The organism is Bordetella sputigena, assembly GCF_965137885.1.
GTDB classification, from domain to species: domain Bacteria; phylum Pseudomonadota; class Gammaproteobacteria; order Burkholderiales; family Burkholderiaceae_B; genus Bordetella_C; species Bordetella_C sputigena.
On record NZ_CBCSCA010000018.1, the window covers coordinates 1 to 57,671 of the forward strand.

Sequence of the window (57,671 nt, forward strand, 5' to 3'; positions counted from 1 at the left end):
ATGCGGGGGTGGGCGGGGCGGGCGGAATGGCGAAAGCGTTCGCCCAGGTCCGCCTGGCTCGCGACGCTCCGTCGCCTGCCGCGAATGGCCTGGAACTGGCCGACGCCTGGAAGCTGTTTTCCCTGTGGCGGCCGTCGCCTCGGCCGCCTGATCCCATCGATATTGCCGTGCCCGACGCGATCGCCGGCGATAGCCGCCTGCGGATGGCGTTCTTCGCCGGCGCGCTGGCGGCGCGCGAGTTGGGCCTGAATGTCCGCGGATCCAGTACCGATGAGCTGATCGCCCTGGGGCGGGAGACCATCGCCGATCATGTCTTGTCCGGCACTGTGAGCGAGGTGCTCATCGCCGTGGCGCGTCAGGAGGGCAAGGTGGACGACGCGGCGTGGAAGGCGCGGGATACCGACAAAATCGCCGAGCAGGTCGATGCCTTCCTGCAAACGGAATTCCGGGCGGAGATCGAGCTCTACCAGGCGCTGGAAGGCCTGGCCTCGGCGCCCTCACCGCCGAGCCGCGAGGCGCTGGCCGATGCGCTGCTGCGTGAGCAGGACATCGATCCGGATGCCTGGCTGGAGACAGCCTATCCCGCCATCATGCACGACCTATCGGCGTCTTCGCCGCCGCTGGTGCGCGATCAGAAGGCGGGCGAGTTTTACTTCCAGGCGGACAAGCTGAGCGCCGCCGTCATCGGAAGGATGAAAACCCGCGCCGGCGCAAGGCCGACGCCCGCCCATATCGCCCGCGTGCTGGCGGCCTTGCCCGCATCGCTCGACACGGAATTCGGCAGGCGTTTCGACGCGCACAAGCAGCATATGTCGGCGCTGCTGGCCAAATGGCTGGCCCTGCGGCTGTCCATGCATGCCAGGCGGGCTTCGATCAATCTGGACGGTGCGAGGGTGTCGATTGCGCGCGCCACCCTGCAGCATTTCGAGCGCGTGACGACGTCGATAATGGGCCGCGGCACCCTGTATCGGGATGTGCGGGGCAAGATGCCATCGGGCGGATTCCTGATAACCGTCGAGGGCGGGCATCGCTGCTTCATCGCCAATGGTACCGGCGAGATACACGCGCTGCCGCCCGATGTGTCCGTGACTTCCTGGATGAAGCGCGAGCGCGAGCTGGTGTTCGGAAAGCCCGCCGTCTACAAACCGTCGGAGGAGGGCGGGGCCGCGCTGCTTCCGTATGTCGAGGTGCAGGAAATGGCCGCCGGACCGCACGACAGCATACAGGAATGGCTGTCCGGCACGTTCCAGGCCCAGATCGAACGCGATCGTGAGGCATTGCGGGGGCAGACGTACGCGGAGGGGGCGATCGATACGCTGTTGAACCTGGTTCCTTTTCGAGCGATGGTGGTGGCGCTGCGCAACGGTGATATTCCCACGGCGATCATGATGGGGGGGCTGGACCTGTTGTCGCTGGTGCCGCTCATCGGCGCCGGCGTGCGCCTGAGCGGGGCGGCGGCGAAGTCGGCGGCGCCCTGGCTGGGGATGGGCTTGCGCCTGGGCGGCCGCCTGGGCGGTTGGTCGACCGGCGGCCTGCGGCATGTGGTCGATCGCGTGCCCGGGTTGCGGAGCCGCGTCCGGGCGACCTTGACGGAGTTCGCCATACAGGGATGGGGGCGCCTGCGTCCCTTGGACGTCGCGCGCGTGGCGCAGGCCTTGCGCGCCTCCGCGCCTCGGCTCGCCGGCATGCTGGACGGAATCGTGGCGCGCGCGCGCGGGGCGACGATTCCCGACGGCGTGTGGCGCGTGGCGGGCCACCCCGCCGTGGCCTCCCGGGGCGAGGCGATTACGTCGGTTTCCCGCGTCACGGCGCGGAATCTGCAAGGCGGCAGGCTGGCATTGCTGCCTTACGGCGAGCGCGCCGGCGCGTATTCCCAAGTCGATACCGCGGGACGCCGCGTGGGCGCCCTGCTGGTGACGGATAGCGGCGGCTGGTTGCACCAGACCATGCCGGTGGCCAGCGTGGAGCGGTACCGCGTTGCGTCGCCGACGCTCTTGCGGGCTTTGGAGGGCAGGCTGCCCAGCGCGGATGGAACGGTGACGCTGGATGGCGACCATTACGCACGCCTAGGCTCCGCCTATGTGCAGGTGCGGCGCGATCTTGCCGCGTCCACCCCCACGCGGCCGATATGGCGGGCCGCGGTGCCGCCCGGCGTCACGCCCGACCTGGTCGCGCACCGCCTGCTGCATGACCCGAATGAAGGCTTGTGGCGCCGCGTCGAGCCCCCTGGCCTGGCGGGCGGGTTCCGGCCGGCGGGCGCCAGGTCCGCCGCCGTGCCGGCGACGCCTCTCACGGAGGTGCGGCTGACGCCCGACGCGACACAGCTGGCGCGGTTTCGCGATACGTTGACGGCGGGCATGCGGGGCGCGACACAGGCGCAAGTCGATGCGGTGCGCGCCCTCCTGGATCGGATCGCGGGCAATCCGCGCGGCAAGGCGATCCTGAATGCCATGATCGCCCACTACGAGCTGCTGGGAGAGGCGCCGGATATTGTCCTGCGCGAGGGTGTCCATGCGACGCGGCCCAGGCCCTCCGTGGACCACCCCATGCCTGGCAAGACCTGGTATCTGGATCTAGGCATGTTGAGGGTGACCGGGAGCGAGGCGGCGGTACAGGAGCTCGCGGCGGTCTACAACAATATGACCGGTATATTGCAGAACATGGACCCGTTCGGGGCCCTGGTGGCGCAGGGCGGACCGCCGCTCGATCCTCAGCTGGAGCAGGCCTGGGCCGCGTGGATCACGCACGGCGCCGGCGGCGCGGTGGGCGCCATGGGCCTGCAAAGACGGCGCGCCCCAGGCGTCATCGGGCGTCAGGCGACCGTGTCCCATCTGCGTGTGCAGTTGCGCGAAGCGCGCTGCTATGGAGGCTTGAACCAGGCGGCGCTCAAGACGCTGTTGCGGCACGCGGATGGCAGGACGACGATGAAAATCGATCTGTCCGGACGCCGCCTGGACAGTGTGCCCCCGCTGCCCGCCGATACCAGGCTGTTGTCCCTTTCCAATAATCCGATCCGGGATTGGCGCAACCTTCCACAAGGCTTGACGGTGCTCAGCGCGGAGCGGGTACACATGAGGGCGCTGCCGCCGAATCTGCCCGCGAGCCTGCACGACTTGAACGTGTCCAACAACTTGCTGAGAAACCGGGACATGGTCCTGCCACCGCGGCTGGAGCGTTTGGAGATTGCACACAATAGGCTTGCGAGCCTGCCCGCGCTTCCCGCTACCGTGCGCGAACTTGTCGTCAGCGACAACGCCCTGGAAGCGCTTCCCGCCGGGATGCCCGTCGAATTGCGGTTGCTCAATGTCAACGGCAATGTACTGACGGAGCTGCCGGCGGATTTGCCCGCGGGCCTGGAAGTCCTGCTGGCCCGCGGTAACCGCTTCGCCGCGTTGCCGCATCCACTGCCGGCTGGCCTGCGGGAGGTCGATCTATCTTCCAACATGTTGGAGACCTTGCCGGCGTTGCCGGCGGAGCCGCGGGTCCTGGATGTGCGTTCGAACAGGTTGAGCGCATTGCCCGAGGACCTGCCCGGCACCCTGGAGGTGCTGATCGCCTCCCGCAATCGCCTGCGGCGCCTGCCGGCCCGCTTGCCGGCGCAACTGGAGTTTCTGGGGCTGCAATTCAACGCGATAGACGCGCTGCCCGCCACTATCACGGCGTTGACGCGATGCTGGATCTTCCTGGATGGCAATCTCCTTGGCGCCGGTGACATTCCGGTCATTCCGCCCGGTCGCGCCGGCCCGCGGTTTTCCCTGGCCCCGGCACCATTCGCGGATCCGGCGGAACAGCTCACCCTGAGCGACGCGGTCCGGCCGTGGCTGGCGCGGTCGTCACCGGACGCGCAAGCGCGGTGGGAAGCCATAGAGGGTGTCCTGCACCTGCGCGACAAGACGGTCGAATTCAGCCAGTTCCTGGTCCGGCTGCGCCATACGGCAAGCCATGGCGATGCGGGCTTCCGTGCCCAGGTCGAGGAATGGCTGGTGACGCTTTCCAGGCCGGAACGCAGGGCATTGCTGGTGGAGACGCTGGACATGTGCGGCGGCGCGACGGAAACCTGCGACGACCGCATCGTCACGGTCTGGAACGACTTGCAGCTCTTGCACCGCAACGACGACATTCGTTTGGGTCTATACGATGAGCGGGTCGCGGATGCGGTCGACCTCGCGCGGCAGATGTTTCGCATCAAGGCATTGACCGACGCCGCGCGGCGCCGGGAGCGCGTGCTGCTGGAAGCCGCTGCCCGCCCCGGGGGACGCCAGGTCGACCAGCTGGAGGTGTACCTGTCCCATGTCGTGCATTTGCGCGATGCCTTGCGCTTGACCATCGTGGCGCCCAAGATGCAATTCCATGACGCCTTGGCGGTGCCCGATGCATATCTGGCCGAGGCGCTGGACATCGTACGGGCACGCGAGCGCGATGAGTTCGACCCGTTCCTGGTGCTCGACTATGCGCCCTGGCAGACCTTGCTGAAACGCAAGGATGCCGCGGCATATGCCGCCGCCGAAGCCGCGGCGGACCAGGCGGTGCGGGAACGGTTCGACGAGGAACTCGAAAAAGCGGTCGCCAGCCTGGCGCTGCCGGCGGACCCAGCCTTGCTGGACGATGCCCGCAAGGATCTGGGGCCAAGGATCATGCGCGAGATCCGCTACGGTGTCATGGCGCCGTTGACGCGTGCCTTGCTGGCGCGGGAGGATGTCCCGGCGCAGCCACCACCAGACTGATCCGATGTAGTGGGCAGGAACCAGTATTTTCCTACGAAGACTCAGCTCCCTTCGGGATGACGTCCGGCGTCATTCTCACGTTGGTCGGGGTTGATCGGTGAACACACAAAATGTAAGCACAGGCGGTATCGCGCTCTTGCCGATACCGGCGTGGCAAGGGGACGAAGGCGCGCAGCCGGATGGGGCGGTCGAGCAGGGCGGCGGCATGGCCCGCGCGCTGTCCGAAGTGCGTACGCCGGCCGAGGCGGCGCCCGTCTCCGGCGATGCGTCGCTGACGGATGTCTGGAAACTGTTGGCCATGTGCCTGCCGCCGCGAGCGCCCTCGCTGGAGGCGCTGTCCCACATCGCCGTGCCAGCCGGCATCGCCCAGGACAGCCGTCGCAGGATGGCTTTCAGGGCCGGCGTGCTGGCGGCGCGCGAACTGGGCCTGGACGCCGGCGGGTTCAGTCCGGACGTCCTGATCGCCCTGGGACGGGAAACCATTACCGACCATGTGATGTCCGGCACCGCCGCCGGTGTCCTGGTCGTTGTGGCGCGTCTGGAAGGCAAGGTGGACGATGGGGCCTGGGCGGCGGGGGACAAGGACGAAATCGCCAGACAGGTCGCGGCGTTCCTGCGGGCGGAATTCCAGGCGGAAATCGATTTGCACCAGGCGCTGGAAGCGCTGTCGACGGAGCCGCCGCTGCGCGGCCGGCAAGAGTTGGCCGATGCGCTGTTGCGCGAACACGATATCGATCCGGACGCTGTGCTGGCCGTCGGCTATTCCGGCGCCCTGGATGACGTATCGTCGTCTTCGCCGGCGCTGGTGCGGGACTGGAAGGCGGGCGAGTTTTACTTCAACCGGGACAGCCTGGACGCCGGCTTCGTCCGGAACATGAAGACGCTCGAGGGCAAGACTCCGACACCGGCGCAAATCAGGCGCCTGCTCGCCGCTTTGCCGGTCTCGCTGGACGCCGAGTTCGGCAGGCGCTTCGACACGCATAAGCAGCGGATGTCGGCCTTGCTGGCGAAATGGCTGTCCGCGCGCTTGTCGCTGCATGCCAAGGAGGCTTCGATCGACCTGGCCAGCGCCACGGTAACGATATCGCGCGCGCACATGCGGTATTTCACGCGGGCCATGGGCGTGCGTCCCAGCGACTCCGTGAAGTTCTCCGATTCGTATGGCACCGCGGTATCGCACGGTTTCCTGGTTTCGATCGAGGTTGCCGGCGCGACGCAGCGGTGTTTTATTTCGACCCGCACCGGGCAAGTGCACGCGCTGCCGGCAGGCGGGTCCGTCGATGCATGGCTGCGCGAAAAGCGTGATCTGGTATTCGATGAAGGCGCGGCGCGTGCCAGGCTGGGCGCGCGTCCGGGAGTATGGATGCCTCGCGTACACATCCAGGACCTGACATCCGGCCCGTACGCGTCCATCCGCGAGCGGTCGGCCGATGTGTTCGCCGCCGAAATCGAACACGTGCGGGAGGCGGCCCGCGGACAGACGTGGTCCGAAGACGCCGTGGATACATTGCTGAACTTGATTCCTTTCCGCGCCATGGTGGTCGAGTTGCGGAAGGGGAACATCTCCATGGCCGTCTTGCATGGTGGCGTGGATGTCCTGTCCCTGCTGCCCCTTATCGGCACCGGGGCCCGCCTGGTTGGCGCCGCGGCCAGGTCCGCCACGCCCTGGCTGTCGCTGGGCCTGCGCTTCGGCGGTGCGGCGGCAGGTCGCGCGGGGGCCGGCGGCCTGCGGCGTTTGGCGGGGCGCATTCCCCTGGCACGCGATTACATCAGGAATGGCATGAGCGGCGCGGCGATCCGCGGCCTCGGTCGCCTGCGGCCCCTGGATATCCGGCGTATCGCGCAGGCCCTCAGGGCCACTACGCCCGGGCTCGCCGATATCCTGGAAAGAATCGCGGCCCGGGCGCGCGCGCCGGCCATCCCGGATGGCGTATGGCGGGTCCACGGCGCGGCCATGGCATCGCCGACGGCGTCCGGCGCCATCCATCCCATGTCTCCGGTCATCGCGCGCAGCTTGCAGGGCGGCAAGCTGCGCTTGCTGCCTTATGGCGAACGCGCCGGCGCGTATACCCAGGTCACCACCGCCGGCCGGCGTGTCGGCGCGCTGCTGGTCGCCGATAGCGAGGGCTGGTTGCACCAGACAATGCCCGTGGCCAGCCTGGGCCGTTACCGCGTCGATGCGCCCGATTCCATACGTGTCCTGGAGAAGGGCCGCAGGGCGGCAGATGGTACGGTCGTGATCAACGGCGTCCACTACGCCCGTCTCGGCAGCGATTATGTCGAAGTGACACGGGACATGGCGTGGTCCACGCCGGGGCGGCCAATCTGGCGTGTGGCCGCCCCGGCGGGCGCGGTGCCCGATGTGGTCGTGCATCGCCTGGTGTATGACCGCGTCCACGGCTTGTGGCGCCAGGCCGATGCCGTCGGGCTGGCCGGTGGCGGCGCGGTGCAGGGGCGCCTGGGGCTGCGCGGCGGTGCGCGGATCGCCGCGGCATCTTCACGCGAGGTGCGAGTCGCTCCGGATGCGGCGCAATTGGCGGCGTTCCGCGATGCGCTGGTCTTGAGTATGCGGGACGCGACGCCGGAACAGGCCGGTGCATTGCGCGCACTGCTGGATCGCATCGCCGGAGACCGCCGGGGCAAGGCGATTCTGAACGCCTTTAGCGCGTATTACGACTTGCTGGGTGAGGTGCCGGAAATCGCCCTGGTCGGCGCGGCCGGCACGGCGGGGGCGCGGCCGTCGCTGGACCGGCCCGTGCCCGGCAAGCTCTGGCGTCTTGACCTGGATGCGCTGCGGTTCGGGTCGACAGAGGCAGTCATCCAGGAGCTGGCCGCGGTCTACAACAATATGACCGGTGTGTTGCAGAACGACGGACCCTTCGATGACATGCTGGCCCGCAACGATCCGCCCATCGACGCGCGGCTGGAGCAGGCATGGGTGGACTGGATAGCGGGGAACTCGCACGGCGGGCAACGCGGGCCGGATGCGTTGACGACGGAAACCGCCTTGACGCAGCGGGAGGCAACGGTGCTCTATCTGCGGGGGCAGATACGGGAAATGCGCTGCTATGGCGGCCTGGACAAATCGACCTTCAAGGCCGTGCTGCGCAACCAGCGCGGGCGCTGGGACATGAAGCTGAACCTCTCCCATCGCGGGCTGGACAGCATTCCGCCGCTGCCGCGCGATACCAGGGTGCTTAACGTATCGAACAATCCCATCCGCAATTGGAGCGCGCTTCCCGATGGCTTGACCGTTCTGGATGCCGAAGCCACCGGGCTGTCGGCGCTTCCGGCCAATCTGCCGCCGGGGTTGCTGGAGCTGAACGTCTCCGGGAACCGGCTGGGGCGCGCATCGCTGGTCTTCCCGGCCGGCCTGCTGCGCCTGGGACTGGGCGGCAATCGCCTGACTGTCGTGCCCGCGCTCCCCAAGGACCTGAAAGAGTTGGTGCTCCAGGAGAATAGCCTGGAGGCGCTGCCGCACGGCTTGCCGCGCGGACTCGAACTCCTGGACGTGTCGAACAATGTGTTGACCCGCTTGCCGGACGATCTGCCGCCGGCCATGCGCGTGCTGCATGCGGAGCACAATCGCCTGGATCAGCTGCCGTCCTTGCCAGCCTGGCTGGAGGAACTGGACGTGTCCTGGAATCGCCTCCGGTCGCTGGGCGAACTGCCCCGATGGCTGCGGATCCTCGAAGCGGGAAACAATATCCTGGAGACGCTGCCCGGCAATCTTTCGCCGCGGCTTGAGGTCCTTATCGCGCCACGCAACCGGCTGACACGCTTGCCCGATGATCTGCCGAATCGACTGAGCCTGCTCGCTGTCCAGCTCAATGCCATCGAGGAGTTGCCCGGCAATATCGCGGACCTGGAACACTGCTCGATACACCTGGACGGTAATCCGCTTGCTCCCGGGGCGGTCCCGCTCATCGTCGTGGGCAGCGCCGGTCCCCGCATTTTCTTTGATGACTCCGCGAACGCAGTGGCCCAGCGCGCGCGCACCGTGGGCGGCGCGGTCCGGTATTGGTGGAGCCGCCCTTCGGTGGACGCCCAAGCCCGGTGGGATGCCATCGATCAGGCATTAGGCCGCCGTGCCGACGCCATGGAATTCGCTCTGGTCCTGGACAGGTTGCGCACGACGGTGAGCTACCGCGACCCGGCTTTCCGCGCCCAAGTCGAAGCGTGGCTGGTGGATCTGAGCAGGCCGGAACGTCGTTCGCTGTTCGACGAGACGCTGGCCTTGTGCCAAGGGGCCAGCGAGACCTGTGAGGACGGGCTGATTTCCATCTGGAACGATGTACAGATGCTGCGTGCCAACGATGACGTGCGCGCGGGCCTGTTCGACGACCGGGTGCAGGAAGTCGTGGAGACCGCCAGGCAGATATTCCGCATCGACGCATTGACCGCCTTTGCCCGACGGCACGAGCGCGAGCGGGTAGTGATCGATCCGGTGGAGTTGTACCTGGCCTATGCCGTCCGGCTGCGGGATGTGCTGGGCCTGACGATGGTGGCGCCCATGATGCGGTTCTACGACCTTTCCTCCGTCACGGCACACGATCTGTGCAAGGCGCGCGATACCGTGCAAGCGCTCGAACGCGCCGAATTCGACCGATTCCTGGTCCTGGATTACGAGCCTTGGCAGACCCTGCTGAAGCGCAAGGATGCCAAGGCTTATGCCGAGGCGGAACAGGCCGCGCATCGTGACCTGGATGCGAAGTTCACCGGGGAATTGGACAAAGAGCTCGCCAAGCTCGGCCTGGATCCGGAGAACGCCGCCGCGCGGGCGGACGCCGAGAAGGACCTGGGGCCGGGCATCATGCGGCAGATCCGCTACGAGGCCATGGCCCCCTTGACCCGAGCGCTGCGGCGGGAGCTGCATTCCTCGTGAGTACGCCCGTCGCAAGCGCTTCGGTCGCCGCCGTTGCAGCCGTACCCGGATCGTCCGTGCCTGGACAGGTGACGGCGCCCGGCGGGATATCGTCCCTGGGCGGGCCGGAGGCCGGCGCGATGGCACATGCGCTGGCCAGCTTTTCGCCGGGACAATCCGCCGCCGCGAATCGGGCCGCGCCGTCCGCCAACGGCGCGCCGTTGCCTGTCGACCTGACCGCGGGCGACGCCGTGCGGCTACTGGCGCTTTTGCTGCCGCGATCGCCGGGCGTGCCCACGCTGCCGGACATCGAGGTTCCGCGGGACATCGGCCATGACAGCCGGCGCCGCATGCTTTTCAAGGCCGGCGTGCTGGCCGCCGGCGAGCTGGGCCTGGACGCTGGCGACTTCGACCGCGATAGCCTGATTGCCTTGGGCCGGGAAACCGTGGCTGATCACTTGACCTCCGGCGCGTCGGGCGACGTTTTGCTCGCCTTGGGGCGGTTGGAAGGCGCGGTGGACGACGCGGCATTGGCCGCTGGCGATACGGAAAAGATCTCGGCGCAGTTGGGCGCATTTCTCCACGCGGCGTTCAAGGACGAAATTCAGTTGTACGAGGCGCTCGAGGGCCTCGCCACCGAACCGCCGCTGCTGACCCGCAAGGCGCTGGCCGCCGAGCTGTTGCGTCGCCACGGCATCGATCCCGACGCGCTGATGGAGGGCGGCGGGACGGTATATGCCTACAACGATATCACCGGCCCCACGCCCGGGCTGGTACTGAACTGGCGGGCGGGCGACTATTACTTCAACAAGGACACACTGACCGCCGACGATGTCCGGAGAATGCGGATGCCGGGGGGTGGCATGCCCACCGAAGCCGAGGCGGCCCGGATCCTCGGGGAAATGCCGGCCTCGCTGGATGCCGAGTTCGGCGGACGTTTCGATGCGCATAAACAGCGGATGGCCGATTTGTTGGCGAAGTGGCTGGGCGCCCGCCTGGCGATGCATGCGCGGAGTGCCGCCGTCGATCTTGCCGGCGCGACCGTGACCCTCTCGCGCGCCACCGTACGGCACCTGAAGCGCATGAAGACCGCCGTCCACCCGTATCCCAACTATTACGCCTATCGCTACGGCGAGATGCCGTCGCGTGGTTTCCTGGTTACCGTCCACGGCGCCGGAGGAGAGCATCACTGTTTTATTTCCAGCCGCAGCGGCGCCGTCCAGGTCATTCCACCCGGTACGTCGACGGAATCGTGGCTGAAGCGCGAGCACGAGCTGGTCTTCGAGGACGGCGCCGTGCTTCCTCCCGGGGAACCGGATTGGCGCCGCTGGCGTTTGCAAGTCGACATACAGGCGATGGCCTCCGGTCCGCAAGCCTCTATCCACACGTGGTTGTCCAGTATGTTCCAGGCCGAGATCGAGCGCGAGCGCGATGCGGTTCGCGGAGAGACATCCACCGAAGGTGGAATCAATATGCTGTTGAACCTGATCCCTTTGCGGGCGATGATCGTCGCGCTGCGCAAAGGTGACATTCCCTTGGCCATCGCCATGGGCGGGGTCGACGTCTTGACGCTGGTGCCGCTTATCGGCGCGGGATTCCGCCTGGCCGGGACGGTGGCGAAATCGACCTCGCCCTGGCTGGGCACGGCGCTGCGCGCCGGCGCGCGCATGGGCGGGCCCGCGGTGCATGGGCTGCGCCACATGGCCCGCCGTATTCCATTGCTGCGCCACCGTATCAGGGCAGCGGTGTCGGAGGCTGCCATCCACGGCTGGGCGCGGCTGCGGCCCCTGGATCTGCGCCGGGTGGCGCAGGCCTTGCGGCCGAACGCGCCCAAGCTTGCCGGCATCCTGGAGAGCATGGCGGCGCGGACGCGCGCCGGGGCGGTCCCGGATGGCATATGGCGAGTCGGCGGCAGCGCCACGCCCACCGCGGAAACGCGCAATGCGATCAGCCCGATTCGCATGGTCGCCGCACATAACACGCGGGGCGATACGCTGGCCTTGCTGCCCTACGGCGAGCGGGCCGGCGCGTATACGCGGGTCGATGCCGCCGGCGAGCGCATCGGCGCGCTGCTGGTTGCCGACAGCGGTGGCTGGCTCCATCAAGCCATGCCCGTCGCCGCCATGGAGCGACACCGTATTGCTTCACCGGCTACCTTATCGGCCCTGGATCGCCGGCGCGCGGGACCGGATGGCACGATCATGCTGAATGGCAGTCACTATGCCAGCCTGGGGTCCGCCTACGTGCAGGTGCGCGAGGACCTTGCCGTATCCACCGCCGCGCGGCGAGTTTGGCGCGTCGTGGCCCCGCACGGCGTGACGCCCGATGTCATCGCGCATCGCCTCGTCCACGACGCGGATGAAGGGCTGTGGCGCCAGGCGGAGGCGCCGGGGCTGGCGGGCGGATATCGGCCGTGCGCCTCCAGGTCCCGTGTATGCGCCGCTCCGGACGCGGATGAGTGGATGACGCCCGGCGATGCCCGAGTGGCGCGCTTGCACGATGCATTGATCGCCGGCATGCGTGGCGCGACGCGCCAGCAGGTCCAGGCGATGCGGGCCTTGCTGGACCGGATCGGCGGCGATGTCCGGGGCAAGGCGATCCTGCATGCCATGACCGCGCACTACGATTTGCTTGGCCGGGCGCCGGAGATCGTCATCCGCGACGCCACGAACACCGCGCTGGTCCGGCCGTCGCTGGCCCAGCCCGAACACGGCGCGCCCTGGCACCTGGATCTGGACTCGCTGCGATATGCCACGACGGAGCAAGCGGTCCAGGAGCTGGCAGCGGTCTATAACAACATGACGGGAATATTGCAGAACGGCGATCCATTCCTGGATCTCTTTACCGATGGCGGTCCGCGGCTCGATCCGCAATTGGAACAGGCCTGGTCCGCCTGGATCGCGCGCGGCGAGGCAGGCGGGTCGCGCACCGTGGTGCAACCGGATGGCAGCACGCGCGTATACACGCCGCGTGAATGGACCGTGCTGGACCTGCGCCGGCAGTTGCAGGAATTGCGCTGCTACGGCGGCCTGGACCGGTCGACCTTCAAGTCGCTGCTGCGGCATGCCCACGGCAGATGGTCCGCGAAGGTCGATTTGTCGCGCCGCGGACTGGACAGCGTGCCGCCGTTGCCGCGCGATATCAAGGTGCTGTCCTTATCCGGCAATCCCATCCGCGACTGGAGCCATTTGCCGGAAGGCCTGACCGCGCTCTATGCCGAGCGCACGGAGATGACGGCGTTGCCCGCGAGGCTGCCCCCCGGCTTGACGCACCTGGATGTATCCCGCAACTGGCTGAGGGGCGCGCCGTTGTCCTTGCCGGCCGGGCTGTTGCGCCTGGACATCAGGCAAAACGGGCTGACGGCCCTACCCCGATTGCCCGCGGGGCTGAAGGAGTTGGTCATCAGCGAGAACAATCTGGCCGTCCTCCCTGAAGGTTTGCCACGGGGCTTGCGCCTGCTCGACGTAAGCAACAATATGCTGATACGGTTCCCAGCCGATCTGCCCGAGGGCCTGAAGGTACTGCTGGCGGCGAACAACCGGCTGGCCCAGCTGTCGGGGCCGCTGCCCGCGGGGCTGCGCGAGCTGGACATATCGGCCAACCGGCTGCAGTCGCTGCCGCCCTTGCCGGATACCCTGGTCGTCCTGGATGCGCACTCCAATATGCTGACGTCCTTGCCGGACAGCTTGCCGGGGGGCCTGGAGATGTTCGTGGTGTCGCGCAACCGCTTGTGGCGCCTGCCCGACAATCTGCCCTCGGGCCTGGTTTTTCTTTCGGCCCAGCATAACGCCATCGAACGGCTGCCGGCCACGATCACGGCACTGCAAGGATGCCGGATCTATCTTGACGGCAATCCCCTTGCGCCCGGAAGCATTCCACTTATCGCGGAAGGCCGCGACGGCCCGCGCATCTTTTTCCAGGAACCCGGTGCGCGCGCGCATGCCTTGAGCCGGGTGGTCTGGCATTGGTGGAGCCGACCGTCCGAGGACGCGCAGGCGCGGTGGGAAGCCATCGAGCACGCCATGGGCACGCGGGAAGAGGCGGTGCAGTTCGCTCTGTTCCTGCAGCGTTTGCGCGAGACGGCGAGTTATCGCGATGCCGGTTTCCGCGCCCAGGTGGAGGAGTGGCTGGTGGAGATCTCCAAGCCCGAACGGGAGTCGCTTCTCCACGCGAGCCTGGGCGTATGCGTCGAGGCCTCGGCGAGCTGCGACGACGGCATCGTATCGGTCTGGAACGACCTGCAGGTGTTGCGTCGGGATGACGACGCCCGCAACGGACTCTACGACGAGCGCATCGAAGAGCTCGTGGGGATCGCCCGTGAGGTGTTCCGGATCAATGCATTGAACGAGATCGCGCGGGCCAAGGAACGCGCATTGTTGGACGAGGCAGCGCGGAGGCCGGACCCGAAACCGATGGTCGATGCCGTCGAGGTATATCTGGCATACCTGGTGCACTTGCGCGATGCGCTGGACTTGAAGCTGCTGGCACCCAGGATGCAGTTCTACGACTCGTCGTCGGTAACCCCGGAGGACCTGGCCGACGCGCGGCGGACCGTATTGGCGCGGGAGCGCGAGGAGTTCGACCAGTTCCTGGTGCTGGACTATGCGCCTTGGCAGACCTTTCTGAAACGCCGCGACGCCCAGGCATATACCCGGGCGGAACAGGCCGCTCGAGCGGCGTTGGACGCCCAATTCGAGCAGGCATTGGAGGCGGAGATCGCCAGGCTGGACCTGCCGGCGGGCGACGCCGCGCTCCTGGAAGATGCCCGCAGGAACCTGGGCCCGGGCGTTATGCGGCAGATCCGGTATCGCGCCATGGCGCCATTGACGCGGGCGTATGTGTAGCCCGCGGGCCAGGCGATCCGTCAGCGCCTGAGCTTGGCCAGTGCCTGTGCCATGGCGTCGGCCATCGCGCCGCCCGCCGGCGCGGCGCCGCCGCGGCTGTCCGGGCCATTGCGGCGTGAACGATCGCCGCCCGGTTTGGCCGCGCCGGCACCGCGGCCGTCGCCGCCGCCCGCGCGTCGCGCTGGCGCCGCGCTGTCGTTCAGCCGCATGGTCAACGCCACGCGTTTGCGCGCCACGTCCACTTCCAGCACCTTGACCTGCACGGTCTGTCCGACCCGCACCACGTCGCGCGGATCCTTGACGAATTTTTCCGACAGGGCGGAGATATGGACCAGGCCGTCCTGGTGCACCCCGATATCGACGAAGGCGCCGAAGTTGGCGACGTTGGTGACGACGCCTTCCAGGATCATGCCTTCGTGCAGATCGTTCAGCGTTTCGACGCCTTCCTTGAACTGCGCGGTCTTGAACTCCGGGCGCGGATCGCGGCCGGGTTTTTCCAGTTCCGCGAAGATATCGCGCACCGTCGGCACGCCGAAGCGTTCGTCGGTGAATTCGGCGGGCGACAGGCCCTTCAGCGCTTCGCGCTGGCCCAGCACCTTGCGCACGTCGGATTGGATCTTGGCCAGGATGCGTTCGACGACCGGATAGGCTTCCGGGTGCACGGACGACGCGTCCAGCGGGTTTTCGCCGTTCAGGATGCGCAGGAAACCGGCCGCCTGTTCGAAGGCCTTGTCGCCGAAGCGGGGCACTTTGCGCAGCGCGTCGCGCGAGGGAAAGGCGCCATTGTCGTCGCGCCACGAGACGATATTCTTGGCCAGCAGCGAGTTCAGGCCCGATACGCGCGACAGCAGCGCGGCGGAGGCCGTATTCACGTCGACGCCCACGGCATTGACGCAGTCTTCGATGACGGCGTCCAGCGAGCGCGCCAGTTCGCGCTGGTTGACGTCGTGCTGGTATTGGCCCACGCCGATGGCCTTGGGTTCGATCTTGACGAGCTCGGCCAGCGGATCCTGCAGGCGGCGGGCGATGGACACCGCGCCGCGCAGGCTGACGTCCAGGTCCGGGAATTCCTGCGCCGCCAGCTCCGATGCGGAGTACACGGACGCGCCGGCTTCCGAAACGACGACACGGGTCAGCCCCAGTTCGGGGAAGCGCGACATCAGCTCGCCGACCAGCTTTTCCGTTTCGCGCGAGGCCGTGCCGTTGCCGATGGCGACGAGTTCGATCTTATGCTTGGCGGCGATGGCGGCCAGCGCGGCGATGGCGCCTTCGCGGTCCCGGCGCGGTTCGAAGGGATAGACCGTGGCCGTCTGCACCACCTTGCCGGTCTGGTCGATGGCCGCCACTTTGACGCCGGTGCGTATGCCCGGGTCCAGCCCCAGCACGGCGCGCGGCCCGGCCGGCGCGGCCAGCAGCAAGTCCTTGAGGTTTGCGGAGAATACGCGGATGGCTTCGGCTTCGGCGCTTTCGCGCAGGCGGCCCACGAGTTCGCTTTCGAAGGCCGACAGCAGTTTGACGCGCCAGGTCCAGCGGCAGACTTCACCCAGCCAGCGATTGCGCGGCGTGGCGTCGATGTCGAACAGGTTGGGGCCCAGTGCCAGCAGCTTGGCGATGCGCGCCACGCAGGGATGCGGAGTGAGGGCTTCCTGTTCCGCTTCCAGGCCCAGCCGCAGCTCCAGCACGCCTTGCTGGCGGCCGCGCAGCAGCGCCAGGACACGGTGCGACGGCAGGGTGCGCAGCGGCTCGCTGAAGTCGAACCAGTCGCGGAAATTCGCGCCTTCCGTTTCCTTGCCTTCCGCCATCTTGGAATACAGCAGTCCGGTCGACCACAGGTATTCGCGCATATCGGCCAGCAGGTCGGCGTTTTCCGCGTAGCGTTCCGCCAGGATGTCGCGCGCGCCGTCCAGCGCCGCCTTGGCGTCGTTGATGGACGCTTCCGGATTCAGGTATTGCTGCGCCAGCGCCGCGGGGTCGCAGGCCGTATCGGCCAGGATGGCGTCGGCCAGCGGCTCCAGGCCGGCTTCGCGGGCGATCTGGGCGCGGGTGCGCCGCTTGGGCTTGTACGGCGCGTACAGGTCTTCCAGCCGCTGCTTGGTGTCGGCGGTGGCGATTTCCTGCTGCAGTTCCGGCGTCAGCTTGCCTTGCTGCCCGATGGATTCCAGGATGGCGGCGCGGCGTTCTTCCAGTTCGCGCAGATAGCCCAGGCGGACTTCCAGATTGCGCAGCACGGTATCGTCCAGGCCGCCGGTGGCTTCCTTGCGATAGCGCGCGATGAAGGGCACCGTGGCGCCATCGTCCAGCAGTTCGACCGCGGCGGCGACCTGGTTGGGCCGCGCGCCGAGCTCGGTGGCGAGCTGCGCGATGATGCGGGCCTGGTCGACGGCGGGTGCGGTGACGGACGTAGTAGCGGAGATCTCGGGCATCTGTTGGGCGACAAAGAAGGAAAGACAAGGAAAAACAAGCGCCGGATTTTGCCACAAGGGGCGGCCGCGAAAAAATGCGCCTGGGATGATTTTGTCCCTCTTTAAGGGCCGGCTGGCCCACGGACGGTATGATTCCAGGCTGTCCGCTCACTACGTTTGTCCATGCTGCACCTGGAGCTTGCCGAATATTTCGCCGAAGACGGCCCGCTTGCCAAAGCGTCGCCCGGCTACCGCCTGCGTCAATCCCAGGTAGAGCTGGCAGAGGCCATCGAGCAGGCCATTACGCGGCGGTCCACCCTGGTCGCCGAAGCGGGAACCGGTATCGGCAAGACCTGGGCGTATCTGGTGCCGGCATTCCTGAACGGCGGCAAGGTGCTGATTTCCACGGGCACGCGCACCCTGCAGGACCAGTTGTTCAACCGCGATCTGCCGCGGGTGCGCGCCGCGCTGGCGGTACCGGTCACGGCGGCGCTGCTCAAGGGGCGCGGCAACTATCTGTGCCACTATCACCTGGACCGCCTGTCGGGCGATGACCGCGCGTTGAAGTCCCGCGCGGAGATCAGCCAGCTGCGGCACATCCAGCGTTTCGCGGCGCATACCAAGACGGGCGACCGCGCCGACCTGGCGCAGGTGCCGGAAGATGCCGACATCTGGCAGCGCGCGACGTCCACGCGCGAAAACTGCCTGGGCCAGGAGTGCCCGCGCATCCGCGATTGCTTCGTGGTCAAGGCGCGGCGCCAGGCCCAGGAAGCCGACGTGGTGGTCATCAACCATGCCTTGTTCATGGCGGACCTGGTGCTGCGCGAAGAAGGCGTGACCGATCTGCTGCCGGAAGCCGATACGGTCATCTTCGACGAAGCCCATCAATTGCCGGACACCGCCACGCGGTTCCTGGGCAGCAGCCTGTCGACCCACCAGCTGCTGGACTTCGGCCGCACCGCCGAGGCCGTCGGCCTGGCCTACGCGCGCGAAGCCATGAACTGGGGCGAGGCCTCGCGCAAGCTGGAGCACGCGGCGCGCGAACTGCGCCTGTCCTGCGGCGCCATCGAGCAGATGCCCGGCCGCAAGGCCAACTTCGAAGCCGTGCCGGACGCGGATGGCTTCCATGAAGCCTTGCGCAATCTGGATGCGGCCGTGCACGCGGTGACGCGTGGCCTGACCCAGGTGGCGGAGAAACATCCGGACCTGGCCGCCGCGGCGCGCCAGGGCGCGGAAATCCTGATACGGCTGAAACGCTGGGCGCCGCCGGCGCTGCCCGATGGGGCGGATTCCCCCGCGCAGGCCGGGCCGGATAAGACGGCGGGCGAGAGCGATGAAACCATCATCGCGGCCTGGTCCGCGGCGATGGCGGCCGGCGTGTCCGCCATCGACGGCGCTGCGGCTGGGCAGCAGGGCGCGCCATCGGCGCCCGCGACCAGCTCGGCGTCGACGGCGTCGTCCCGCGCCGCCTCGCCGCTGGTCGACTGGACCGGACCCGCCGTGCGCTGGGTCGAGCACGGCACGCATCACGTGCGCCTGCATGCCGCCCCCTTGTCCGTGGCGCAGGCATTTTCCAAATACCGCAAGCCAGGCCAGGCCTGGGTCCTGACATCCGCCACGCTATCGGTGCATGGGGATTTCGGCCACTTCACGCGCCAGCTGGGACTGGACGATGCGGCGACCGGCCATTGGGAATCGCCCTTCGATTACGGCTCGCAAGGTCTGTTGTTCGTCCCCAAAGACCTGCCCGAACCACAGGCGCCCGGCTTCGCCGAGCGCTTCGTCGCGACGCTGATGCCCTTGCTGCACGCCAGTCCCGGCGGCGCGCTGGTGCTGTGCACGACGTTGCGCGCGGTGGATCGCTTCGCCAACCTGCTGGCCGACGCCTTCGACGACGATGGCGTCGAATGGCCCCTGCTGCGGCAAGGCGAGGGCACGCGGCGCGATCTGCTGGAACGCTTCCGCACCCTGACGCATCCGGTACTGGTGGGCAGCGCCAGCTTCTGGGAAGGCATCGATCTGCCCGGCGATGTGCTGACCCTGGTGGCGATCGACAAGCTGCCGTTCGCGCCGCCGGACGACCCGGTCATCGAGGCCCGCCTGCGCGAATGCCGCGCACGGGGCGGCAACCCCTTCGCCGAATATCAATTGCCGGAAGCCGCGATCGCCTTGAAGCAGGGCGCCGGCCGCCTGATCCGCACCATGGCGGATTGGGGCGTGTTGATGGTGGGCGACGTGCGCCTGGTGGAAAAGGGCTATGGCAAGCGCCTGTGGCGCGGCCTGCCCCCGTTCGCCCGCACGCGCGAACTGAACGAAGCCGTGGCTTTCCTGGAGCGCAAGGCCCAGGAAGGCTCCCCGCCGATGCCGACGCCAGGCGCCGCGCCCGCTGACGCCACATAGGGGCAGCCCGTGGCGGCGGGACCGCCAAAGCAAAACGCCCCGAAGGGGCGTTTTTGGTCTTGCATCGGGCCGCGCCGCCAGGACGGACGCGTCCCGCCGAACCGAGGCTTACACACCGAGGCTTACATCCAGCCCCAGGGATCCCACCAGGCCTTGTCCTGCTTGAAGCCCTGCGTCGGGTACTTGCTGTTCGGGAAGTTGGTATTCAGCACCCGCTTGGCGTCGGCTTCCAGCTGGGGCATCTTCAACTGCTCATAGGACTTGTACAGGATGTACAGCGCTTCTTCCGAAGCCGACGCGCCCTGGAAGTCCGTGATCACCATCTGCGCCCGATTGGCGGCCGCGACATAGGCGCCGCGCTCGTAGTAGTAGCGGGCGACGTGGACTTCATTCATGGCGATGGCGTTCACCAGCCAGACCACGCGCAGGCGGGCATCCGGCGTGTACTTGCTGTCGGGGTAGCGCTTGATCAGCTCGTTGAAGGCGTCATACGACGCGCGCAGGCCCTTGGGGTCGCGCTCGCTGGGATCCTGGCCGGTGATGTTGGTCATGAAGGCGCTGGCCGGCGTGAAATTGATCAGCCCCTTCAGATACAGCACGTAGTCGGTGCCGGGATGGTTGGGGTACAACTGCTGGAAACGATCGATGGCGGCCAGGGCCTGGTCGTTGTCGCCGTCTTTCCAGTTGACGTACGCCAGGTTCATCAGCGCCTGCTGCGCGTAGACGCCGAAGGGGTAGCGGCTTTCGACGGCCGTCAGGCGTTCGCGGGCATCTTTCCAGTTGCCGGCGTCCATTTCCTGCTTGGCGTCGTTGTAGAGCTGTTCGGCGCTCCAGTTGGCGGTCTTGTCGTACTTGGTGCCGTTGGTGGCGCAAGCCGCCAGCAGGGCGGTAAACACAAGCGCCATGCACAGGCGCGCGACCGACCCGAGGCGGGAAAGGGAAAACTGGTGGGCGGGGACGCGGGAAGTCACGACGGTCATTTCCTTGGTGTTAGCATGGCTGGCTGCGTCGATTATATGATTTGTCTCCATGTCCGAGTTAGCCGCCAGCGCGGATCTTCCCTCCGATGACGAACCGCAGGTTTTGCGCGTCCCGGATACCCTCCAGGCCGACCGCCTGGACAAAGTGCTGGCTGGCCTGCTTCCGGGCCATTCCCGCAGCCGCCTGCAGGGCTGGATCGAAGCGGGTTACGTGCAGGTGAACGGCGCGCCGGCCAAGGTGCGCCAGCCCGTCGGGCCGGGCGACCTGATCGCCGTCTGGGAGCAGCCGGCGCCGGACGCCCAGGCCTTCGAACCCGAACCCGTGGAATTCCGCGTCGTGGCCGACAGCCCCGCCTGGATCGTGGTCGACAAACCGGCGGGGCTGGTCACGCACCCCGGCGCCGGCAACTGGACAGGTACGCTGCTCAACGGTTTGCTGTTTCGCTATCCCGAATTGCGCGGGGTGGCGCGCGCCGGCATCGTGCACCGCCTGGACAAGGATACGTCGGGCCTGCTGGTGGTCGCCCGCACCGAACAGGCGCAGACGCACCTGGTGCGCCAGCTGCAGGCGCGTTCCATGGGCCGCGAATACCTGGCCCTGGCGCACGGCTGGATCACGGCGCCGGGCACTGTGGACCGCCCGGTGGGCCGCGATCCGCGGGTACCGGTACGGATGAGCGTGGAACGGCCCATCGCGGCCAAGCATGCGGTTACGCATTACACCCCCGTCGCCACCGGCCTGGCCGACGGCCTGCGGGTGTCCCGGGTAACCTGCCGGCTGGAAACCGGCCGTACGCATCAGATCCGGGTGCACCTGGCCAGCCTGGGGCATCCGCTGCTGGGCGACACGCTGTACGGCGGCAAAGCGCTCGCCGGCGCGACCCGGCAGATGCTGCACGCGCGCGCGCTGCGCTTCGACGACCCCGCCGACGGGGAGCCGCGGTCATTCGAGGCCGCCCCGCCGGCGGACATGGCAAGCACCTGCCAGGCCATCGCCTGGAACGATTGAGAGGGATCGAGTGGATCTTCGCGCATCATCATCCCAACGGGACGGGGCGGCCAGCCTGCCGGTCGTGACCGGCCCGCGCTGGACCGGCGTGCACTATTTCTGCACCACCCGCGCGGGCGGCGTCGGCACCGCGCCGCACGACACCTTGAACCTGGGCCTGCGCGCCGGCGACCGGCCGGAAGCCGTGGAGGAGAACCGGCGCCGCTTGCGGGCGTTGTTGCCGGCCGAGCCCCTGTGGCTGCGGCAGGTGCATGGCACGCGCGTCGTCGACGCGGATCGCCCGGCGGAATCCGCGGCGGAAAATCCAGCGGGAAATTCAGTGGAAAGCGAGCCGGCCGCCGATGCCGCCGTGACCACTAGCGCCGACCGCCCGCTGGCCATCATGGTGGCCGACTGCCTGCCGGTGCTGATCGCCGACACGAGCGGGCGCGCGCTGGGGGCGGCCCACGCCGGCTGGCGCGGCCTGGCGGGCGGCGTACTGGAGAACACCCTGGACGCGCTGCGCCGCAAGCGCCCGGATGCCTCGTCCTGGCAGGCCTGGATCGGCCCCGGCATCGGCCCGGCGGCATTCGAGGTCGGCGCCGACGTGCTCGACGCTTTCGATCCGGCCGACCGCGAAGCCGCGGCGCTGTTCATGCCGCGCGCCGGCCTGCCCGGAAAATGGCTGGCCGACCTGCCGGCCCTGGCCGAATTGCGGCTGCGCCGCGCCGGCGTGCGCGAAGTCCATCGCAGCGGCTTGTGCACGGTCGCGGACCCCGGGCGATTTTTTTCCTATCGCCGCGACGGGCAGACCGGCCGCATGGCCCTGCTGGCCTGGCTGTCGACGCGCCCCTTCGAATACCCGCATTGACACTGCCTGCACCGCAATGCACCATCCTTTTGAAAAGCGTCCATAACAAGGTGTCGAGGTGACTGCCCATCCATCCGCAGCATGGCCCGTCCCGGTGGGGGTCGCGCCAGACGTCCTGGCGCAGATACAGGCGGATTTCTCCCGCGACTGGCAGCGTCTGACCGACGATGCCCGCGCCGGGCGCCTGGAACCGCCGCCGGACAAGCGTTTCGCCAGCGATGCCTGGCGCCGCAGCCCCAATCATCTGGCCATGGCCCACGCCTATCTGCTGTCCGCGCGCGCCATGCAACGCATGGTGGACGCCGCCAGCGTCAGCGAACCGCTGCGCGACCGCCTGCGTTTTTCCATCATGCAATGGCTGGATGCCATCGCGCCGTCGAACTTCCTGGCCTTGAATCCCGATGCGCAGGAATCCATCGTCGCCACCGCCGGCAAGGCCCTGAACGCAGGCCTGGCCAATCTGTTGAACGATGTGCGCAAGGGCCGCATCACGCAGACCGACGAAAGCCAGTTCGAAATCGGCGTGAACGTGGCGGTCACGCCGGGCCAGGTGGTATTCGAGAACGCGCTGTTCCAGCTGATCCAGTACACGCCGTCCACGCCGACCGTGCATGAACGGCCGCTGGTCATCGTCCCGCCCAACATCAACAAGTTCTACATCCTGGACCTGCAGCCGGCCAATTCCTTCGTGCGGCACGCGGTGGAAGCGGGCTACACGGTTTTCATGATGTCGTGGCGCAATCCCGTGCCGGCGGACGACGACGGCGTCGACCGCGCGCGGTGGGACGACTATCTGGAAAACGCCGTACTGCCGGCCTTGCGCGTCGCTGGTGAGATCACCGGGCAGCCGCAGGTCAATGCCCTGGGCTTCTGCGTGGGCGGCACGCTGCTGGCCTCGGCGCTGGCCCTGGCCCACGCGCGCGGCGAAAAGCCCGTCGCGGCCTTGACCTTGCTGACGGCCTTGCTGGACTTCCGCGATACCGGCATTCTGAACGTATTCGTGGATGAAACCCATGCCTTGCTGCGCGAACGCCAACTGGGCGGCGGCGGCCTCATGTCCGGCCTCGAACTGGCGACCACCTTCGCCTTCCTGCGGCCCAACGAATTGGTGTGGAATTACGTCGTCGACAACTATCTGAAGGGGCGCCAGCCGCCGGCTTTCGACCTGTTGTTCTGGAATGCGGACAGTACCAACCTGCCGGGGCCTTTCTTTGCCTGGTACTTCCGCAACACCTATCTTGAAAACAACCTGAAGGTGCCGGGGCGCTGCGCCGTAAGCGATGTGCCGCTGGACCTGACGGCCCTGGATATGCCGGCCTATATCTTCGGGTCGCGCGAAGACCATATCGTGCCCTGGACGTCCGCGTATGCGTCCACGCAGCTGCTGCGCGGAACGCAACGCTTCGTCCTCGGCGCTTCGGGACATATCGCGGGCGTGATCAACCCGCCCGCGAAACAACGCCGCAGCTACTGGACGACAAATCCCGCGGACGGCAATGGACGCGGCGCGCTGCCGGGCGACCCTTCCGCCTGGCTGGCGCGCGCGCAGGAACACCCGGGCAGCTGGTGGCCCGACTGGACAGCCTGGCTGGCGCAACATGCCGGCCGGAAGATCAAGGCGCCCTCGCGCGCGGGCAACGCGAAATACACCCCGATCGAACCCGCGCCCGGACGCTATGTGAAGGTCAGGGCCACATGAACGGCAAAGGAGAATATCGATGAGCGGAAAACTGGCATACGTGACGGGCGGCATGGGCGGCATAGGAACTTCGATCTGCCAACGGCTTGCCAAGGACGGCTTCCGCGTAGTCGCGGGATGCGGGCCCAGCCGGAATTACCAGCAATGGCTGGATGAACAGGCGGCGCAGGGCTATACCTTCTATGCTTCCGTGGGTAATGTTTCGGATTGGGACTCCACGGCGCAGGCCTTCGAAAAAGTGCGCGCCGACTACGGCACGGTGGACGTCCTGGTCAACAACGCGGGTATCACGCGCGATGGCTTGTTTCGCAAAATGACGCTGGATGACTGGCGCGCCGTGATCGACACCAACCTCAACAGCCTGTTCAATGTGACCAAGCAGGTGCTGGACCCCATGGTGGACCAGCAATGGGGCCGTATCATCAACATCAGTTCGGTCAACGGCCAGAAAGGCCAGTTCGGACAAACCAACTATTCCACGGCCAAGGCCGGCATCCATGGATTTACCATGGCGCTGGCGCAGGAAGTGGCCAGCAAGGGAGTGACGGTCAATACCGTATCGCCCGGCTATATCGGTACGGACATGGTGCGCGCCATCCGTCCCGACGTATTGGAGAAAATCGTCGCGACCATTCCCGTGCGGCGCCTGGGCACGCCGGAGGAAATCGCTTCCATGGTTTCGTGGCTGGCGTCCGACCAATCGGGCTTCGCCACGGGCGCGGACTTTTCGTTGAACGGCGGCTTGCATATGCATTAAGGCATTAAGGCATTAAGCCGCGCGGCCCTATCAACCCGACATCGCACCATAAGTACAACACGATCGACCCAGCAGGGGACAACCATGACGCAAGCCCAAGCAGGCGGCAGTACGCGCCTGATCAAGAAATACCCGAACCGCCGCTTGTACGACACGCAGACCAGCACGTACATCACCCTGGCGGACGTCAAGCAGCTGGTGCTTGCCAATGAGTCCTTCCAGGTCGTCGACGCCAAAAGCGGCGATGACCTGACGCGCAGCATCCTGCTGCAGATCATTCTGGAAGAGGAGGGCGGCGGCGTGCCGATGTTCTCGTCGAACATGCTGTCGCAGATCATCCGTTTCTACGGACACGCCATGCAGGGCATCATGGGCTCGTATCTGGAAAAGAACATCCAGGCTTTCATGGAGATCCAGGAGCGCATGGCCGAACAGTCGAAAGGCCTGTACGGCAACCAGTTCGGTCCCGAGGCCTGGACCCAGTTCATGAACGGCCAGGCCCCGATGATGCAGAACATGATGAACAGCTATATCGAGCAGAGCAAGAACCTGTTCGTGCAGATGCAGGACAAAATGCAGGACCAGACCCGGTCCATGTTCTCGACCTTCCCGTTCCCCGGCGCCCCGCAGGGCAACCGCAAGTAGGCGGTGGGGCAAGGACGCCCGGCGGCCGCCGGGGTCCATGCCGGCGGAGCATCGGCCTGCCCCCGGGGAACCCCGCGGGCGAATCCAGGTCCTACCCGCATCTCCTCGCATTCGCTGCCCGTTGCAGGGCCGTGCGGGGCGTCGCACGCTGTCCGTGGGCCGCCGGGCAGAGCCGGGCGAAGCCAGGGGGGCAAACCCAGGGCGCGGCGGCGCTTGCCCTCCGGCACGGGCCGTATCCCAGCCAGGCATTGCGTGGAGGACGCCAGGACCAGGCAAACGCAGGATGCGTTGAATCCTTGCATGAAAACAGTTCTTGTTTGCATTCATGCTTGCTTTTGCCTATCCTTTCAACTTTACGGTCGCATGACGGCGCAAATACGCCGGAAGGAAAATTCGATGATCAAACATGCCCTCGTTCTCGCTGCCGGCTTGATGCTCAGCGGCGCGGCCCACGCCGCGGAATACCCTATCGGCAAGCCCGCGGAAAAGGGCGGCATGGAAATCGGCGCCGTCTACCTGCAGCCCATCGAAATGGATCCCCCGGGCATCATGCGGCCCGCCAAGGACTCGGACATCCACCTGGAAGCCGACATCCACGCCACGGCCAACAACCCCACCGGCTTCCCGGAAGGCGAGTGGATGCCCTACCTGGTGGTCAAGTTCGAACTGCAGAAGGTGGGCAGCAACAACGTGCAGAAGGGCATGCTGATGCCCATGGTCGCCAATGACGGTCCGCACTACGGCGACAACGTCAAGCTGGAAGGCCCCGGCAAGTACAAGCTGAAGTACTTCATCGCGCCGCCCAGCGCCGATGCGCACAGCCATTTCGGCCGCCACATCGACAAGGAAACCGGTGTGGGCCCCTGGTTCGAGCCCTTCGAGCTGGACTATGAATTCGTTTACGCCGGTACCGGCAAGAAGGGCGGGTATTGATGATGGGACCGGTCCGCGCATGGCTGCCCGCGATCGCGCTGGTCCTGCTGTCCGCGGCGGGGCCCGCCCGCGCGGACGAGCTGCCGACTTTCCAGCTGACCTTCAAGGCGAACGGCACGTTCGAGCCGGCGCGGCTGGAAGTTCCGGCGGGCCGCTTCAAGATCGAGCTCAGCAATGAGAGCAATGAGCCGGTGGAATTCGAAAGCATTCCGCTGCGCAAGGAAAAAGTACTGGGACCCGGCGTCAAGTCCTTCGTCGTGATCACCATTTCGCGGCCAGGCGAATATCCGTTTTTTGACGATTTCCACCAGAACGTCAAAGGCACGCTGGTCGTTAAACCCAAGGATTGAACGGGGCCCGCGGGCCCCGGCGGTGTCATGGAACAGGTTTCTTTTATCGTTTGGCGCGAGTCCGTGGAAGCCCTGCTGGTCGTGGGCATCCTTTATACATGGCTGCGCGCCACGCCCGAGGGCAGGCGCGGATTGCCCTACCTGTGGGGCGGCGTAGCGGCCGGCCTGGGGCTGGCCGTGGCCTTGGCGCTGGTGCTGCTGGGCGTATCGTCCTGGCTATCCGATACCGGACAGGAATGGTTCCAGGCCGGCATGGCGCTGGTCGCCTGCGCCCTGGTCGTGCAGATGGTCTTCTGGATGAAAAAGCACGGCCGTACGCTGAAGGGCGAACTGGAAAGCGGCGCGCGCGACTCCGTGCGCAACGACAACTGGTGGGGCTTGCTGCTCCTGGTCATGATTGCCGTCGCGCGCGAAGGCAGCGAAACCGTGGTGTTCCTGTACGGTACGGTGTCGGCCGGCGGGGAGGGCGCCAGCGGCTGGCTGCTGGGCCTGGCCGGGCTGGCGGGTTTCGCCGTGGCCTTGCTGACGTTCTGGCTGCTGCAGCTGGGCGGCAAGCTGATCACGTGGCGCCGTTTCTTCCGCGTGACCGAGATCCTGTTGCTGCTCCTTGCCGGCGCGCTGCTGGTGGGCGGCCTGGATCATCTGATTTCGCTGGGCGTCGTGCCGCCGCTGGTGGACCCCATCTGGGACAGCAGCTGGCTGCTGGACGATAGCAGCGGCATCGGCAAGGTGCTGGCCGACTTCGCGGGCTATCGCGCCTATCCCGCGCTGACCACGGTACTGGTGTGGGTGGCGTACTGGCTCATCGTGTGGGCGCTGTTGAGCCGCGCCGGTCCGGCCGTGCCCGGCCGCGCGGGCGCCGCGGCGCCGCCCAACACGGCGTCGGCCAACACGCGATAATGGCGTCCGTCATGCGCACGGCGACGTTCCGCTCAGCGGCCGGCGCCGGCGTCCCGGACATCCGGAAGTTCTGTAAAGGTAATACCGATGGCTGTAGCAGTGGCGCGGACAACCGCCCGCGTAGCCGATTTCCTGCGTGACCATGCCCCTTTGCTGCGCAAGCTGCAATGGGGCATCGTCGCTTTGTATGCTTTCCTGCTCATTGTGCCGGCGGCCATGCCGCTGCCGGACAACACCGCGTCCGTGTTCAACAACCTGACGGTGGTGGCGCAGTTTGCGTTCTGGGGCATATGGTGGCCCTTCGTGCTGGTGTCCATGCCCATCATGGGCCGCGCCTGGTGCGGCCTGTTCTGCCCGGAAGGCATGCTGACGGAATGGGCCAGCGAGCGGGGCAAGGGCCTGGCCATCCCGCGCTGGATGCGCTGGGGCGGCTGGCCTTTCGTGGCTTTCGCCCTGACCACTATCTACGGCCAACTGGTCAGCGTGTATCAGTATCCGCTGGCCGTACTGGCGGTACTGGGCGGCTCGACCGCGGCGGCCATGGTGGTCGGATGGCGCTACGGCCGCAGCAAGCGGGTGTGGTGCAAATACCTGTGCCCCGTCAACGGCGTGTTCAATCTGCTGGCCAAGCTGTCGCCCTGGCATTTCAAGGTGAACGAAGAGGCCTGGCGTCATCCCGTCATCCGCATCCAGGCTGTCAACTGCGCCCCGCTGGTCCCGCTGCGCCACATGAAGGGCGCGGGCGATTGCCATATGTGCGGCCGTTGCAGCGGCTACCGCGGCGCCATCGCCCTGACGCCGCGTTCGCCGGAAGCGGAAATCGTCGAAGTGGCGGACGGCGATGTGTGGCAGACCGCGCTGGTCGTCTTCGGCATGATGGGCATCGCCATGGGGGCCTTCCTGTGGAGCGCCAGCCCCTGGTTCGTGACCCTGAAGCAGGCGGCCGCCACCTGGCTGATCGATCGCGACATCACCTGGCCGCTGCTGGACAACGCGCCGTGGTTCATCCTGACCCATTATCCGGATGTCAACGACAGCTTCTCCTGGCTGGATGGCGCCAGCATCCTGTTCTTCATCGCGGCCACCACGGTGGTGGTGGGCGGGACGATCTACGCCGCCTTGTGGCTGGCCGATCGCCTGCTGCCGGCGGTACCGGGCCGTACGCCGTGGGGCGGCGCGGGCTTGCACAAGCTGGCCCAGCCCTTGATCCCGGCCGCCGGCATCGGCGTCTTCCTGGGCCTGTCCGCCACCACCATCACGCTGCTCAAGCACGAAGGCGTGCAGGCCTTGTGGGCGAATCCCCTGCGCTTCGCCTTGCTGAGCCTGGCGGTGGCATGGACGCTGCGGCTGGCCTGGCGCGTGATCGCGCGGCGCACGCCGTCGCCCGGCCGCCGGCTGGCGGCCTGGCTGGTCTTCGCCGCCGGCCTGGCGCCGTTCTGCTACGCCTGGGTGCTGTTTTTCGCGAAGTGGTAAAGGGTTAAGCGGGCCAGGTTTTCGGCTAGCATTGCGCGCATGAGAACCTACCGCTTCCGCATCCTGAACGTCTTCGCCGAAACCACTTTCGGCGGCAATCCCTTGTGCGTATTCGAAGATGGCCGCGGCCTGAGCGACGCCGAAATGCAGGCGCTGGCCGTGCAGTTCAATCTTTCGGAGACGACCTTCATTCTGCCGTCGGCATCGGCCAGCGCGCGCGTGCGCATCTTCACGCCGGGCTACGAGATGCCGTTTGCCGGCCATCCGACGCTGGGGACCTCGCAAGTGGTGCGCGCGGTGGCCGGCACGGGCGACAGCCTGACGCTGGAAACGCTGGCGGGGGTGGTGCCGGTACGGGCGGACGGCGATACCTGGACCTTGTCCGCGCCGGGCGGCGCCACGCCGCAAACCCAGGCGCCGGCGCGGTCCGCCGCCGCGATCGCGGCGCAATTCGGTCTCGGCGAAGATGCGCTGGCGGCCCGGCCCTTGTGGGTGGACACGGGCGCGCATCAATTGATGGTGCCCCTGAAATCCGCCGACGCCGTGCGCCGCGCGCGGCCTGACGCCGCGCTGCTGGAACAATGGGAGGCCGGCAAGGCGGGACGCCAGGTGGCATACCTGTTCGCCTTCGACGGCCGCGGGCAGGACGGCAGCGAGCGCGTGGTGGCGCGTTATTTCTTTGTCAGGCCGGGAGCCGGGGTGGTGGAGGATCCGGGAACCGGATCGGCTTGCGCCAACCTGGGCGGCTGGTGCATCGCGATGGGACGGGACCTGCCCTTGCGTGCCCGTGTCGAGCAAGGCGAGGCGGTGGGCCGTCCCTGCATCCTGGGGTTGGAAGTCACACCCGGCCGGGAAGTGCGTGTGTCCGGCCGGGTGCTGGAATTGGGCAGCGGGACGATAACGCTGCCCTGATAGCCTGGAATAGCCCGGACCCTGCGTGGCGCCAGGCTGCTTACCGGTCCTCGGCCCCGACGGGCCGGGAGCCGGTAAAGCTGCCGGCTTACTTCTTCTTCGAGGCGTCGACCTTCAGGTTGTTCTTGACCTGCTTGACGCCTTCCACACCGCGCGCAACGTGCGTGGCCTGGTCGCTTTGCGCGGCGGTCGCCACCGTACCGGTGAGCGTGACCACGCCGTTGTTGGTTTCGACCGCGATGTCCAGGGCGCTCAGCGACTTGTCGGCCACGATGGCGGCCTTCACCTTGGTGGTGACGACCGTATCCGACGCATATTCACCCACGGATTGCTTGGGCTTGCCATCGCTGTTCGCGTTGTCGGCCGCATAGGCGGACGGCAAAGCGGCGGTGCTCAGGCCGAGGACGGCGGCGACGATGATTTGACGGGTACGCATTAGAGTTCTCCTTGTGGGTTCTGCTGAAAGGAATACCGGATCCGGCCGCTATCGTCGGAACACGCCGCCCAGGATGGACAGCAGCGCCAGGACCAGGAACACGATGAAGAGAATCTTCGCGATGCCGGCGGCGCCGGCGGCGATGCCACCGAAGCCCAGCACGGCGGCGATGATGGCGATAACGAAGAAAACAGCGGCGTAGTACAGCATGGTTGCCTCCCGAGTCGGAAAAGCGTCGGGATCGCGCGGCGGTCCCGGCAGTGACCACGATGCCGGACGGTGTGCCCGGGCGTTCGGGTTAGATGTACGCTACGTGCCGCCCGGGGGAGGGGTCAAACCGGGATGTGGACAAATGTAAACAGCATTGCGCTGCTCACCGAATCCGCCGCATGAGGGCACCGCTGTTACAAATGCGCAACCCTTGGCGTTGTTTTGACGGGAGAAGGTTACAGCCGCCCGTTACCGGCCTGCCAGGCACGCCCGGCGTGTGCTCGCGGTGCGTCCTGGACGCTCGTACCCGATGGCCGCGGCGGGGAGGCCGTGTCCCGGCCAACGCAGCCGGCGGCCGGGCATGCGGCGTCACGCCGTGGCGCGGGCCTCCGCCACGCGCATGGCGATATGGGCGAGCGCTTCTTCGACCTGATCGATCAGGATCAGGCACAGGTCGCCCGCTTGCAAGCGCGCCAGCGCCGCGTCGATGGCGACGAATTCGCCATTGATCTCGGTCGTGTAGCGGGTGCGGCTGGCGTTGCGCAGGCCTTCGCGCAGCAGCGCGACGACTTCGCCGTCGGCGCGGCCGCGCTGGCATTGGTCCTGGTACAGCAGAACGTCGTCGAAGGCCTCGCCCAGGATCTCGGTCTGCCGCCGGATGTCTTCGTCGCGCCGGTCGCCCGCGCCGCTGATCACCACCGATCGGCGGGTTGCCGGCATGGCTTCCACGGCCTGCACCAAGGCCGCGATCGCGTCGGGGTTGTGGCCATAGTCGGCGATGATAGTGGCGCCGCGGTAGCTGAATACGTTGAAACGGCCCGGCGCGGTGGCCGCGTCATTGATGAAGGACTTGAGCCCCTCGCGTATCCGCGTCCACGGCGTTTCCAGTGCCCAGGCCGCGGCGATCGAGGCCATCGCGTTTTCCACCTGGAAGGCGATGGTGCCGTCGCGCGTCAAGGGGATATCGGCCAGCGCGATTTTCTCCATTTTGCCGCCCTGCGCCGCGACCAGATGGTCGCCATCGCGATAGACGACGCGGCCGCCCTGGGCGCGATGGGTGGTCATGCGCGGATGATGGCCGTCCAGCGCGAAGTAGATGACGCCGCCGGGGCAGCTGGACGCCATTTCCGCGACGATGGGGTCGGCGGCGTTCAGCACGGCATAGCCGTTGGGCTGGACGTATTGCACGATGACGCGCTTGACCACCGCCAGGTCTTCCACCGTGCTGATGTAGCCCAGGCCCAGGTGGTCGCCCATGCCGATATTGGTGACCACGGCGACGTTGCAGCGATCGAAGGCCAGGCCTTCGCGCAGGATGCCGCCGCGCGCGGTTTCCAGCACCGCGGCATCGACGTCCGGATGCGCCAGCACGCTGCGCGCGCTGCGCGGACCGCTGCAATCGCCGGTATCGATGCGGCGTTGGCCGATATAGACGCCGTCGGAGTTCGTCATGCCGACCCGCGTGCCGTCCTGCCCGATCAGGTGCGCGGTCAGGCGCACGGTGGTGGTCTTGCCGTTGGTGCCGGCCACCGCCACCACGGGTATGCGCCCGTCCTCGCCATCGGCGAACATATTCGCGATGATGGCTTCGCCCACCGCGCGGCCCTTGCCGAAGGACGGCGTCAAATGCATGCGCAGGCCGGGCGCGGCATTGATTTCGACGATGGCGCCGCGCTGTTCTTCCAGCGGCAGATGCATGGTTTCCGCGACCACGTCGACGCCGCACAGATCCAGGCCGATCATGCGGGCCGCCGTCACGGCGCGCGCGGCCAGTTCGGGATGGACCTCATCGGTCACGTCGGTGGCCGAGCCGCCGGTGCTCAGGTTGGCGTTGTTGCGCAGGACCACGCGCGCGCCGGGGGGCGGCACGGAATCCACGTCGTAGCCCTGCTTGGCCAGCGTGGCGATGGCGATGTCGTCGATGCGTATCTTGGTCAGCGAGGTCGCATGGCCGTCGCCGCGCAGGGGGTCCTGGTTGACCTGGTCGATCAGTTCGCGCACGGTATGCACGCCGTCGCCGGATACCTGCGGCGGATCGCGGCGCGCGGCCGCCACCAGCGTATCGCCCACCACCAGCAGGCGGAAATCGTGGCCGGGAATGTAGCGCTCGACGATGACGTCGTCGCTGATTTCAGCGGCGGCGGCATAGGCGGCCGTGATGCGCTCCTGCGTTTCGATGTTGACCGCGACGCCGCGGCCCTGGCTGCCGTCGCGCGGCTTGACCACCACCGGGCCGCCCAGTTCCCGCGCGGCGGCCCAGGCGTCTTCGGCGCTGGATGCGGTGCGGCCCAGCGGCACCGGCACGCCGGCGGCCGCCAGCAGCATTTTGGTCAGGTCCTTGTCCTGCGCGATGGCTTCGGAGATCGCGTTCGTGCGGTCGGTTTCGGCGGCCTGGATGCGGCGTTGGCGCGAGCCCCAGCCGAACTGCACCATGCTGCCTTGGGTCAGCCGGCGATAGGGGATGTTGCGCACGACCGCGGCATGCACGATGGAGCCCGTGCTCGGTCCCAGGCGGATGTCTTCGTCCAGTTCGCGCAGGCGGTGCAAGGCGTCGGCCAGGTCGAAGGGCGTGTCCTCGCGCGCGGCGACGCAGAGTTTTTCCGCCAGTTCGAAGGCCAGCCGGCCGACCTCTTCCTCGCTGTATTCGACGACAACCTGGAAGACGCCGGGCTCTATCGTGGCGGAGGTACGGCTGAAGGTCACCGGGCAGCCGGCATGCGCCTGCAACAGCAGTGCCACCTGTTCCAGCACGTGCGCCATCGATACGGTGCCCGCGTAGCCTTCGGGACGCAGCAGGCCCATCTGCGGGAAGCGCGCGCGCAGGCGCGGCTCGATCGACGGCAGCCGGTCTATCGAACATTCCTGGTCGTCACAGGCGACGATGGCTTCGATGGCGGTGTTGCGGCTCCACAGATTGGGGCCGCGCAGTGCGCGTATGCGGGAGACTTGCATGCGGTTTCCTGTCGGCCGGCGCGTCGGGATGGCGCCGGCCTGGTCGTCAGTTCTGTTGGATCCAGTGGCGCAACAAATTCAGCGAAGGCTCGGCACTGCCTTCGTCGCATTGCAAGATGACGAAATCGCCCGGACGGACACTGTCCAGGACCTCGCGCATCGCCGTGGCGTGATCCGGCTGCTCGACGATGGCAGCGGCGCGGCCGCCTTGCCGCGCGCCATCGCGCAACAGGGCGCGCGCCTGGCCCGCCGGCCGCTTCGACGGCACGGTGGCGTCGTCGTACAGGACGACCTCATCGAAGGCGCTGCCCAGCAGGACGCCCTGGTCCAGCAGGTCCTGGTCGCGGCGGTCCTTGCCCGCGCCGTAGACGATCCGCCGCCGGCTCGCCGGGAAATGGTCCGCCGCGGCGATCAGCGCGCGCAGGGCGGACGCGTTGTGGGCGCCGTCCACCACCACGGTGGCATCCTTGCGTTGGACCACGGTGAACTGCCACGGCGCATCGGCGCGGTCGATGTCGAAGGTTTCGATGGCCACGCGGATGATGTGCGCCGGCACGCCCAGCGCCCAGGCCGCGCCCACCGCGGCCAGCACGTTCTCCACCTGGAAGTCGATGCGTCCGCCGACCGTCAGGGGGATGGACGCCAGTTCGCTGACGCGTTGTTCGCTGGCGCCTTCGGCCAGCACGACGTGGCCGTCGCGTACATAGACCGCGCGCTTGCCCAGCGCCACGTGGGAGGCGATGGCGGGCAGCCTGGGATCCAGGCCGAAGAACACCACGTCGCCGTCGCACAGGTTGGCCATTTCGACGACGCGCTCGTCGCGGGCATTCAGCACCGCCGTGCCGGTGGGCAGCACCACGTCCACTTGCGTGCGCAAGACGTTGTACATGCCTTCCAGGTCGCGGATATCGTGCTCGCCGACGTGGTCGCCGTCGTCGAGATTGGTGATGATGCCCACCTGGCAGCGGTCGTAGGCCAGGCCCTGGCGCAGGATCACGCTGGTGCTGTTCTCGATCACCGCCGCATCGACCGACCGGTTCATCAGGACCCGGCGGCCGGTGGCCCAATCGCCGCGATCGCCTTTTTCCACCTGGCGCTGATTGAAGTACAGGCCTTCGCTGCAGGCCAGGCCCACATATTTGCCGGCCAGCTGCAGCATGCGCGCCGTCAGTCGCGCGACCACGGTCTTGCCGTTGGTGCCGGTGACGCCGACGACCGGAATGCGGCCGTCGTCGCCATCCGGGAACAGGTGGTCGATGATGGCCTGGCCCACGGGCCGCGGCTGGCCGTCGGCCGGCTTCAGATGCATGAGCAGGCCGGGCCCGGCGTTGACTTCGACGATGGCGCCGCGCTGTTCCTCCAGCGGCCGCGAGATGTCCTCGGCCACCAGGTCCACGCCGGCCACATCCAGGCCGACGATGCGCGCGGCCAGCGTGACCGCATGGGCGACCTCGGGATGGACCAGGTCGGTGACGTCGAAGGCGACGTTGCCATTGCGCTGGATAAGCACTTCCTGCCCCGCCGGCGGCACGCTGTCCGCGGCCAGGCCCTGGCGGGCGATTTCCAGGCGCGCGGCCGAGTCCAGCCTGACCGTGTTCAGCGGGCAGTCTTCGCCGCTGCCGCGCCGCGGGTCGGTATTGATCTGCAGTTCGATCAGCGCTTCGACGGTATGCACGCCGTCGCCGACGATCCAGGCCGGTTCGCCGCGCGCGGCCGCCACCATGCGGTCGCCCACCACCAGCAGGCGGTGCTCGTTGCCGGTCACGAAGCGTTCGACCAGCACGCCGCTGCCTTCCTGTTCGGCCACCGCATAGGCGGCCTTGACCTCTTCATAGCTGTTCAGGTTGGTAAAGACGCCGCGGCCATGATTGCCGTCGTATGGCTTGACGACCACCGGCAGGCCGATGTCCTGCGCGGCTTCCCAGGCGGCTTCCTGCGATTCCACCAGGCGGCCTTCCGGGACCGGCACCCCGCATTCGGCCAGCAGGCGCTTGGTCAGGTCCTTGTCGCGCGAAATGCCTTCGGCGATGGCGCTGGTACGGTCCGTTTCCGCCGTCCAGATGCGGCGCTGGCGCGCGCCGTAGCCCATCTGCACCAGGTTGCCTTCGAACAGGCGTATGAACGGGATGTCGCGGTCGTCCGCGGCGTCGACGATGCACGCGGTGCTGGGACCCAGGCAATGGCGGTCCACCATGCGCCGCAGGCTGTCGACGGTGGCTTCCACGTCGAATGGGCGGTCTTCCATGGCCGCCATCACCAGGTCGCGGGCCGCGGCCAGCGCCGCGCGCGTCACGTCTTCCTGCCAGGCACGCACGATGACCTTGTAGATGCCGCGGGTGGCGGTTTCGCGGGCCTTGCCGAAGCCGCCCGGCAGGCCGGCCAGGTTCTGCAGTTCCAGCGTGACGTGTTCCAGGATGTGCGCCGGCCAGGTGCCTTCGCGCAGGCGCTGCAGGAATCCGCCGCGCACGCCAGGACTGCAGCGATGCTCGATCAGCGTGGGCAGCCACGTCGACAGGCGTTCGTAGAAACCCGGGATCGTATTGGACGGGTAGTCTTCCAGTTCGCCGATGTCGACCCAGGCTTCCAGGACAGGGCGGTAGGTCCAGATGTTCGGGCCGCGCAAAGCCACGACATCGAGAAATTCAATGTCTTTCTTTTTCATGTTCTAATTTGCCGAAAATTCCGATGGCGAACGGAAGAAATTCCTGGGCTTCGTACGGTTGGTGGGTTATGCCGTGTAGGAGTACGGTGCGCGTGTCGTCAGTGCCAGGATGCTCTGTGTATGCCGCCGATTATAGAAATATCGGTAAGCGGGCGGCGACGCGGATTCTATCCATGAGGTCTGTTGTGTTGCAAGGAAGGAACACGTTTTCAGCTTCGCGCCGAAATCGGGGTCCCGGCCTGCTGGTTCCGCCGCGGCTGTGAATACGTTTTCCATGAAGAAACCCGTTTTAGACTTCGTCCCGGAAGGAGCCGCCCTGCCAGCAGACTGGCACGCCGACATGGTCGCCCAGCTGGGCGAGGGTGAAACCTTGCTCGCCTGGTTGCCGCTAGACCTGGATGGGGCGTTGAAGTTCCGTACCGGCATGGTTTTCCTGACCGACCGGGCCGTGGTCGCCCGCGAGCCGGGCGATCCGCAATGGCGGCGCTGGTCCTATGACGAGACGGAATCCATGACGGTTTCCGACCACGCCGGCGCCGGAATGCTGGAATTGCAGGGTCCCGAGGCGCGCCTGGCGGTCTGGCGATACACCCTGGGCCGCAATCCGGCCGCCCTGCGGCTGCGCGACGCCTATGCGCGACAGCACGACGTGCTGCGCGGCCTGCGCGATGCGGGCGAGGTGGCCGATCGTGTCTGCGCCACCTGCCTGGAGCCGCTTACGGCAGAGCAGGATATCTGTCCGGTCTGCAATCCGCCCACGCCGGAACCGCCGTCCACCTGGGCGCTGCTGCGGCTGTGGCGCTTCGCCGTGCCCTACCAGGTGCCGCTGTTCATCGGCTTCGTGCTGACGCTGCTGGCCACGGCCGCCACGCTGGTGCCGCCCTACCTGACCATGCCCCTGATGGACGAGGTGCTGATTCCCTTCCAGAACGGCGCGCCCATCGACGACAGCAGGGTGGTGATGTACCTGTCCGGGCTATTCGCCTCGGCCGTGCTGGCCTGGGGCCTGGGCTGGGGACGCACGTACATCCTGGCCTGGGTCAGCGAACGCATAGGCGCGGACCTGCGCACTACGACCTACGAGCATCTGCATCACCTGTCGCTGGCGTATTTCGGCGGCAAGCGTACCGGCGACCTGATTGCCCGCATCGGCAGCGAAACCGACCGCATCTGCGTCTTCCTGTCGCTGCATCTGCTGGATTTCGCCACGGACGTGCTGATGATCGTGATGACCGCGGTCATCCTGATCTCGATCAATCCCTGGCTGGCCCTGGTCACGCTGGTCCCGCTGCCGTTCATCGGCTGGATGATCCATGCGGTGCGCGACCGTCTGCGCCACGGCTTCGAAAAGGTCGACCGGGTGTGGTCGGAGATCACGAACGTGCTGGCCGACACCATTCCGGGCATACGCGTGGTCAAGGCCTTCGCCCAGGAAAAGCGCGAGGTGCGCCGCTTTCGCGACGCCAACCAGCGCAACCTGGACGTCAACGATCGCGTCAATACGGTGTGGGCGCTGTTTTCTCCCACCGTGACGCTGCTGACCGAAATCGGCCTGCTGGTCGTGTGGATATACGGCATCTGGCAGGTATCGCGGCACGAGATCACGGTGGGCGTGCTGGCCGCTTTCCTGGCCTACATCGGCCGTTTCTATACCCGCCTGGACTCGATGAGCCGCATCGTGTCGGCGACCCAGAAAGCCGCCGCCGGCGCCAAGCGCATTTTCGACATCCTGGATCATGTGTCCAGCGTGCCCGAGCCGCGCAACCCGGTGCAGGTCGGCCGCGTGCGCGGCCGCATCGACCTGCGCGACGTCGGCTTCCGCTATGGCAACCGGTCGGTAATGCATGGCCTGAACCTGTCCATCGAGCCCGGCATCATGGTGGGCCTGGTGGGGCACAGCGGCTCGGGCAAGAGCACGCTGATCAATCTCATCTGCCGCTTTTACGACGTGACGGAAGGCGCCATCCTGGTGGACGGCATCGACATCCGCACCATGGGCATCGCGCAGTACCGGCGCAACATCGGCCTGGTGCTGCAGGAGCCTTTTCTGTTCTTCGGCACGATCGCGGAGAACATCGCCTACGGCAAGCCGGAGGCCACGCGCGAGGAGATCGTCGCGGCGGCGCGCGCGGCGCATGCGCACGAGTTCATCCTGCGGCTGCCGCATGGCTACGATTCACTGGTGGGCGAGCGCGGCCAGGCGCTGTCCGGCGGCGAGCGGCAGCGTATTTCCATTGCGCGGGCGCTGCTGATCGACCCGCGCATCCTGATCCTGGATGAAGCGACGTCCTCGGTGGATACCGCCACGGAAAAGGAAATCCAGAAGGCGCTGGACAATCTGGTGCGCGGCCGTACCACCATCGCCATCGCGCACAGGCTCAGTACGCTGCGCAAGGCGGACCGGCTGGTGGTGCTGGATCGCGGCCGCATCGTCGAGCAGGGCAACCACGAACAGCTGATGGCCGCGGGCGGCGCGTATCACGCCTTGTACCAGGCGCAGGCGCGCCAGGCCGAAGCGGACGCCGAGGCCCGTTCCAGCGAGGAGGATGACGATGATGATCTCGTCGCCGAGACCTGATTTCCAGCTGCGCCGCGATGCCCATGGCAGGCTGGTGTACCTGGGCGCCGACGGCCGCACTATCGACGGCGTGGTGCCGGTGCGCGCTTTTCCCATTTCGGCGCCGGAAGGCGGATGTTCGCTGGTGGATCCGTCCGGCCATGAAGTGGTCTGGATCGACCGCGTGGATGACCTGCCGCACGCGATGCGCACGCTGCTGCAGGAAGCGTTGAGCGCGCGCGAATTCATGCCGCGCATCCAGCGCATTGTCAGCGTATCGGGCTATGCGACGCCGTGTACCTGGAACGTGCAGACCGATCGTGGCGCCACGGCCTTCGTGCTGCGTGGCGAGGAAGACATACGGCGGCTGAGCGGTCACGCCCTGCTGGTGGCCGACAGCCACGGGATCCATTACCTGATCGGCGATCTGCGCGCGCTGGACAAGCCCAGCCGCAAGCTGCTGGATCGTTTTCTATAGCGCTTGCCCGCAAGGCGGCAACCCGCGCGGCGCGGCCGGCTACAACGCCGCGTAGCGCCGCGCCGTGGCCAGCGCGCCGTCGCGCGCCAGCGCATCGTAGGCGCGCCGCACGGTGCCGGTGAAGCGCGCATCCGCGGCCAGTTCCGGCGGAAAGATCTCCGTCACCGCCAGCAGCCGGTCCACAACGCCTGGCGCTTCTGGCGCCGCCAGCGCCCGCAACCGCTCCGCCATCGGATCGTTCAGCTCCAGCGCCGCGCCGCTTTCGGAGCGTCCCGCCAGAAAGCGCATCCACGCCGCGATGCCCAGCGCCAGGCGATCCACGGCATGGCCAGCCCGCAGCCGATCGGCCACCGTGCCCAGCAGGCGCGGCGGCAGTTTCTGGCTGCCGTCCATCGCGATCTGTATGCAGCGGTGCTTCAGCGTGGGATTGGCGAAGCGAGCCAGCAGATCGTCGCGGTAGCGCGCGCGATCGAAATCCGCCGGCACCGTCAGCGTCGGCGCGATGTCCTCGCTCATCATCCGGTGTAGCAGCGCATGCAGGTCGGCCTGCGCGACGGCCTGGTCGACGGTCTTGATACCGGCCAGCAGCGCCAGGTAGGCCAGCGTCGAATGGACGCCGTTCAGCATGCGCAGCTTGGCGGTCTCGTACGGCGTGACGTCGTCGACCAGCAATGCGCCGGCCTGTTCCCACGCGGGCCGGCCGGCCGGAAAGCGATCCTCGATCACCCATTGCCGGAAGCTTTCCGCCGGCACGGGCCAGGCATCCACGCAGCCCAGCGCCGCGGCGGCGGCCTGCCGGTCGGCATCCGTGGTGGCCGGCACGATGCGGTCCACCATGGTCGACGGGAAGGCCACGCCGTCTTCGATCCAGTCCGCCAGGCCGGCGTCCAGCGCGCGGGCGTAGTCCAGCACCACGCGGCGCAGGGCCGCGCCGTTGTGCGCGAGGTTATCGCAGGACAGCACCGTATAGGGATTGTCGCGGCGCGTCCGCAGGCCCGCCACCAGATAGCCCGGCACGCTTTGCGGATGATCGGGGTCGCGCAGGTCGCGGGCGATCAGCGGATGCGCGAAGTCCAGGCCGCCGGTCCGCGGATCCAGGCAATAGCCTTTCTCCGTGACCGTCAACGTGACGATACGGACGTGCGGATCCCGCAGGGCCGCCAGTACCGCGTCCGGCTCCTCCGTGGCCACCAGTACCCGCCGCAGCGCGCGCACCACCCGCACGCGTTGGCCGTTCGCGTCGCGTATCAGTACGCTGTACAGGCCGCCCTGCGGCGCCAGGGCATCGCGGGTGTCGGGACGCCGCAGCGATACGCCGCAGATGCCCCAGTCGCCACCGGCGGCCAGCATGGCGTCCTCGGTGTACACGGCCTGGTGGGCACGGTGGAAATTGCCCAGGCCCAGGTGCACGATGCCGACGCGGGGTTCGGTCCAGGGCAGGGGCGACAGATGCGCGGCCAGCGCCGGCAGACGCGCGGGCGCCAAACGGGGAAGCTGTATGTTCATAACTGGTATGGTAGTATCCAAGGCCTGGATCAGCAAGCCGGAGCCGATATGAAAATCACCCACGCCGAGGTCATCGTCACCTGCCCCGGCCGCAATTTCGTCACCCTGAAGCTGGTCACCGACCAGGGTGTGCATGGGGTGGGCGACGCCACGCTGAACGGCCGCGAACTGGCCGTGGCCTCGTACCTGAAGGACCACGTGTGCCCGGTGCTGATCGGCCGCGATCCGCGCAATATCGAAGATACCTGGCAATACCTCTACAAGGGCGCCTATTGGCGTCGCGGGCCGGTGACCATGTCGGCCATCGCCGCGGTGGATATGGCGTTGTGGGATATCAAGGCCAAGATGGCCGGCATGCCGCTGTACCAGTTGCTGGGCGGCGCATCGCGCGATCGCGTCATGGTCTACGGCCATGCCACCGGCCGCGACCTGGAAGAAGCGCTGGACAAGTACGCCGAACACGTCGACCTGGGCTACCAGGCCATACGCATCCAGTGCGGGGTGCCCGGCATGAAGTCGGTCTACGGCGTCACCAAGCATGGCGGCGCCTACGAGCCCGCCACCAAGGGCTGGCCCGAGGAACAATCCTGGTCCAGCGAGAAATACCTGGATTTCATTCCCCGCCTGTTCGAAGCGGTGCGCGCGCGCTTCGGCTTCGATACGCATCTGCTGCACGACGTGCACCACCGCCTGACGCCGATCGAGGCAGCGCGCCTGGGCAAATCGGTGGAGCCTTACCGGCTGTTCTGGATGGAAGATCCGACGCCCGCGGAAAACCAGGAGGCCTTCCGCCTGATCCGCCGCCATACGGTCACGCCCGTCGCGGTGGGCGAGGTCTTCAACAGCATCTGGGACTGCAAGCAGCTGATCGAAGAACAATTGATCGACTACATCCGCGCCACGCTGACGCATGCGGGCGGCATTACGCATATGCGCCGTATCGCCGACTTCGCTTCGCTATACCAGGTGCGCACGGGTTGCCACGGGCCTTCGGATCTGTCGCCGGTGTGCATGGGCGCCGCCCTGCATTTCGACCTGTGGGTGCCGAATTTCGGCGTGCAGGAATACATGGGATATCCCGCGCAGGCGCTGGAGGTCTTTCCCCATGCCTGGGAGTTCGGCAAGGGCACCATGCATCCCGGCGAAGCGCCGGGGCTGGGCGTCGACATCGATGAAAAGCTTGCCGCCAAATATCCCTACGATCCGGCCTATCTGCCTGTGGCGCGGCTGGAGGACGGCACGCTGTGGAGCTGGTAGGGATACGGTAGTACCAAAAACAGAATGAACCTGGAGCAGACATGAGCACCATCACCAGCAACGCCCGACCTACCGACCATGGCCGGGCGCCGGAAGGCATGCTGCGGCGCGCCGCCGTCGCCTCGACCATAGGCACGGCGGCCGAATACTACGATTTCTTCGTCTACGCGACCGCCGCCGTATTGTTCTTCGGCAAGCTGTTCTTTCCCAGTTCGGATCCCATGGTCGGCACGGTGGCGGCCTTCGCCACCTACGCGGTCGGCTTTCTGGCGCGGCCGATCGGCGGCATCGTGTTCGGCCACTTCGGCGACAAGCTGGGCCGCAAGAAGGCCTTGGTGATCACCATCCTGATCGTCGGTCTGGGCACCTTCGTCATCGGGCTGATGCCGACCTATGAACGCATCGGCTTCTGGGCGCCGCTGGCCTTGGTATTGATCCGCATCCTGCAAGGCTTCGGCGTGGGCGGGGAACAGGCGGGCGCGGTGCTGATGACGGCGGAGTACGCGCCACGCGCGCGGCGCGGCTTCTACGCCAGCTGGGTGCAGCTGGGCGCGCCGGCGGGCTTCCTGATTCCAGCCGGCCTGTTCGCCGTGCTGACGTCCACGCTCAGCGAAACGCAATTGCTGGACTGGGGCTGGCGTATTCCCTTCCTGCTGAGCCTGGTGCTGGTGGTGATAGGGCTGTACGTGCGCCTGCGCATCGACGAATCGCCGGTGTTCGATGAAATCCGCAAGACCAAGGCGGTGGAGTCGCGGCCGGTCGTGGAGGTCCTGCGCGCCTTTCCCGGCATCATCACCAAGGGGGTGTTCGCCAAGCTGGTGGAAGCCTGCGCCTTCGCCATGTACAGCACCATCGTGCTGGCCTACGGCAAGGCCAATCACCTGAACGACGCCTGGCTGTTGCAGAGCATTCTGCTGGCGGTGGGCGTGGAGCTGTTCACCATTCCGGTCGCCGGCTGGCTGGCGGATCGTTATGGCCGCCGTCCGGTGTACATGGCGGGTGCGCTGGTTCAGGTGGTCATGGTGATTCCCTTCTTCCTCATGCTGAACAGCGGCGACCGCCTGCTGACGCATCTGGCCATGATCCTGGTGCTGTCGGTCGGCCATGCGCTGTGCTACGCGCCGCAGGCCTCCATGTTTCCGGAGCTGTTTCCCACGCGGGTGCGCTGCAGCGGCATCGCATTGATATGGCAGATCGGTTCGCTGATCGGCAGCGGCATCCTGGGCCTGGTGGCGGTGAAGATCATCCAGGCCAGCGGCGGCCATTACGCGGGGCTGGCGGTGTATATGCTGGTGCTGGGCGTCGCCTCGCTGGTGGCGCTGCGGCTGCTGCCGGAGACCGCGCCGATACGGCGCGGCGGCGCCGACCTGCGGGATTGGGGGCATCGTTAGCCCTATACTCGGGCCTTGCTTATGAAACAGGACAGGCCCATGGGGGGAGCGCGCAGAAAGCCGGCCGATGGTATGGCCGCGCTGCCGATGCCGGGCGATATGCCGGGTCCGGTGAACCAGCGCATCTACCGGATCCTGCGCGAAGCCATCGTCAAGGGCACTTTTCCGCCCGGCTCGCCGCTATCGGAAAAAGATGTATCGGAACGCCTGGGCGTATCGCGGCAACCGGTGCGCGAAGCCTTCATCAAGCTGGGCGAGGCGGGCCTCGTGCAGGTGCTGCCGCAGCGCGGCACCTTCGTCATGAAGATTTCGCCCAAGCGGGTGGAGGATGGCCGTTTCATCCGCGAGGCCGTGGAAGTCGCGGTTGCCGGCCGCGCGGCGCAACGCGTGACCGCGCCGCAGCTGGCGGCCATGGCCGGGCTATTGGCCGGCCAGCGCCGCGCCGCGCGCGACAACGATACGGCGTCGTTCCTGGACCTGGACGACGCCTTTCACCAGGCCATCGGCGGGGCGGCCGATTGTCCCGCGGTATGGCAGACGATCGAAAACATCAAGGCGAATATGGACCGGGTGCGTTATCTGAGCCTGGGCGATGTCTCGCCGCTGGACCGCCTGATCGAACAGCACGAGGCCATCTACCAGGCCCTGCGCGACGGCGATGCGCCGGCCGCGCAGGCCGCCATGGCGAGACATCTGCGTGAGCTGACGATGTCCTTCGAGCCGATACGCGCGCGCAATCCCGGCTGGTTCGGCGCGGAGGACGACTGACCTATTCGTCGTTGCGCGCCATCACGCGATTGCGTCCGTGCCGCTTGGCGTTGTACAGCCCGCGGTCGGCCGCATCGATGATCTGCGTATAGCGGTCCGGCCTGTCCGGCACCAGCGTGGCGATGCCCACGCTGACCGTCAGCCATTCCGACGTGGCGGAATCGCGATGCGGAATATGCAGGCCCTCGATGGAGCGGCGGATTTTCTCCGCCACCAGCCTGGTGCCGGACAGCGGCGTGCCGGGCAGCACCACGGTGAATTCCTCGCCGCCGAAACGCGCGCATAGATCGGTGGACCGGTCGCAGCAACTGGCGATGGTATGCGCCACCTTCTTCAGCACCTCGTCGCCCGCCATGTGGCCGTAGGCGTCGTTGTAGCTTTTGAAGTGGTCGACGTCGATCATCAACATGCTGATCTCGCTCTGTTCGCGCATGGCGCGCTTCCATTCCGCGCTCAGGTAACTGTCGAAGTAGCGCCGGTTGGACAGCCCCGTCAGCCCGTCGGAATTGGTCAGGCGGCGCAGCTCCAGATTGATTTCCATCAGTTGCTGCTGGCTCTGGCGCAGCGCCTGGTAGGCTTCGTCGCGTTGCTGCATCGCCAGATAGGAGCGCGAGTGATAGCGGATGCGCGCCACCAGTTCGATGGTGTCCGGGAGCTTGACCAGATAATCGTTGGCGCCCGCGCTGAAGGCCGCGCTTTTGACCTCCGCATCTTCCTTGGACGACAGCACGATGATGGGGATGTCGCGGGTGGCGGGATTGGCGCGGTAGGCGCGCACCAGCGTCAGGCCGTCCACGCCGGGCAGCACCAGGTCCTGCAGAATCACGGTGGGCCGGGTTTGCGTCGCTACGTTCAGCGCTTCCTGCGCATCCGGACAGAAGTGGAAATCGATATTGGGTTCGTCGGCCAGCGCGCGGCGCACGGCTTCGCCCACCATGACCTGGTCGTCCACCAGCAGCACCATCGCGTTCTGCGGTTTATTGTCGAGCCCGGCCACGTAGTCGATGACAGGTTCCATTTTGTATTCCTTAGAGCTTCAGGCGGACTTGCGCGCGAAGCGCCGGGCAAGGCTTTCCGCGATACGGGGCAACGGGACGATTTCCATTGCGGCACCCAGCTCGGCCGCCGCCTTGGGCATGCCGTAGACGGCGCTCGTGGCGCGGTCCTGGGCGATGGTCAGGAAGCCGTGGTCGCGCATCGCTTTCAGCCCCAGCGCGCCGTCCCGTCCCATGCCGGTCAATAGTACCCCTGCGGCGTCGCCGCGCCATTGGCGCGCCACGCTGTTGAAGAAAACGTCGATGGAAGGGCGGTACAGCCCTTCCACCGGATGTCTGGTGTAGTTCAATGTGCCGTCGCGCAGCAGCACCAGGTGGTCGTTGGTGCCGGCCAGCAGTACGGTGCCGGGCGCGGGGGCGTCGCCCGGCAGCGCCAGGCGCACCGGCATCTGGATCTGTTCGTCCAGCCAGCGCGCCATGTCCTGGGCGAAGGTCGCGTCCACATGCTGTACCAGGACGATGCCGGCGGGGAAATCCGCCGGCAGCGCCTTCAGCAGCAGGGCCAGCGAAGGCGGGCCGCCCGCGCTCGCGCCTATGGCGACGAGCTGGCGCGGCGGCGTGGCCGGCCTCGCCGGCGCGGGCGCGTGCGCGCCGGGCCGCTGGCGGTCGTAGGCGCCGATCAGCCAGCCCGCGTTGCGGATCTTGCGCAGCAGTGGCGCCGCCGCGGCTTGCGCGTCCTGGGCATCCCGCGCCGGAATCTCGATGGCGTCCAGCGCGCCATGGCCCATCGCGTCGAAGACGCGCGACGTATGGTGGTCGACGTCGGTGGCGACGATGATGATGGCGCAGGGGGTGTCCGCCATGATGCGGCGGGTGGCTTCGCTGCCGTCCATGACGGGCATGGCCAGTTCCATCAATACGATGTCCGGCCGCGAGGCCGCGCAGCGCTGCACGGCCTCGGCGCCGTCGAAGGCGACCCATGCCACCTGCAAGTTGGGATCGGTGGCCAGGACCTGCCTGAGCACCTCCACCGCCGCCGGTTTGTCATTGACAATGCCTATCTTCACGCGTCCGCCCGTCCTATCAGGTCTTCGACGGCGTCCAGCAGCGCGTCGTCGTGAAAGCTGCTCTTCCCCAGGTAGTAGTCGGCGCCGGCGTCCAGGCCGCGCTGCCGGTCTTCCGGCCGGTCTTTGTAGGAAACCACCATCACGTGCATGGCCTGCAACCGCGGATCCTTGCGGATCAGCGTAACCAGTTCTATGCCATCCATGCGCGGCATGTCGACGTCGGTGACGACCAGATCGAAATGCTGGGCACGCGCCATGTTCCAGCCGTCCATGCCGTCGACGGCAACCGCCACCTCGTAGCCACGGTTGCTTAGCAGTTTGCGTTCCAACTCGCGCACGGTCAGGGAGTCATCGACCACCAGGATGCGCTTGCGGCGTTCCGGCGCGCGCGTGGCGGCGGAGCCGTCGACGCGTCGCAGGGTGCCGCCGGCGGCCTGCTTTTCGATGGTGCGCAGCATGTCCTCGACGTCCAGGATCAGCACGGGCGCGCCATCCTCCATTACCGCGCCGGCCTGGATATCCTGAAGCTTGCCGAGACGCGGATCGAGCGGCTGCACGACCAGGGTCTGTTCGGCGATGAAGCGGTCCACCGCCACACCGTAGCGGCGTCCCTGCTGATCCGTCAGCAGCACCACGGGCACCAGGTCGTCCAGCGCCGGCTGCCGCGCGTATTGCAGCACCTGGCTGGCGCCTACCAGGCCGATCTGCGCGCCGTCGTGGGTGAAGTGCTGGCGGCCCTCCAGCTGCCCGATCGCGGCGCGCGGCAGGCGCAGCGTGCGCGATACGTAAGCGAGGGGAAAGGCATAGCGCTCGCCGGCGATGTCGACGATCAGGCTGCGTACCACGGACAGCGATAGCGGCAGCTCCAGCGTGAAGCGGGCGCCCTGTCCGGGGCGCTGCAGTACGCGTGCGGTGCCGCGCAGGCGGCGCGCCATGTCGTGCACCACATCCAGGCCGACGCCGCGGCCGGAGATCTCCGTTACCGCCGCGCGCGTGGTGAATCCGGGCAGGAAAAGAAAGGCCAGGGTTTCGGTTTCGCTGAGCGCGTCCGCGGTCTGCGGTATGGCCAGGCCGCGGCGGACGATTTCTTCGCGCAGGGCGGCGACATCGATACCGCGCCCGTCGTCCCAGACTTCCACCACCAGCATGCCGGCGCTATGGCGGGCCTGCAGCGTGACGGTGCCTTCCGCGGGTTTGCCCGCCGCGCGGCGCTGGGCGGGCGTTTCGATGCCGTGGTCGACGGCATTGCGCAGCAGGTGCGTGAGCGGCGCGTCCAGGCCTTCCAGGATGTCGCGGTCCACGCGCGTGTCGGTGCCGACGATTTCCAGGCGGGCCTGCTTGCCCAGTGTGCGGGCCAGGTCGCGCACCATGCGCGGCAGGCCGGCGACCGCGTCGCCGAAGGGGCGCATGCGGCATTGCAAGGCGGTGTCGTACAGGCGCTGGCCCAGGTCGCCGATGCGCCAGCCGAATTGATCGGCCTGCGCCATGCGGTCCGCCAGCATGTCCTGGCAGGCGGCGGCGTGCTGGCGCGCCTGCTCCAGCGGGGCGAGGGCGGCGGGATCCACGCCGCCCGCGGCTGCCGTGTGATGCAGCGATTCCAGCGCCTTGGCCAGCCCGTCCTGCATGCGCTTGAGGGGCAGCAGCGAGGCCGCGAAGGGCGACAGGCGGTTCGCTTCGACCAGGGTTTCGCTGGACAGACCCAGCAGTTCGTCCAGCGTACGGGCCGTCACCCGCAATGCGCGTTCGCTGATTTGGCCATCCTGGCGGGCCGCGGGGCGGGCGGCGGGGCCATGGTCGGGCGCTGGCGGGGCGGTAGTGACGGACGCGGGATCCGCGGTGTCGGCCGGGCTTGCCGGCGCCTCCGCCTGGGAGAGCCGCGAGGCCGTGGGTGATGCGGAATCGAGCGCCGAAGCCGTATCGGCTTGCGCGGACGGTTCCGCGGTGTTGTCGCCGGCCGTCGGCGTTACCAGCGTATCGATGAAGGCCTGCGCGGCGGCGACGTCGGCCTGGCCGTCCGCCGTGGGCATATGACGCAGCAGATCGGTTCCGCGCAGCAGCATGTCGATGGCGGCGGCATCGAGCGGCGCGTGGCCCTTTTGCGCCTCGACCAGGCGGTCCTCCATCGCATGGGCGACGCGCACCGGCCCGTCCAGGCCGACGATGCGCGCCGCGCCCTTGAGCGAATGCGCCGCGCGCATGCAAGCGGCCAGATGGGCCTGGGCCAGGGGATCGCGCTCCAACGCCAGCAATCCGGCATCCAGCACCTGTATCTGGACGTCGGCCTCCATCTTGTACAGGTCCAGCAGCGAGGCGTCGCGCAGGGAATTGGGACTCATGCCAGTTTCCCCTCGATGGCGTGGGCGAGCCTGACGCCGTCGAGCAAGCCCACGGGCCGCTCGCGGTAGCGCACCACGCCGGCCGCATAATGCCCGCCGGCCAGCGTGTCGGGCAAGGGGCCGATAGCGGCCAGCGGGTAGGGCTGTATGCCGGCGACCTCGTCGACCGGGGTGACGATGGTGCCGCCGCGCGTGGCCAGCACCAGCATGCGCGGGGTGGCTTTGTCGTCGGTGGTGTCCTGGCGCGGCGCCAGGTCCAGCAATGCGGCCAGGGAAACGCAGGGGACCAACCGGCCGCGGACATTGCAAACGCCCAGGACCACGCCGGCGCGGCGCGGCAGGCTGTGGATGGGGCGTAGCGGCGTGACTTCGGCCAGCGCCGCCACGGGCAGGGCCAGCCATTCCGCGTGCAGGCGGAAGATCAGCAGGGAAGTCGTGTCCGTGCCGGTATGCTGCGCGCCAGCCGCCACTGCGCCCGTCTCCGCCTGGGCGCGATACAGCAGCGTCTTCGCCGCCGCCTCATGCACGGGGCACTCCCGGCAATGGACGTACTCTGCCAGCTGGGGACAGGAGCGGTCGCCGCGCACGCCGATGCGGTTCCAGCAATCGTCGATCGGAGCGGAGTCGCGATCATGCATAACCGTTCCCATGGCGCGCGGCGCGCGCTCTCAACTGGCGGGCAGGCGCGACGTCGCCGCGCGTTTCCAGCAGCGAGGCCAGATGCAGCAAGGCCTGCCGGTGACCCGGGTCCAGGTACAGCGTCTTGCGGTAGGCCGTCTCGGCGGCCGCCGGCTGGCTGGCGGCGTCGGCCAGCAAGCCGACCAGGTAATAGGCCTCGGCGGATGCGCCGTGCGTCTCGATGTGCGCGGCGGCCGCCGCGCGCGCCTCGTCCAGCCTGCCGGCGTCCGCCAGCGTCTGTATGTTCTGCATCGAAGCCGACGCGCCGATGGCGGCGCCACGCCGCGGCGGCACCGCCGGCGGCTCGCGATCACGGGCGGGCGCGGATCGAGCCGCCGGCGCGGAGGGGCGCGGCCGGCCGGGCGAGGCGGCGGCCCGCACGGGGCGGCCCGGCGCGGCCCCGCGGCCCGCCGCCATGGGCGCGCGCCGGACGTCCGCCGCCGGCACGGCTTCCACGGTATTGCGGAATGCAAAAGCGCGGGCGGCATCGATCTGCTTCAGCCCCAGCCGTGTCAGCAGGCTGGCCTCGGCCGGCCCGACGAAAATCACGCCATCGCTGCGACACAGCCGCCGCAGCACGCCAACCGCGGCTTCCTGCGTAGGATTGTCGAAGTAGATCAGCAGATTGCGGCAGAACACGAAGTCGTAGGCATCGGCCGGCAACTGCAAGCCCGGGTCCAGCAGGTTGCCGGATTGGAACCGCACGTGCGCGCGTACGCGCGGGCTCACGGAATAGCCCTGCGGCGTTTCGGTAAAGTGCCGGGCCCGGTAGTCCAGCGCTTCGCCCCTGAAGGCATTGCGGCCATAGATGCCTTGTTCGGCGCGCGCCACCAGGCGGTCGCTGATGTCCATGCCCAGCACCGCGAACCGCTGCGGATCGATGCCCGCGTCGAGCAGCGCCATCGCAATGGTGTAGGGCTCTTCGCCGCTGGAACAGGGCAGGCTGAGGATGCGCAAGGCGCCGCCCTGCGCGGCGCGTTGGCGTGCCAGCACGGCCAGCGTGTCCATCGATTCGGCATGCCGGAAGAACGAGGTTTCCGGCACCACTACGGTTTCTATCAGTTCCTGCTGCTCGCGGGCGGAGCCCGCCAGCAACTGCCAATATGCCGCCGCGTCGCCGCCGGTGGTGGCCTGGGCGCGTTGACGCACCGCGCGTTCGACGGCGGCCATGCCGATGGATTCGGCATCCAGTCCGATCCGCCGCTTGAGCAAGGCGCTGAAATCCTCCATCGTCATGATGCGGACTCCAGGACTTCCTGGAACAATCGCTCGCGGACCTGTGCCGGCAGGAGATCGTCGACACCGACCTGCTGCACCAGCCCTTGATCGTCCGCGCGCACCGGACCCAGATAGCGCGCGGCGGGATTGTCCAGGCCACAGGGCACGAACTCGTTGTCGTCGTAATGCACGGTCTGCGTCGCGTGTTCCAGCAGCAGACCCAGCAGCCGCGCCGGCGCCGCCGCGTCACGTTCCGATGGCGACATCGACATCGCGGCACGATACTCCACCACGGCGATGCGCGTGCTGGCCCGCGCCGCCGACCGCCGGCCGGTCGCCAGCGCGCTGATGTCGATGACCGGTACGGGCGTATCGCCGTATAGCAGCACCCCGGCCGCCCAGTCCGGCGCGGCGGGCAGGCCCTTCAGCGGCATCCAGGGCAGCATGCGCACGATCCGCGACGCGGCCAATACGTAGCGATCGCCGGCGATATCGAAGCGCAGGAACAACCGCCTGGTCCGCGCGCCGGCGTTGGCGCGCGCCAGATCGGCCGATGCGCCCGTCGCGGCAGCCATCACATCCTGAACCGCGTAACGCTGCCGCGCAGCTCGCCCGCGACCGTATTCAGGTCGTCGATGGCGATGCTGGACTGGCGCAGCGATTCCACGGTCTGCTGCGTGGCGTCGGCCAGCTGGCTCAGCGCCTGATTGATCTGTTCGGCGCCGGTCGCCTGCGCCTGCATGCCCTCGTTCACCATCTGCACGCGCGGCGCCAGCGTCTGTACGTGCTGGATGATCTGGGCCAGCTGTTCGCCGACCTGTTGCATCTCGGTCACGCCGCGCCGCACTTCCTCGGAGAACTTGTCCATGCCCATGACGCCCGCCGCCACGGAGGACTGGATCTCCCGGACGATCTGCTCGATGTCGTAGGTGGCGACGGCGGTCTGGTCCGCCAGCCGGCGGATTTCGGTAGCCACCACGGCGAAGCCGCGGCCATACTCGCCGGCTTTCTCGGCTTCGATGGCGGCATTCAGCGACAGCAGGTTGGTCTGGTCCGCGACCTTGTTGATGGTGGTCACGACCTGATTGATATTGCCGGCCTTCTCGTTCAGGACAGCCAGTTTCGCGTTGACCGAGCCGGCGGCGTCCATCACGGTACGCATCGTGTTTTCCATGCGCGCCAGGTCGTGGTGGCCTTCGTCGGCCAGGCTGGCCGTCTGGTCGGCCGCGCCGGAGACTTCATTCATGGTGCGCACGAGATCGCGCGACGTGGCGGCGATTTCACGCGAGGTCGCGCCGATCTCGGTGGTGGTGGCCGCGACTTCCGACGCCGTGGCCTGCTGTTCCTTGGACGTGGCCGCGATCTGCGTGACCGACGTCGCCACCTGGATGGCGGACCGCTGCGCCTTGCCGACCAGGTCGGTCAGCTCGTCGGCCATGCGATTGAAGCCGGTCTCGATGGCGCCGAATTCGTCGCGGCGGCCCAGGTTCAGCCGGCTCGTCAGGTCGCCCTTGCCGAAGGCGTCCAGTACCGACACGATGGCCCGCATCGGCCCGTTGATGGCGCGCATCAACAGGATGCCCGCCGCGATGGCTACGAGGAGGGCCAGTATCAGCCCGGTCAGCATGACGGCCTCCGCATGGCGCAGCGCGGAAAGGATGTGATCGATGGCATCGTCGTTGCGCGTGCGGTTGTCGAGCAGCATCCTGTCGGTGATCGCCACGCCGTCGCGGAATACCGGCTGCAACTGTCCGCGCAGGATGCCGCGCGCGCCGGCGGTGTCGCCGGCCTGCAGGGCGGTGAGGATGCGGTCTTCGGTCTTGCGATAGCTGTCCAGCTTGGCGCGAAAGTTGTCGTAGACCGTGCGGTCATCCCCGACGAAGGGCGTGGATTCATAGCCCCGCATGGCGGCGTCCAGCTGCGCCTGCGCGTGTGCGACGTCGGCGCGCAAGCCGGCGGAGCGATCCGCGCCGGCTTGCTCGATCTGGTCGCTCACGCCTTCGCGCAGGACTTCGAAGGCATCGCGCCAGTTATTGCGCAGGTCGATGGCGTATCGCAGCCCGGGGAGCGAATCCTGATCCATGCCCTGTGCGTCGCGGTCCACCGCCAGCAGGCGCGTATAGTCCACGATCACCATCAATAGCATCACGGCCAGGATGGCGATGAAGCTCGCATAGATGCGTCGTTTCAAGGATTGGTTCTTCATACGGACCATACGCCTTTGTTGTCAGGACTTTTGAATTTTGTCGTGATGGGCAAAGCCGACACAATACGATGCAGCCACGCGCAATTTCAAGCAAGCAGCGGTCCTGAGGCCCGAAGACGGGCCATTTCAGGCCTGGCCGTTGTTTTTGAACGGCGTATGGGCGGCCAGCTCCTCGCGATAGTCGCCCATGGCGGCGCCTTCGCGGTCCAGGAAGTCGGCGATGGCTTCGGCGAAGCGGTTGTCGGCGATCCAGTGCGCCGAGCAGGTCGGCTCGGGCAGCAGGCCGCGCGCCATCTTGTGTTCACCCTGGGCGCCACCCTCGAAGCGCTCGATGCCGTTGGCCAGGCAATACTCGATTCCTTGCACATAGCAGGTCTCGAAATGCAGGCCCGGCACGAAGGTATGGGTGCCCCAGTGGCGGCCGTACAGGGCGGCGCCGTCGGTCATGTTCAGCGCACAGGCGATCGGCTCGCCGTCGCGATGCGCCTCGATCAGGACCAGGGCATCGGGCAGGGCGCGGTGGACGCGCTGGAAGAATTCCAGGTTCAGGTACGGGCTGGACCAGTGGTTGCGGTAGGTTTCCTGGTAGCAGCCATGGAAAAACCGCAGGGCGGCATCGTCGATGTCGCCGCCGCGCAGCCAGCGGAAGCCGATGCCGGCCGCGGCCACGCGTTTGCGATCCTGGCGCAGTTTCTTGCGTTTGTCGTGATTCAGCGAGGCCAGGAAACCGTCGAAATCGTCGTAGCCCTGGTTGCGCCAGTGGAATTGCACACCCTGGCGGATCAGGTAGCCGGCTTCCCGCAGGGCGGCGGCATCCTGTTCGGCGGGGAACAGGACGTGCAGAGATGAAAGCTTGAGCCTGGCCGCCAGTTCGATGGCGCCGCGCGCCAGCGCGACGCGGTCCGCGTGCGAGGCGGCCAGCAGGCGCGGTCCTGTCACCGGCGTGAACGGTACCGAACACAGCAGCTTGGGGTAATAGCGCAGGCCGTGGCGGGCGAAGGCGTCAGCCCAGAGCTGGTCGAACACGTATTCGCCGCGGGAGTGCGATTTGACGTACAGCGGCATGGCGCCGGCCAGGGTATCGCCGCGCCACAGGCTCAGGTAGAAGGGCGCCCAGCCGGTGTCGGGGGCCGCGCAGCCGGTTTCGTGCAGGGCGCTCAGGAAGGCATGGCGCAGGAAGGGCTGTGCGCCCGCCAGGGCATCCCACCGGGCCGGCTCCACGTCGCTGAGTGATTCGAGGACTTGCAGGCGGATGTCGGCGGTCATGGCGGTAGGCGTGGATGCCCGTGCAGTATAGGGCAGGGCCGGCCAGATCGCGTCGCCGTCCGGCGTGCGATCGCTTCTCGCGACCGGCCGCTTGCGGCCGGCCAGCCCGCAGATGTCCGCACCGCTTTTCCATTACCCTAGCGCCATGAACGACGCCGTATCCCCCAATCCCGGACCGCGCGAGCTGCGCGCGGCGGCCCTGCACGCGCTCGCGCTGCCCGCCTGGGACCAGAAACTCCGCCACGTGGATGCCATGGCGCTGGACGCCCCCGTGGACTGCGCCGCGCTGCTGTCGTGCCCGCTGGACCTGCCCGGCAGGCCGCCGCGGCCCGAACTGGTCGCGCCGGCCCAGCTCAAGCCCCGCCCCGTCGGCACGCCGGCCGGCAGGGCCGCGTTGATCCATGCCATCGGGCATATCGAATTCAATGCGGTCAACCTGGCCCTGGACATCGTGTGGCGCTTCGCCGGCATGCCGCCCGATTTCTACCGCGATTGGCTGCGCGTGGCCAAGGAGGAATCCAGCCATTTCCAGCTGCTGAACGCGCACCTGGCCACGCTGGGCTACGGCTACGGCGATTTTCCCGCGCACAACGGGCTGTGGGAAATGGCGGAGAAGACCCGCGACGATCTGGCGGCCCGCCTGACGCTGGTGCCGCGCATCCTGGAAGCGCGCGGCCTGGATGCATCGCCGCAGATACGCGACAAGCTGCTGGCCGTCGGCGACCGGGCCGGCGCCGCCATCCTGGACATCATCCTGCGCGAGGAAATCGGCCACGTCGCCATCGGCAACCGATGGTGGCGGTATCTATGCGCGGCGCATGGCAAGGACAGCATCGCCTGGCACGCCGAACTGGCCGAGCGCTATGCCGCGCCGCGACAGCGCGGGCCTTTCAACCTGGAGGCTCGCCGAGCCGCCGGCTTCGACGAGGCGGAGCTCGCCTACCTGGCGACGGCGCCGCGCTGAAGCCTCAGCGCTTGTCCGGATGGCCGGCCAGATAATCGATGATCTCCGGCACGGGCGCCTGCGCGATGCCGGCCTGGCTGGCCTGCGCATAGGTGTCGCGTATGGCCTGGGCGGCACCATGGGGCGCGCCGGTTTCCTGCGCCATGGTGGTGTAGTAACCCATGTCCTTCAGCGCATTGGCGATGGAAAAGCGGAAGCTGGCCGTATCGCCGGATTCGATGTAAGGACGCAGCCGGCCCAGCACCACGCCGTCGCCGCCGCCCTTGGCCAGAATATCCAGCAGTACCGCGGAATCCACATTCGCCAGCCGCGCGCACGCCGCCGCCTCGGCCAGCACCGCCGAAAATCCCAGCGACACATAGTTATGCAGCAGCTTCAGGCGATGGCCCGACCCGATCGGGCCGGCATGGACGATGTTCTCCGCATAGGCCTGGAGCACCGGCTTGCAGCGTTCGAACAGCGCCGGATCGCCGCCCACGATCAGGTTCAGCCGGCCTTCGGCGGCTTCCTTGGGCGTGCGCGTCATGGGCGCGTCCAGGAACAGGCCGCCGGCCTTTTCCACCGCCTGCGCCACTTTCAGCGTGGAGGAGGGGATGGCGGTGGAGCAGTCGATCACCACGGTGCCCGCCCGCATGCCGGCCAGCACGCCGTCGGGCTTGAACAGCACGTCCTCGACCTCCGGCGTGCCGGTCACGCACAGGATGACCATATCGACCTGGCGCGCCACGTCGGCCGCGGTGGCCGCCTTGGCGGCGCCGCGCGCCAGCAGGTCGTCCACCGGCTGGTTGCCGGGGTGGTCCAGGAATACCAGCGGATAGCCGGCCTTGGCAATATTGAATGCGATGCCGTGGCCCATCTGGCCCACGCCGATAATGCCGATACGGGTCTTGCCGCCTTCCGCCATGTCTGTCTCCGGTTTCAGGCCCGGCCCGCCAGCTCCTTCATTTCGGCCAGCAGGGCATCGGGCACGTTCACGCCCTGTATGCGCGCCTTTTGCTCCAGGCCGGCGCGGCGCTGCCCGGGCAGGCGCACGCCTTCGTCCTCGAGCATAGCCGATACCAGCGTCTCGACGCGCTCCAGGTAAACCTCGCTGCCCGCCAGCGCGCCCGGGTCGATGACCAGGAAGGCCTGGCCGATGCGCGCCCGGTTGCCCTGTTCGGTAAAAAAGGAATCGGCCTCGAAACCGAAGTGCGCGCCCGTCAACGCGCAGGCCAGCAGCTCGACGATCAAGGCCAGCATGGCGCCCTTGGCGCCGCCCATGGGCAGCATGCTGCCCGCCAGGCCCGCCTTGGGATCGGTGGTGGGCTGGCCGTCGGCATCCAGCGCCCAGCCCAGCGGAATTGCCTTGCCCTCGCGCGCCGCCACCATCAGTTTGCCGCGCGCGACTTCCGATAGCGACAGGTCTATCACCAGCGGCAGCGCATCGCGGCGCGGGAAGACCGCCGCGATGGGATTGGTGCCGAACAGCGCGCGCTTGCCGCCCCAGGCCGGCATCGCCGAAGGCGAGTTGCCCATGGCCAGGCCGACCATGCCGGCCCGAGCCACCGCGTCCAGGTGGTACGCCGCCACGCCGAAATGATGGCTGTTGCAGACGCCGGCGAAGCTCACGCCATGTTCGCCGGCGCGTCGTACGGCCTGTTCGATGGCCAGCGCGCAGGCGGGAAAAGCCAGCCCGTCGGCGGCGTCCACCAGCACCGCGCCACCGCGTTCCCGGGCGATGCGGGCGACGGCCTGGCCGTCGGCGCGGCCGTTGCGCAGGTGCGTCGCGTAGAAGGGCACGCGCGATACGCCATGCGACGCGATGCCCTGGCTTTCGGCATAGATCAGCGCGCGCGCGGTATCCGCCGCCATGCGCGGGTTCGCGCCCGCGCCTTCCAGCGCGGCGGCCGCCAGGTCATACAGCGCGTCAAGTTGCATAGTCGCCATGTCAGTTTCCCGATTTCAATACGTCCGCCACACGCTGCGCCACCATGTCCGAAACCCGCGTGTTGGCTTCCATGCTCAGCCCCGCCACATGCGGCGTCAGTATCAGCCGGGGCGCATCGGCCAGCGGACCGCCCGCCGGGAGCGGTTCGTCGGCGAACACGTCCACCGCCGCGCCCCCCAGCTTGCCGTCGCGCAGGGCCCGTGCCAGCGCGGCTTCGTCGACGATGCCGCCGCGCGCGGTGTTGATCAGCACCGCGCCGTCTTTCATCGCGGCGATACGTGTCGCGTCGAGCAGATTGCGCGTGCCTTCGGTCAGCGGAATGTGCAGCGTGACGGCGTCCGACCGCGCCAGCAGGTCGGCCAGCGACATCGGCGTGACGCCGTGTTCGCGCCAGGCCGGATCATCATCGGCCAGCATCGGGTCATGCGCGACGACCTGCATATCGAGGCCGCGCGCCAGCCGCGCCGTCAGGCGGCCGATACCGCCGAATCCGACGATGCCCAGCGTGCGCCCGCAGGCCTCGCGGCCGTTGGACATGGCCGCGCGCGGCCAGGCGCCTTGGGCCACCGCCCCGCTATCGTGGTACACGCCGCGCATCAGCACCAGGACGCTGGTCACCACGTACTCGGCGACCGCGCGCGCGTTGGCGCCGGTCGCGGGCAGCACCTGGATACCGCGATCACGGCATGCCGCCACGTCGATGTTGTCCAGGCCCACGCCCAGCCTGCCCACGGCCCTCAGGCCGCGGCCGGCCGCCAGCATCTCCTTGTCCACGCGAGTGCGGTTGCGGACGATCAGCGCGTCGGCGCCCGCCAGGGCCTGCAGCAGATCGGCGCGCCGGTCCACCAGGTCCGGCTCGAACCGGACGTCGAAGTCGCGCCGCAGCAGGTCCACCGCTGGCGTGTCCATGAATTCGGAAATGACGATGTGCATAGCCTCGCTCACAATCAACATGACGATGGAAGAAACGCCGGCGTCCATGCGCCGGCAACCGCGTGATGGCCATTATCCAACCTGGATGTTCGCTTCCTGTATCGTCTTGGCCCAGCGCGCGA

General features: G+C 67.6%; 39 protein-coding genes (1 of these 39 running past the window's edge). 20 read left to right on the forward strand and 19 right to left on the reverse strand.

Translation table 11 applies throughout. The features are described from left to right. The first annotated feature begins 26 nt into the window (after positions 1-26). The 3 genes from ACNA0R_RS25000 (at position 27) to ACNA0R_RS25010 (ending at position 14,432) form a co-directional block, all read left to right on the forward strand. Positions 27-4,724 carry an NEL-type E3 ubiquitin ligase domain-containing protein gene (locus ACNA0R_RS25000; protein ID WP_415828776.1) on the forward strand — a complete coding sequence of 1,566 codons (4,698 nt, stop codon included), beginning with the start codon at positions 27-29 and terminating at the stop codon, positions 4,722-4,724. 97 nt (positions 4,725-4,821) lie between these two features. Then, positions 4,822-9,609, forward strand: a complete 4,788-nt coding sequence (locus ACNA0R_RS25005) for an NEL-type E3 ubiquitin ligase domain-containing protein (protein WP_415828777.1) — start codon at positions 4,822-4,824, stop codon at positions 9,607-9,609. Continuing rightward, complete coding sequence (locus ACNA0R_RS25010) at positions 9,606-14,432, forward strand: NEL-type E3 ubiquitin ligase domain-containing protein (RefSeq protein WP_415828778.1); 4,827 nt, start codon at positions 9,606-9,608, stop codon at positions 14,430-14,432. The genes ACNA0R_RS25005 and ACNA0R_RS25010 overlap by 4 nt, the downstream gene beginning before the upstream one ends. A 20-nt stretch (positions 14,433-14,452) precedes the next feature. Here the strand turns inward: ACNA0R_RS25010 and tex are convergent, their stop codons facing one another. Continuing rightward, positions 14,453-16,855 (reverse strand): RNA-binding transcriptional accessory protein Tex, encoded by a 2,403-nt coding sequence (gene tex / locus ACNA0R_RS25015; protein WP_415828779.1) that lies wholly within the window; start codon positions 16,853-16,855, stop codon positions 14,453-14,455. A 162-nt stretch (positions 16,856-17,017) separates the two neighbouring features. Between tex and ACNA0R_RS25020 the strand changes: the two genes are divergently transcribed. Beyond that, positions 17,018-19,234 (forward strand): ATP-dependent DNA helicase, encoded by a 2,217-nt coding sequence (locus ACNA0R_RS25020; RefSeq protein ID WP_415828780.1) that lies wholly within the window; start codon positions 17,018-17,020, stop codon positions 19,232-19,234. A gap of 122 nt (positions 19,235-19,356) precedes the next feature. Here ACNA0R_RS25020 and ACNA0R_RS25025 read toward each other — a convergent pair whose 3' ends face one another. After that, positions 19,357-20,139 (reverse strand): outer membrane protein assembly factor BamD, encoded by a 783-nt coding sequence (locus ACNA0R_RS25025; protein ID WP_415828844.1) that lies wholly within the window; start codon positions 20,137-20,139, stop codon positions 19,357-19,359. A 124-nt stretch (positions 20,140-20,263) separates the two neighbouring features. On the opposite strand from ACNA0R_RS25025, the gene ACNA0R_RS25030 reads away from it, so the two are divergent. From ACNA0R_RS25030 to ACNA0R_RS25075, 10 genes are all read left to right on the forward strand, one after another. Further along, entirely contained in the window at positions 20,264-21,223 is a 960-nt protein-coding gene (locus tag ACNA0R_RS25030; protein ID WP_415828781.1) for an RluA family pseudouridine synthase, read from the forward strand. 55 nt (positions 21,224-21,278) lie between these two features. Continuing rightward, positions 21,279-22,073: a peptidoglycan editing factor PgeF gene (gene pgeF, locus ACNA0R_RS25035; RefSeq protein ID WP_415828845.1), complete on the forward strand. Its 795-nt coding sequence runs from the start codon at positions 21,279-21,281 to the stop codon at positions 22,071-22,073. A gap of 58 nt (positions 22,074-22,131) precedes the next feature. Beyond that, on the forward strand, positions 22,132-23,772 hold the full coding sequence (phaC, locus tag ACNA0R_RS25040; protein WP_415828782.1) for a class I poly(R)-hydroxyalkanoic acid synthase: 1,641 nt from the start codon (positions 22,132-22,134) through the stop codon (positions 23,770-23,772). 19 nt (positions 23,773-23,791) lie between these two features. Then, positions 23,792-24,529 (forward strand): acetoacetyl-CoA reductase, encoded by a 738-nt coding sequence (gene phbB, locus ACNA0R_RS25045; RefSeq protein ID WP_415828783.1) that lies wholly within the window; start codon positions 23,792-23,794, stop codon positions 24,527-24,529. Positions 24,530-24,613: 84 nt separating this feature from the next. Continuing rightward, positions 24,614-25,174: a polyhydroxyalkanoate synthesis repressor PhaR gene (gene phaR, locus ACNA0R_RS25050; RefSeq protein ID WP_415828784.1), complete on the forward strand. Its 561-nt coding sequence runs from the start codon at positions 24,614-24,616 to the stop codon at positions 25,172-25,174. A 396-nt stretch (positions 25,175-25,570) separates the two neighbouring features. Further along, positions 25,571-26,107, forward strand: a complete 537-nt coding sequence (locus ACNA0R_RS25055; protein WP_415828785.1) for an iron transporter — start codon at positions 25,571-25,573, stop codon at positions 26,105-26,107. Between the two features lie 2 nt (positions 26,108-26,109). Next, entirely contained in the window at positions 26,110-26,457 is a 348-nt protein-coding gene (locus ACNA0R_RS25060; protein ID WP_415828846.1) for a cupredoxin domain-containing protein, read from the forward strand. Positions 26,458-26,484: 27 nt separating this feature from the next. After that, the gene (locus ACNA0R_RS25065; protein WP_415828786.1) at positions 26,485-27,357 is read left to right on the forward strand and encodes an FTR1 family iron permease; all 873 of its coding nucleotides are present in this window, start codon (positions 26,485-26,487) and stop codon (positions 27,355-27,357) included. Between the two features lie 87 nt (positions 27,358-27,444). After that, positions 27,445-28,830, forward strand: a complete 1,386-nt coding sequence (locus tag ACNA0R_RS25070) for a 4Fe-4S binding protein (RefSeq protein WP_415828787.1) — start codon at positions 27,445-27,447, stop codon at positions 28,828-28,830. A gap of 39 nt (positions 28,831-28,869) precedes the next feature. Continuing rightward, positions 28,870-29,742 carry a PhzF family phenazine biosynthesis protein gene (locus tag ACNA0R_RS25075; protein ID WP_415828788.1) on the forward strand — a complete coding sequence of 291 codons (873 nt, stop codon included), beginning with the start codon at positions 28,870-28,872 and terminating at the stop codon, positions 29,740-29,742. Between the two features lie 88 nt (positions 29,743-29,830). On the opposite strand, the gene ACNA0R_RS25080 is transcribed toward ACNA0R_RS25075, so the two are convergent. The 4 genes from ACNA0R_RS25080 to cphA (ACNA0R_RS25095) all read right to left on the reverse strand — a co-directional run bounded on the left by ACNA0R_RS25080 (position 29,831) and on the right by cphA (ACNA0R_RS25095) (position 36,002). Continuing rightward, positions 29,831-30,178 (reverse strand): BON domain-containing protein, encoded by a 348-nt coding sequence (locus tag ACNA0R_RS25080; protein WP_415828789.1) that lies wholly within the window; start codon positions 30,176-30,178, stop codon positions 29,831-29,833. Positions 30,179-30,226: 48 nt separating this feature from the next. After that, positions 30,227-30,388, reverse strand: a complete 162-nt coding sequence (locus ACNA0R_RS25085; RefSeq protein WP_415828790.1) for a DUF1328 domain-containing protein — start codon at positions 30,386-30,388, stop codon at positions 30,227-30,229. A gap of 369 nt (positions 30,389-30,757) precedes the next feature. After that, positions 30,758-33,340, reverse strand: a complete 2,583-nt coding sequence (gene cphA / locus ACNA0R_RS25090; protein WP_415828791.1) for a cyanophycin synthetase — start codon at positions 33,338-33,340, stop codon at positions 30,758-30,760. A gap of 46 nt (positions 33,341-33,386) precedes the next feature. Next, the gene (cphA, locus tag ACNA0R_RS25095) at positions 33,387-36,002 is read right to left on the reverse strand and encodes a cyanophycin synthetase (RefSeq protein ID WP_415828792.1); all 2,616 of its coding nucleotides are present in this window, start codon (positions 36,000-36,002) and stop codon (positions 33,387-33,389) included. Positions 36,003-36,276: 274 nt separating this feature from the next. Here cphA (ACNA0R_RS25095) and ACNA0R_RS25100 point away from each other — a divergent pair, with 274 nt between their 5' ends. Both ACNA0R_RS25100 and ACNA0R_RS25105 read left to right on the forward strand, forming a co-directional pair. Next, positions 36,277-38,580 carry a cyanophycin metabolism-associated ABC transporter gene (locus ACNA0R_RS25100; protein ID WP_415828793.1) on the forward strand — a complete coding sequence of 768 codons (2,304 nt, stop codon included), beginning with the start codon at positions 36,277-36,279 and terminating at the stop codon, positions 38,578-38,580. Then, entirely contained in the window at positions 38,555-39,037 is a 483-nt protein-coding gene (locus tag ACNA0R_RS25105) for a cyanophycin metabolism-associated DUF1854 family protein (RefSeq protein WP_415828794.1), read from the forward strand. Before ACNA0R_RS25100 ends, ACNA0R_RS25105 begins: the two co-directional genes overlap by 26 nt. 39 nt (positions 39,038-39,076) lie before the next feature. Here ACNA0R_RS25105 and ACNA0R_RS25110 read toward each other — a convergent pair whose 3' ends face one another. Beyond that, positions 39,077-40,543, reverse strand: coding sequence for a mannitol dehydrogenase family protein (locus tag ACNA0R_RS25110; RefSeq protein ID WP_415828795.1), 1,467 nt, complete (start codon positions 40,541-40,543; stop codon positions 39,077-39,079). A gap of 48 nt (positions 40,544-40,591) precedes the next feature. Here ACNA0R_RS25110 and manD point away from each other — a divergent pair, with 48 nt between their 5' ends. The 3 genes from manD (at position 40,592) to ACNA0R_RS25125 (ending at position 43,959) form a co-directional block, all read left to right on the forward strand. Continuing rightward, entirely contained in the window at positions 40,592-41,800 is a 1,209-nt protein-coding gene (gene manD / locus ACNA0R_RS25115; RefSeq protein ID WP_415828796.1) for a D-mannonate dehydratase ManD, read from the forward strand. A gap of 41 nt (positions 41,801-41,841) precedes the next feature. Continuing rightward, positions 41,842-43,191 carry an MFS transporter gene (locus tag ACNA0R_RS25120; protein ID WP_415828797.1) on the forward strand — a complete coding sequence of 450 codons (1,350 nt, stop codon included), beginning with the start codon at positions 41,842-41,844 and terminating at the stop codon, positions 43,189-43,191. Between the two features lie 72 nt (positions 43,192-43,263). Next, positions 43,264-43,959: a GntR family transcriptional regulator gene (locus ACNA0R_RS25125; protein ID WP_415828798.1), complete on the forward strand. Its 696-nt coding sequence runs from the start codon at positions 43,264-43,266 to the stop codon at positions 43,957-43,959. A gap of 1 nt (position 43,960) precedes the next feature. Here ACNA0R_RS25125 and ACNA0R_RS25130 read toward each other — a convergent pair whose 3' ends face one another. From ACNA0R_RS25130 to ACNA0R_RS25165, 8 genes are all read right to left on the reverse strand, one after another. Continuing rightward, positions 43,961-44,977: a diguanylate cyclase gene (locus ACNA0R_RS25130; RefSeq protein ID WP_415828799.1), complete on the reverse strand. Its 1,017-nt coding sequence runs from the start codon at positions 44,975-44,977 to the stop codon at positions 43,961-43,963. A gap of 18 nt (positions 44,978-44,995) precedes the next feature. Next, positions 44,996-46,021, reverse strand: a complete 1,026-nt coding sequence (gene cheB / locus ACNA0R_RS25135) for a chemotaxis response regulator protein-glutamate methylesterase (protein WP_415828800.1) — start codon at positions 46,019-46,021, stop codon at positions 44,996-44,998. After that, positions 46,018-48,357 carry a hybrid sensor histidine kinase/response regulator gene (locus tag ACNA0R_RS25140; RefSeq protein WP_415828801.1) on the reverse strand — a complete coding sequence of 780 codons (2,340 nt, stop codon included), beginning with the start codon at positions 48,355-48,357 and terminating at the stop codon, positions 46,018-46,020. Before ACNA0R_RS25140 ends, cheB begins: the two co-directional genes overlap by 4 nt. Continuing rightward, positions 48,354-48,995 (reverse strand): chemotaxis protein CheW, encoded by a 642-nt coding sequence (locus ACNA0R_RS25145; protein ID WP_415828802.1) that lies wholly within the window; start codon positions 48,993-48,995, stop codon positions 48,354-48,356. Before ACNA0R_RS25145 ends, ACNA0R_RS25140 begins: the two co-directional genes overlap by 4 nt. Continuing rightward, positions 48,988-50,271 carry a CheR family methyltransferase gene (locus ACNA0R_RS25150; protein ID WP_415828803.1) on the reverse strand — a complete coding sequence of 428 codons (1,284 nt, stop codon included), beginning with the start codon at positions 50,269-50,271 and terminating at the stop codon, positions 48,988-48,990. Before ACNA0R_RS25150 ends, ACNA0R_RS25145 begins: the two co-directional genes overlap by 8 nt. Continuing rightward, positions 50,268-50,828 (reverse strand): chemotaxis protein CheW, encoded by a 561-nt coding sequence (locus tag ACNA0R_RS25155; protein WP_415828804.1) that lies wholly within the window; start codon positions 50,826-50,828, stop codon positions 50,268-50,270. The genes ACNA0R_RS25150 and ACNA0R_RS25155 overlap by 4 nt, the downstream gene beginning before the upstream one ends. Then, a complete protein-coding gene (locus ACNA0R_RS25160; protein ID WP_415828805.1) occupies positions 50,828-52,459 on the reverse strand; it encodes a methyl-accepting chemotaxis protein in 1,632 nt (543 codons plus the stop codon). Before ACNA0R_RS25160 ends, ACNA0R_RS25155 begins: the two co-directional genes overlap by 1 nt. 126 nt (positions 52,460-52,585) lie before the next feature. Further along, on the reverse strand, positions 52,586-53,725 hold the full coding sequence (locus tag ACNA0R_RS25165; protein ID WP_415828806.1) for a GNAT family N-acetyltransferase: 1,140 nt from the start codon (positions 53,723-53,725) through the stop codon (positions 52,586-52,588). A 145-nt stretch (positions 53,726-53,870) separates the two neighbouring features. Between ACNA0R_RS25165 and ACNA0R_RS25170 the strand changes: the two genes are divergently transcribed. After that, positions 53,871-54,689, forward strand: coding sequence for a ferritin-like domain-containing protein (locus ACNA0R_RS25170; protein WP_415828807.1), 819 nt, complete (start codon positions 53,871-53,873; stop codon positions 54,687-54,689). A gap of 4 nt (positions 54,690-54,693) precedes the next feature. Here ACNA0R_RS25170 and ACNA0R_RS25175 read toward each other — a convergent pair whose 3' ends face one another. The 4 genes from ACNA0R_RS25175 to ACNA0R_RS25190 form a co-directional block, all read right to left on the reverse strand. Beyond that, positions 54,694-55,593 carry an NAD(P)-dependent oxidoreductase gene (locus ACNA0R_RS25175; protein ID WP_415828808.1) on the reverse strand — a complete coding sequence of 300 codons (900 nt, stop codon included), beginning with the start codon at positions 55,591-55,593 and terminating at the stop codon, positions 54,694-54,696. Positions 55,594-55,607: 14 nt separating this feature from the next. Then, the gene (locus ACNA0R_RS25180) at positions 55,608-56,615 is read right to left on the reverse strand and encodes an Ldh family oxidoreductase (protein WP_415828809.1); all 1,008 of its coding nucleotides are present in this window, start codon (positions 56,613-56,615) and stop codon (positions 55,608-55,610) included. A 1-nt stretch (position 56,616) separates the two neighbouring features. Next, positions 56,617-57,549 (reverse strand): hydroxyacid dehydrogenase, encoded by a 933-nt coding sequence (locus tag ACNA0R_RS25185; protein ID WP_415828847.1) that lies wholly within the window; start codon positions 57,547-57,549, stop codon positions 56,617-56,619. 72 nt (positions 57,550-57,621) lie between these two features. Then, positions 57,622-57,671 carry the end of a Bug family tripartite tricarboxylate transporter substrate binding protein gene (locus tag ACNA0R_RS25190; protein ID WP_415828810.1) on the reverse strand. It continues 970 nt past the right edge of the window, so 50 of the gene's 1,020 nt are visible here — the last part of the coding sequence; its start codon lies beyond the right edge, outside the window — the gene reads right to left on this strand; the stop codon is at positions 57,622-57,624.

Excerpts from the sequence above, each read along its gene's own strand:
- ACNA0R_RS25075 (WP_415828788.1), top strand. The coding sequence starts at position 28,870 with ATGAGAACCTACCGCTTCCGCATCCTGAACGTCTTCGCCGAAACCACT.
- ACNA0R_RS25025 (WP_415828844.1), bottom strand. The coding sequence starts at position 20,139 with ATGGCGCTTGTGTTTACCGCCCTGCTGGCGGCTTGCGCCACCAACGGC.
- ACNA0R_RS25100 (WP_415828793.1), top strand. The coding sequence starts at position 36,277 with ATGAAGAAACCCGTTTTAGACTTCGTCCCGGAAGGAGCCGCCCTGCCA.
- cphA (WP_415828792.1), bottom strand. The coding sequence starts at position 36,002 with ATGAAAAAGAAAGACATTGAATTTCTCGATGTCGTGGCTTTGCGCGGC.
- phbB (WP_415828783.1), top strand. The coding sequence starts at position 23,792 with ATGAGCGGAAAACTGGCATACGTGACGGGCGGCATGGGCGGCATAGGA.
- ACNA0R_RS25140 (WP_415828801.1), bottom strand. The coding sequence starts at position 48,357 with ATGAGTCCCAATTCCCTGCGCGACGCCTCGCTGCTGGACCTGTACAAG.
- ACNA0R_RS25030 (WP_415828781.1), top strand. The coding sequence starts at position 20,264 with ATGTCCGAGTTAGCCGCCAGCGCGGATCTTCCCTCCGATGACGAACCG.
- ACNA0R_RS25160 (WP_415828805.1), bottom strand. The coding sequence starts at position 52,459 with ATGAAGAACCAATCCTTGAAACGACGCATCTATGCGAGCTTCATCGCC.
- ACNA0R_RS25080 (WP_415828789.1), bottom strand. The coding sequence starts at position 30,178 with ATGCGTACCCGTCAAATCATCGTCGCCGCCGTCCTCGGCCTGAGCACC.
- ACNA0R_RS25060 (WP_415828846.1), top strand. The coding sequence starts at position 26,110 with ATGGGACCGGTCCGCGCATGGCTGCCCGCGATCGCGCTGGTCCTGCTG.
- ACNA0R_RS25170 (WP_415828807.1), top strand. The coding sequence starts at position 53,871 with ATGAACGACGCCGTATCCCCCAATCCCGGACCGCGCGAGCTGCGCGCG.
- ACNA0R_RS25065 (WP_415828786.1), top strand. The coding sequence starts at position 26,485 with ATGGAACAGGTTTCTTTTATCGTTTGGCGCGAGTCCGTGGAAGCCCTG.
- tex (WP_415828779.1), bottom strand. The coding sequence starts at position 16,855 with ATGCCCGAGATCTCCGCTACTACGTCCGTCACCGCACCCGCCGTCGAC.
- ACNA0R_RS25145 (WP_415828802.1), bottom strand. The coding sequence starts at position 48,995 with ATGCATGATCGCGACTCCGCTCCGATCGACGATTGCTGGAACCGCATC.
- ACNA0R_RS25125 (WP_415828798.1), top strand. The coding sequence starts at position 43,264 with ATGGCCGCGCTGCCGATGCCGGGCGATATGCCGGGTCCGGTGAACCAG.
- ACNA0R_RS25150 (WP_415828803.1), bottom strand. The coding sequence starts at position 50,271 with ATGACGATGGAGGATTTCAGCGCCTTGCTCAAGCGGCGGATCGGACTG.
- ACNA0R_RS25085 (WP_415828790.1), bottom strand. The coding sequence starts at position 30,388 with ATGCTGTACTACGCCGCTGTTTTCTTCGTTATCGCCATCATCGCCGCC.
- ACNA0R_RS25175 (WP_415828808.1), bottom strand. The coding sequence starts at position 55,593 with ATGGCGGAAGGCGGCAAGACCCGTATCGGCATTATCGGCGTGGGCCAG.
- ACNA0R_RS25180 (WP_415828809.1), bottom strand. The coding sequence starts at position 56,615 with ATGGCGACTATGCAACTTGACGCGCTGTATGACCTGGCGGCCGCCGCG.
- ACNA0R_RS25105 (WP_415828794.1), top strand. The coding sequence starts at position 38,555 with ATGATGATCTCGTCGCCGAGACCTGATTTCCAGCTGCGCCGCGATGCC.
- ACNA0R_RS25130 (WP_415828799.1), bottom strand. The coding sequence starts at position 44,977 with ATGGAACCTGTCATCGACTACGTGGCCGGGCTCGACAATAAACCGCAG.
- ACNA0R_RS25020 (WP_415828780.1), top strand. The coding sequence starts at position 17,018 with ATGCTGCACCTGGAGCTTGCCGAATATTTCGCCGAAGACGGCCCGCTT.
- phaR (WP_415828784.1), top strand. The coding sequence starts at position 24,614 with ATGACGCAAGCCCAAGCAGGCGGCAGTACGCGCCTGATCAAGAAATAC.
- cphA (WP_415828791.1), bottom strand. The coding sequence starts at position 33,340 with ATGCAAGTCTCCCGCATACGCGCACTGCGCGGCCCCAATCTGTGGAGC.
- ACNA0R_RS25070 (WP_415828787.1), top strand. The coding sequence starts at position 27,445 with ATGGCTGTAGCAGTGGCGCGGACAACCGCCCGCGTAGCCGATTTCCTG.
- ACNA0R_RS25110 (WP_415828795.1), bottom strand. The coding sequence starts at position 40,543 with ATGAACATACAGCTTCCCCGTTTGGCGCCCGCGCGTCTGCCGGCGCTG.
- ACNA0R_RS25155 (WP_415828804.1), bottom strand. The coding sequence starts at position 50,828 with ATGGCTGCCGCGACGGGCGCATCGGCCGATCTGGCGCGCGCCAACGCC.
- manD (WP_415828796.1), top strand. The coding sequence starts at position 40,592 with ATGAAAATCACCCACGCCGAGGTCATCGTCACCTGCCCCGGCCGCAAT.
- ACNA0R_RS25000 (WP_415828776.1), top strand. The coding sequence starts at position 27 with ATGGCGAAAGCGTTCGCCCAGGTCCGCCTGGCTCGCGACGCTCCGTCG.
- ACNA0R_RS25120 (WP_415828797.1), top strand. The coding sequence starts at position 41,842 with ATGAGCACCATCACCAGCAACGCCCGACCTACCGACCATGGCCGGGCG.
- ACNA0R_RS25055 (WP_415828785.1), top strand. The coding sequence starts at position 25,571 with ATGATCAAACATGCCCTCGTTCTCGCTGCCGGCTTGATGCTCAGCGGC.
- ACNA0R_RS25185 (WP_415828847.1), bottom strand. The coding sequence starts at position 57,549 with ATGCACATCGTCATTTCCGAATTCATGGACACGCCAGCGGTGGACCTG.
- ACNA0R_RS25165 (WP_415828806.1), bottom strand. The coding sequence starts at position 53,725 with ATGACCGCCGACATCCGCCTGCAAGTCCTCGAATCACTCAGCGACGTG.